We start from the raw sequence: 57,671 nt of genomic DNA on the forward strand, positions 1-57,671 counted from the left end.
TATCAAGGCAATCAAGGTGACCCTTTACACTTGGCATTTTTGGTATAGAGTTCGGTGCGCTCTGCTGGTTCAGTGTGGGGCACCTTATTGCAGGCGTTATGTACTAAGAAGAAAATGAAAGAATTAAGTTTAATTTTACGACAAGCAACTAATCAAATTGATCAGAATTACTTCCACTTGAACATTGATGGGGGAGATCCGGTTTATAGAGAACGGGTCTATTGCTACGAGTTATACCATCAAATGAGATTAAAGTGGCCGCCCAGAACGGAGTACTATTTGAATGGAGAGATAGATAAGGCTGCTCATCCAATTTTAAAGTCTCTTAAATCTGATCATATAAAGCCTGATTTATTGGTACACAAACCGGGTTACATGTCAGGAAACCATGCAATTATTGAGGTTAAACACCAAAATGCTCAACCCAGAGGAATAATAAAAGACTTGGAGTCTCTGTCTGTATTTCTGAATGTTGTAGGTTATGAGCGAGCTATATATCTTGTGTATGGCTATGATATTGATCCTGTTAAGTTTAGTTCTAAGATTGCTCATTACTCTCGGGCAGTTAAAAAGTTAGGGTGTATAGAACTTTGGTACCATATGTCAGATTCGAGTGAAGCATTTCATTATTGCACTCTATTGGCACGTACATAACAAACGACTATGGCGTCAATAGCTAATTTCTGGCTATGTTTTCGTTCCACATGACGCCATCTCGAATCATCGAATTTAAGATCACAACCATTTTCCTTACACACGCAATAATGGCGACTTTTTTCGGTTTCCCAGCATCTAAAAGTCGCTGGTAAGTAGCTTTAAAAACAGGGTTACACTGCATCGCAGACATCATAGCCATGTAGAGCAAATAAACAAGACACCCATACTTTTGTACTTTCCTGCCTTGTATTCTAGGCTTCCTTTTACACGGATGAAAAAGGGAGCTAGCAATCATGCCCAAGGCAAGGAAAACACAAGTGAGTCTAACCGATACGCCCTATTACCATTGCGTATCGCGTTGTGAGAAGAACCTTTCTTTGTGGAAAAGATCCGTTAACGGGGAAGTGTTTCGAGCATCGACGTGCTTGGGTGGAGCAACGGCTATTGTTTCTTGCCAAGGTATTTGCGATTGATATTTGTGCGTATGCCGTTATGAGTAATCACACGCATGTTGTTTTGCATGTGGATGCTGAACAAGCTAAGAATTGGTCGCAGGAAGAGGTGCTCACTCGTTGGCATCAGTTGTGTAAAGGGCATTATCTTTCACGTACCTGGCTGGATGAAGGGCTACGAAGCCAGATGGACAAGGCACAGTTGCGGGTCGTTGAACGGCTCACAGAAGAGTGGCGTGAGCGGTTATACGATATGAGCTGGTTTATGCGGTTGCTTAATGAACCAATAGCTCGTCAAGCCAATCAAGAAGATGGTTGTACAGGACGTTTTTGGGAAGGGCGGTTTAAATCTCAAGCCTTATTGGATGAAGCGGCCTTGGCTGCTTGTATGGCTTACGTTGATTTGAATCCCGTTCGAGCAGGAATAGCGAAAACGCCAGAGACCTCAGAGTATACCAGCATTAAAAAACGTACAAATGCAGCAAAAACGGGATATCAACCGACAATGTTATTGCCCTTTGTCGGCAATCCTCGCGATAACATGCCCAAGGGGTTGCCTTTTGTATTTACCGATTATTTGTTGCTTGTCGATGAAACGGGGCGTGTCATCCGTGATGGCAAGAAAGGATATATCTCAGCAAAAGCTCGCAATGTTGTTTTACGTTTAGGTTTGAGCGAAGAGAACTGGCTGGAATTAACTCGTCATTTGGAACACAACTTTTCTGGCGCGATAGGCAAAGAGCATTTGCTTCGCGAGTATCACCATCATATCGGTCAGCGGCGCCCCCAAGGGCTGAGTGCATGTAGGCGGCTGTTGAGCGTGGCCTGATAAACTTACAAACTTCATCATAAAGAAGATATCTATACCTTTGCTCGAGATATTGTTTTGTGGATCAGGGGGTTGCCATTGGTATCCTCGCCGTGGATACTGAAGGAATGTTTGGCTAAATCAATGCCATAAATAGAAAGTGACATGGTGGCCTCCGAACGTTTTCTTACACAGACTCACCAAGTGTGGCAGAGTTTGGATGAGGGGGAGTCCATGTCATTCGTTAACTCGTAAATGTCAGTTTGCACTGAAACTATGGCATGGAATACTTAAATATCAAACTTAATTGTTACATACTTTCTTGCTTTCAATCCCACTAATTGTTTTAAAGTTCATGTTTTTGTTGGGTAAAGAAGTTAATTTCAATAAGGTTAACTATCTTTACTATTGATGATGTTAACCATGAAAAAACTGATATTAATTATTTGTTTGATGTTACCTTGTGTAGCCTTTGCTAGTAATAATCAACTACATTTATCAAAAGGCCTCAATGTAAACTATGATGAACCAAAATCTTTGGTTCATTCTGGTGACTTGCTCATATTTAAGTATGATGATTGGTATTTTTCACATGAATTAGTAGATGCTAAAAATTATTATCAGCCGGTTGATCTAACTGATGTTGATGTGGATTTTTTTCAATCATTGTTTTTCATTGAGAAAAGAAAGCAGTTGCCCGAATGGTTGAGTTTAATTTCATCTGAATTGTCAAGTTCGTTTGGAATTAAAAATGATAATAAAGACGTGAAAAAATTAGATCAGATGACAGTTTTGGGTGCTTACTCTAACGAATATGGTCAAGGTAATATTTTTATTATAGATGGTTCTCAAATTCACCATATAAACATCAATGGTTTAGAAGCAAATTATAAAAATGTTTTCAATTCAATTATGAGTAAATAAGATGAGTCTAACTACTACAGAGCAGAATGATTTACGAACTTTTCTAGTTAAAATTTATGGCCCTCAAGCTAATGAGTGGCCAGTTAATGATGAGATGTTTAATCTTACATATAAGTTGTTGTCTGAATCAAAGAAATGTTCAGATGTAATGGATTTAGTACCTAGGCCTATGCCCATTGGTGCAAACCCAGCTAAATGGTTGGCAAAAGAAGTTCGTAGTATGATACTTAGACAAATAAAAGAACGAAAAGGACATTACGCGATATGTGTAAAATCTACATCATTACGAATGAAAAATGAGTTTAACCTGAAAGCTGCTGGACTTTAGGCGAATAGGCGAATAAACAAGACACCCATACTTTTGGGTGACGATCCCGAACTCAGCCATGACGGCCCAGATCTGGTTAAAGAGTGCAGTGCGTTCATGACCCCAGTTGTTGCGGGCCCGGTGGAGCATCAATATAGATTGTTGCTCGGCGGATTTGATTTTAACGAAGCGCGTTGAAGGACGGGTGACAGCCACACAAATGGCAACCGCATCATTGAGGTCATTCTTGGCACTCGTTATGAAAGGCGGCACATATTTGGAGGCCATGATCTTGGCAGTATGGCCGAGCTTGGTTAATTTCTGCGCCCAGTAATGGGAACTGCCGCAGGCTTCCATTCCGACAATGACAAGCGGCAAGTTAACAAAGAATATGAGTACTTTTGCTCGAGATATTGTTTTGTGGATCAGGGTGTTGCCATTGGCATCCTTGCCGTGGATACTGAAGGAATATTTAGCTAAATCAATGCCATAGATAGAAAGTGACATGGCGGCCTCCGAACGTTTTCTTACTTAGACTCACTAAGTGTGGCAGAGTCTTGATGAGGGGGAGTCCATGTCATTCGTTAGGTAAATGGAGGAACAATGAGTTCGAGGGTAATTGAAGTTGTAGACTATCGACCTTCATGGGCCAATGAATTTAGCGATGAAAAGGTGTTGCTAGAATCGGCCTTGAATTCAGCTAATGTAGTGGCAATTCATCACATTGGTAGTACTTCAGTCAAAGGTCTTTGTGCGAAACCAATCATCGATATTCTTGTTGAAGTGAAATCACTAGAAGAATTGGACAAGAACAATAATCTGATGGAGTCGCTTGGGTATGAAGTTAAAGGTGAATTTGGTATAGCAGGTAGGCGTTATTTTCAAAAAGGTGGCATACAAAGAAGTCACCAAGTACATGCTTTTTTAGTTGGGTCTCCAGAAGCAAATAGGCATATTGCATTTCGTGACTACTTGATTCAATTTCCAGAAATAGCGTTGCATTATGGTAATTTGAAGCGAGAAGGTGCTTCAATTTGTAACAACGATATTGGTGTATATTGCAATCATAAAGACAGTTTTATAAAGGAGCATGAGGCAAACGCACTACGCTGGAGATTTACCTAACAAACGACTATGGCGTCAATAGCTAATTTCTGGCTATGTTTTCGTTCCACATGACGCCATCTCGAATCATCGAATTTAAGATCACAACCATCTTTCTTACACACGCAATAATGGCGACTTTTTTCGGTTTTCCTGCATCTAAAAGTCGCTGGTAAGTAGCTTTAAAAACAGGGTTACACTGCATCGCAGACATCATAGCCATGTAGAGCACGGTGCGTACTTGTGCTCGTCCCCCCTGAATGACTCGCTTGCCTTTATAGCGTCCACTTTCTCGATTGATGGGGGCAACGCCAATGAGTGCAGCGGCTTGTTTGTTGGTAATAAGCCCAAGCTCAGGAACGTTGCTAATGATGGATGCAGCTGCGACTTTTCCGATGCCAGGAACGCTCTGCAGAAGACGATTTTTGTTTTGATACTCAGGGCATGATTCAATAAGAAATAGGATTTTTTGCTCAGTTTTTTCTATCTGATTTTTAAAGGTCGTGAGCACAGGTTTGATGGTGCTCACAAGATGTTTGGGAAGTGATTGTAATCGGTTTTTCTCCATGGTTTGCATGGTCAGCAGTTGATGACGGCGAGCGACTAAATCACTCATTAAACGCATATTTTCAGGTTTCAGTTGCGTCAGATTAGGTTGAATGGCCTCGCTATAGTGAGCAATGAGTCTAGCATCTAATTTGTCTGTTTTAGCTCGCTGACCAATGGCTCCGGCGAACCGTTTTATATGTATGGGGTTAGCAATAACAAAGGGAAGTTTTGCTTCTGAACAAGCAATGATGAACGGCATTTCAAGACGTCCAGTTGCTTCGACAACAACGCGCTGTGGGACATATTGTTTGATTGTTTTGATGGCCTCTTTGATACCTTTCTCGTCGTTGTTAACAGTAAAAAAGATATCAAGTGGGCGAATGAAAATGTCTAGTTGTGACTTACCTGTATCAACACCGACATGAATGTTTTGATGTGTGCTTGTATGCATAATAAGCTAACTCTTGCTTGCGAAATGCGGGTTCGAGACCCAGTCGACTATTCGAGGTTGATGCTTGGAGTCCTATGCGGCGTTCATGTTTGTTATCGGTCTCTCGACAGAGGAGCCAGCGTTCAAACGAACTACCGCATAAGATGCTTTAGTTGCAGCTAAAGCTTGGGTCTCACGTTACCCAAATGACAAGCTTATTATCCATACAAGCATTTAAGAGTGATTCGCCACGCTTGGCATTTTTGGTTTGGGTCAAGTTCAGTGATTACGGTGTTAAAATTGAGTTTAGTGGTCGCGTGGCTCACACCTTAATGCGGCTACATGGACTCCCCCGGTTGTCAACAACAGCTGCCGATAAGATAAGGTTTGGGACTGCCGCTCTACATTCGGTCTGTTTATTGGCTTATTTGCCATGACCCTGATGACACTACGCGGTTGCGGTTCCTCATTCGTTAGAAGGCATCTGACGTGCCCGCCGCATTATCAGGTTTTCCCGCAAGTGGTCTTAACCTTATTTCATCATTGGCTATTGCATTGACCCGGTGAAGGTGTATTGCTCTTACGCTTGGTGATTAAACAGCGACTTGGTATTCCGTATCATTGCGCAGTAGCGACCAGATAATACGGGCGTTCTTGGCCGCAAGTGCCACAATCGCCCGTTTTAGGCCCCGCCTCTCGACAAGCCCTTTGCACCAGAGACTGAGGCGATCGGTCTTGTTGCCGATATTGGTAATGGCGGCACGAGCACCGTGAACCAGTAACGTTCTTAGGTATTTATCGCCTTTTTTGGTGATCCGCCCGAGCCTCGGTTTACCGCCGGTGGAATACTGGGTAGGCACTAACTCAAGCCAAGCGGCAAAGTCACGGCCTTTGTCGAACTGCTCGCCCTTGCCGATGCTGGCGATAACGACCGTCGCCGTAATTGGTCCAACACCTGCAACCTTCATGATTTTTTGTGCATTGTTGCTGTGGTTTACCAACATATCAAAGCAGCGTTCTTGGTCAGCAATGCGTTGGTTGATAGAGAGCAGGTGATCATAGCAGTCAGCTAAGATTGCACGGGCTAAATCCGGTAGCTGATTCTCGGCGTCTTCCAGTACGTGTCCGATATTTGCTTGCAGTGCATGGCGGCCTTTGGGGGCGATGATACCGAACTCAGCCATGACAGCCCGGATCTGGTTAAGGAGTGCTGTGCGTTCGTGAACCCAGTTATCGCGGGCCCGGTGGAGCATCAATATGGATTGTTGCTCGGCGGATTTGATTTTAACGAAGCGTGTTGAAGGACGGGTGACAGCCACACAAATGGCAACCGCATCATTGAGGTCGTTCTTGGCACCCGTCCTGAAAGGCGCCACATATTTAGAGGCCATGATTTTGGCGGTATGCCCGAGCTTGGTTAATTCCCGCGCCCAGTAATGGGAACTACCACAGGCCTCCATTCCGACAATGGCAGGCGGCAAATTGGCAAAGAATGTGAGTACTTTTGCTCGAGATATTGTTTTGTGGATCAGGGTGTTGCCATTGGTATCCTCGCCGTGGATACTGAAGGAATGTTTGGCTAAATCAATGCTATAAATAGAAAGTGACATGGTGGCCTCCGAACGTTTTCTTACTCAGACTCACCAAGTGTGGCAGAGTCTTGATGAGGGGATGTCCATGTCATTCGTTAGAACTAGGGAGAGTTTTGTGCCATTGAAGGATTATTCTGAGGAAGAAGATTATTATTCTCAAGGTTTCGAAAAGACCGGAGTTGTTTCGGTATGGATTGGTTTACTTGATGACGCTTGGAATTCAGAAGATATTGATGTTTTACAGGATCTGTGTGGTGTCGGCTACTACGACTTAAGCAATCAAGAGAGTGAGTGCTTCGACTATCAGCTGGTGCCAATTTCTAAGTTGCTTGGCAATCTTTCTTATTCAGGTTCATTTTCATCCGAGGTAATGAAAGTGGCTGAGTCAAAGGCTCTACAAGAAGCTAGGTGGGCTGTTCAGCAATACGACTTTGCATATAATCCAAGCAAGGTTCGCCGCAGTATTGCTAGCGATCCAAAATTCATTGGAGTGTTCAGCTATGAAATCTAGCGCGTCATTGGTTATAACAAGGTCAGGCAAGGCTACACAAAAAACGCGTGCTTGCTGCCAGCGTTATGTGTCAACGCAAAAAAACACAAATTAGTATGAGTAATATCTAAGGAGAGATATTGTGGAGTGGTCAGTTTTAATACTATTTGTGTTGTTGATATTCATCGGCCACAGAGAATTATCTGCGATGAAGTACAAGCATAAATTATTGGAACGCAAGATAGATTTCTTACTTGAATGTTCTGGGGTGTCATTAGATAAACACTTTGCTGTGCCAGTTCAGGTATTAGATGCTGTCAAATCAGGTAACAAGCTAAAAGCGCTCCGGCTTTATCGAGAGGAAACTGGTGCTTCTTTAGCTGATGCTCGAAAAGTCATCGAAGAACTCTGGCCAGACACATAACACATATGAGTCTTCGGGGTATCAAGGAAAATAAACAAGACACCCATACTTTTGGGTGATGATCCCGAACTCAGCCATGACGGCCCAGATCTGGTTAAGGAGTGCTGTGCGTTCGTGAACCCAGTTATCGCGGGCTCGGTAGAGCATCAATATGGATTGTTGCTCGGCGGATTTGATTTTAACGAAGCGTGTTGAAGGACGGGTGACAGCCACACAAATGGCAACCGCATCATTGAGGTCGTTTTTGGCACCCGTCCTGAAAGGCGCCACATATTTGGAGGCCATGATCTTGGCAGTATGGCCGAGCTTGGTTAATTCCCGCGCCCAGTAATGGGAACAACCACAGGCTTCCATTCCGACAATGGCAGGCGGCAAATTGGCAAAGAATGTGAGTACTTTTGCTCGAGATATTGTTTTGTGGATCAGGGTGTTGCCATTGGCATCCTCGCCGTGGATACTGAAGGAATGTTTGGCTAAATCAATGCCATAGATAGAAAGTAACATGGCAGCCTCCGAACGTTTTCTTACTCAGACTCACCAAGTGTGGAAGAGTCTGGATGAGGGGGGAGTCCATGTCATTCGTTATAACTCTTTTGTCAGTTTCATTGTTGCACCTTTGATCTTGAAGTGATTCAAGAACAATTAACTTGTTGTTAGTATGGTTGCTTATTTTGTGAGACCTTTTCGTTCAAACAATTGACGGGGAGGTTTTTCAGTGGCAGCACGTCCTAGCTTACTAAAAATGAAAGTGGCTTTTGCAAAGGTTAACCGAGATGTATCGGACGTTGGTACAATAATTGGTGGTAGAGTGAATCACAATATCAATGTGCTAACACCAGAGCAGGGCGTTTTGAAAATGCATGTGCAATTCGGATGTCATATGCACTTAATTATGCTGGTTTTAAGGTTCCTTACATTAAAAATAAAACTGTATCTGGTGGACAGGGAAATTGGTATATCTACAGAGTAAGGGATTTGATCAGCTTCTTGCATCAAAAGTTTGGTGATCCTGAGGTTGTAATTGAAAATCCCAATGCAAATAAGTTGGCTGCCTACAAAGGCATATTGGTCGTTGATGTGGATACTTGGCTAGATGCATCAGGGCATGCAAGTATTTGGACTGGCTCAAGATGTACGGATAGTTGTTACTTCCCACAAGCAAAGAAGGCGTACTTATGGAAACTAGAAGATTAGTCAGCACTATATTTGTTGCAACTTTTAGCGTGGGATTAAGCGCAAGTCCATTGAGCACTCAAAGTGATGAGCAGTTATTTAAAAAATATGCGCTTTCTTCTTGTATTGCGACTTATTACAAGGGCTCCGATGTGGCCAAAGATGCGGTAACGGCAATGCAAGGCTACAGAGAGTTTTCTAATTTGCCTTTGGATGCATTTTTTGAGCTCAGTGAATTATTGAGCAATGAGAATATTGATTCTTATAAATCAAAAAGTGGTAGTTCAATAGAATTGGCATATTGTTTAGACTTCGCTAACTCAGAAGAAGTTCATAAGCTATTAACTAAGGCAAAATCAGAGTTATAACAAACTACTATGGCGTCAATAGCTAATTTCTGGCTATGTTTTCGTTCCACATGACGCCATCTCGAAGTATCGCATTTAGGATTACAACCATCTTTCTAACACTCGCAATAATGGCAACTTTTTTCTGTTTCCCTGCATCTAAAATCGCTGGTAAGTGGCTTTAAAAACAGGGTTATATTGCATCGCAGACCTCATGGCTATGTAGAGTACGGTGCGTACTTGTGATCGCCCCCCCCTGAATGACTCGCTTACCTTTATAGCACCCATATTCTCGATTGATGGGGGCAACACTAATGAGTGCAGCGACTTTTTCCGATGCCAGGAACGCGTTGCAGAAGACGATTTTCGTCATAAACAAGATATTCAAACCTTTGTCCTCGTTATAAAAGGCGTTACATATTTGAACGCCATGATCTTGGCGGTATGGTCAATCTTGGTTAATTCTCGCGCTCAGTAATGAGTGCCACCACAGTTCGTGATATTGTCTGTTGATCGAGATCTTGCCTGTGGATAACGCCGGATGAACATCAATAAGAGACGAACTATAAACAAGAAAAAACAGACAGATGGCTATAGAAAGCTTTCAGATTATGCTCAATTAAGCTATGAAGCTCGGCATCGCCTCTTCTATACAAAGCGTACTATAAGGAACGCTAAAGAAGCGCGTATATTGAAGTGGGGGCAAAAAGCGGCAAGCTATAGGCTTCAGCTTATCTATTACATTGGGGGCGTCGTTTCTTTCATGACTTGGCCAGCATCAGGTATAGGGTTTGTGACTGTGCTTGGTTACATCGGGTTAGGGTATGTGTTTTACCGTTATATACGTATGACGTGGTCTTATGAGGAACGTATTACTTATGAAAGGGAGTATCCGGTAAAAACAATAACAGAAGTGCATAGAGAATTAGTGCGTGATGGCTTAATGACCAGTTTATTTTCTATTGTAATGACACTGATGATGTTTGCTTTGGTTAATGTATGGAAGACGTTGGTATAAGCCATAGCCATGCCGCTCTTACCGTTATCTGCATGACGGATCATTTCACAATTAAACCAGTCAGATCTAGCTAAATGTTCAAGCCACGAATCATTTTTTGTGGCTGATAGAACATTGGTTTTTCATATGTTGATGTAAGATTGAGCCAAAATGTCACCGTTATGCTTACTGAGCTTAACGGGGAGATACGGTGGGCGAGAGATGTCGGGCCTATTTTTATTTGATGCCAATGTTGATGAGGTTTAAATGGATTATCTTCTGTTGATATTAGGCTTTGTCCTGTTGATTTCAGGGGCAGATGGACTGGTCAAAGGAGCATCTCGGCTAGCAACTAATTTCGGGATCCCCAGTTTGGTGATTGGGTTGACTGTTGTTGCATTCGGTACAAGTGCCCCAGAATTGGCTGTCAGTATTAACTCGGCGCTATCTAACAAAACCGAGCTGGCAATTGCAAACGTCGTGGGTAGTAACATTTTCAATGTGTTGTTTATTCTTGGCTTGGCAGCGGTAATAACACCGTTGAGCATATCAAAACAGTTAATACGCCAGGATGTACCTATTATGGTGCTTGTCACGGGGCTGGTTTTTTACATGGCGACGGACGGGCTGCTGAGCGTATGGGATTGTGGGATTTTGGTTATTCTGCTACTTGTTTATACCGTTTTTCTCTTTGTCCAAGGGAGGCAAGCAGAAGCTCGGGAGAATGATACTAGCGCCGATGAATTAGCCTCGATAACGACGGGGCGATTTCCAACATGGCAAAATATATTGTGGCTTATTGTTGGTTTCACATTTCTGGTTCTCGGCGCCAACTTACTGGTAGAGAGTGCGGTGAATATTGCCAGACAACTTGGCGCAAGCGAAGCCGTGATTGGGTTAACTATTTTAGCTGTGGGTACCTCTCTGCCAGAGGTTGTGACATCCATAGTGGCAAGCGTTAAAGGCCAGCGAGATATTGCGGTGGGCAATGTTGTTGGGAGTAATACATTTAACTTGTTGGCCGTGCTTGGTATCTCCGGCTTGTTTAGTGGGCAAGGGCTAACAGGGGATGTACAGCTGGTTGAACAGGATTTGCCCATTATGCTGGCTGTGGCGTTTTTGTGCTTGCCGCTTATGTTTACGGGGGCGGTGCTCAGCCGTTTAGAGGGCACTCTGTTTTTTGGATTATATCTCTTATATAGCGCTTTTTTGATTGGCAGTGTCAAGGCGGCTAGCTGGTTAGATCCATTATTGTTTGTAGCCTGGAACGTTATTTTCCCGATCACGCTGGCTGTTGTTGTTGTTACCTTATTGAGGGACTGGTGGGATAAAAAGCATAAAAAGGCGAACAGTCAGATCCATTGATGATCATTGTGTCGTTTTTTGAGGACGAATAGTGCAAGCGGATACGGGGTTACTGATAGTGGTGACAGAAAAGCGGATGTCCGTGTAGGTAAGGAAGTAACGAATAAGGTGCAGTGTAGGGTGAGAAATCATGAGTATTAACGTTAAGTGGATTGATAAGTGCCATTTTAAAGCAACAACAAAAGACGGTTTTAGCGTGGATATTGATGCTGACAATCGTGTCGCGCCATGCCCCACGGAGGCGTTGCTGTATGCATTGGGAGCGTGTAGTGCTACGGATGTCGTTTTGCTTCTTCAAGAAAAAGGTGCTGAGTTACAGAGCCTGGAAAACAATGTAACCCATACGCTGACAGAGGGTGAGCCGCGATTATATCAATCCGCCAACCTTCACTTTGTGGTCAAAGGTAAGGGATTCACTGAATCCGATGTACTTGCAGCAGCCGAAGAAGCGATTTCAAAACATTGCCATGTCTGCTTAATGTTGCAGCCTCAAATAGATATCCGCTGTACGGTTGAAATCATATAGGGTGTCGATGTGATTTGTTATGCGCTATAGGAGTAAAAAATATAATGGATCAAGTTAAAAAGGATGAATTGGTAAATGCGTTAGTAAGTGCTGCCATTCCAAGCATTGAAAACTTTTTCAGGAATCATTCTGACGAAAAATTCTTTGGCTTTGCGGTCGAGATACTTGCCGAGGAAGGTTATTTTCACGTAGGTGCTTGCTCTGAGGAGTCTTTTCAATCAACCATAGATTCCTATTCTAAGCTTGGCGAATCAATGGAAGATATCATGGGGGATGAAATTCGTTGGAATAACCAAGAATGGCAATACTTTGATCTAAATTATGATTGTAATATTTGGCAAGAGAAATGGCAGTTTATGCTGGAGACACTCAATAAATATAAAGAGTATATGGGTAGCTTAACTGATTCGGAGTGGAATTTAGCTCAACGGGATTTTAGTGCATTGTTTCAAAGTGCCGGTGAGGAGGCTTATCGTCAAATAATTGATTCAGGGGTGCTAAATGGTGTAACAAAAACACATGATTTTAGAACCTGGGTTTTCGAGCATCACGATGTTTTTTAATGAGTATGAAGAATAACTGAGACAGTTATGGTTTGTCGTTCAGCCGATTTGATTTTGGCAAAGCGCGTAGAAGCACGAGTGATTACCTTTGCTATCCTAGCCGTAGATACTAAAGAAGTGTTTAGTAAGATCAATGTTATAGATAGAAATTAATATGGTGGCCCCCGAACGTTTTCTTACTTAGACTCACCAAGTGTGGCAAAGTTTGGATGAGGGGGAGTCCATGTCATTCGTTATGACTCAATATGGATATTGGTCGCAATAGAGTGTTATTGTGATTTTTGAGCAGGTTCGGTTTTGTTATTCTGAGGGAAAATTTCACTATATCTGGCGCTAAAATGCTGAAAACCTACTTGTCTAACACCAAAACTCTTCTGTTCGAGTTCATTAAATACTATCTGGCTGCGATATTGGTTATCGGTCTTAATGGTGAGCTATTTAACATAGCCATGAGATATTGGTCAGAAAATCAAATGTCTTTTTATGGTGACGGCTTGTGGCAAATTACACTGTTTTTAGCATTTTTCGTTACTTGCTATGTAATGTTCAATAAGTACTGTCCTGAATAGGCGTAAATTGCGTCAAGCGGAAGTGGTGATATGGATGCGAGTGCCAGCTTCCTAACGTATTCTTACTCAGAGTCATCAAGTGTGGCTGAGTCCATGCCATTCGTTATGTACAACATGGAGGTGTTTAGATGATTAGGAAAGCAAGGCTAAGTGATTGCCTTGATTTAGCAGCTTTGTCACTACAGGTTTGGTTGCATACATATGCAGCCCAAGGGGTGCGTGCAAAGATTTCGCATTATGCACTGTCGACCTTTACAGAACACCACTTCCAGCAGCTTTTAAACAACCCTACCTGCCAAATATGGGTTTACATACAAGAAGAGCATCTTGTTGGCTTTATCACTGTTGATTTCGATTCTTCATTTAATAATGAAGATTATGGATATGAAGTCACAACATTATATGTATCTGAGCATTTTCATGGGCGGGGTGTTGGTAGACAATTGCTTGATAAAATTAAAGTTCAACATGGGGCATCATTTTGGTTGTCCACTTGGGTCAAGAACCGCAAAGCTATCGATTTTTATCGAAACCTAGGTTTCAAACTTGTTGGAAAATTAAATTTTGAGCTTGAGGGAGAGTTGCATGAAAATCATGTGTTTTCATACACAAGTTGAACTGGTGTATGTGACTGCATAATGAAGTTGTAATTAGAAAATCAAAATAATAAAAAATCATATCATCTTTAAATTCATGATATTAATAAATTATTAAACCATCAGCCACCTTTATAACAGATATAAAGAAGTAATTACCATCAGGGCTGTCGGGGATTGGGATAAATCCACTTGATATATTATAATGGGAAGTCTCACAGCTTCAATGAGTAGAAAATTTGCAAATGTTGCAAAAAGCTTAGAGCTTGATATTGTTTATGGATCAATATCTTGCTTTTAGGGTTTTTACAATAGATACTGGCCTATGTCTAGCAATATCAATGTTATAAGAAGAGTGATATAGCGCCTCTAATGTATTCTTACCCAGATTCATAAGGGGTGACAGAGTATGGAAGATAAAGAAAGTCCATATCATATGTTAGAGACGCGATAGAATAAATATTGGAGGAAAATTGAAGATTAGAACAAGAGATGACCTTATCGATTTTGTGAACCACGGAAATAAGGTGGAATATATCTTTTTCTGGGGGCACCAAGAAAAAGACAGCCAGATAACAAAGAGCTGTTTTAGCCAGTGGTATGATTCGAAGTTTGAAGAAGATGGCAATGAATTTATCTCGGCTGAGCATTACATGATGTATCACAAGGCTAAGTTGTTTGGTGATAAGAAAGCATGTGAAAAAGTTCTTTGTGCTAGTAATCCGAGAGAAGCTAAAGCTGTTGGTCGAGAAGTAATAGGTTTCGAAGAAAAAGTATGGAATGAGAAGCGATTCGAGATTGTAGTCAATGCTAATTTAGCAAAGTTCACTCAAAACTCAGAACTAAAGGCATTTTTGCTAAATACTGGTAATCGAATCTTAGTTGAAGCTAGTCCAGTAGATAAAATATGGGGCATTGGTTTAGCTCAAGATAATCCAGCATCAGAAATGCCAAATACATGGACAGGTCTTAATCTTTTAGGGTTTGCTCTCATGGAGGTGAGAGATATGATTAAGCATCATAATTAGAATGAAATAGTGAAATTTTAAATAATAATACAAGGAGTGTTATATGAAATCTGAACTTTGGTATGATTGTCCAAAATGTAATAATCATAGAGAGTTAAAAATCAAACAAGTTATAACGTTAGAAAAGTTTAATAAAGTTATTTGTTCATCATGTGGGGAAAATTTGTTATTAGATGATGAAGGTATTCAAATAGCACAAAAACGTTATAAAGATTTTGAAAGTTTATTACCATATCAATTAGGTTTTTCAAGTGTAATATTAACATCTACACTAATGCACTTTTCAGGTCTTATGCCAACGGAAGGTTTATTTTCTGGTTGTTTTATTGGGGTTTGTATATTTTTGAAGCTAATTTTAATTAAATTCAATGGATTGAATTTAACTTTTAAGCATTAATTAAAGCATTAATGTCAATGTGAAGTTGTGGGGGGGGGGGTAATAGTCTTGGTTATTCGGTAGACGAGATGAATTATGCGATATTATAGCAAGTGATTATGAAGGCCTTGAAATGAAAATGTTTATACTAAATGTTTGGTTTTTTGTAGTCTTCATTCTCTCTTTTGGGATTGTATATGATCCTCAAGGTCCTGATGCAGTTATTCTAATATGCATAATTAATGTTTTATTTGGTTTTGAGTTGCAGACCAGTAAAACAAAAGTCAACAAAATGTCTAGAAGAAAAATAGCATTATCACTTTTAATTGTTATGATAACAGTATCCTTTTTGTTTGTTTTATCCGTTTTTCTTGAACATGCATTTAATGCTGATATTGGAATGAGATTAGTTGGATGTCTCTATCTAACTATGGCCGTTTATATTTATATCAAAGGATTTATAGCGCTGCGAACATAATAGGATGGGTTTATGAATAAGTTAGAATTGAAAATATTTATACCACTTACTTAGCATCTGTTTTAGTATGAAGACTATAGAGAACGGAGTTAATCTACAGATGAATACGATAGTTGTCCGTAGGGCTGAATTTGAAGATATTACAAATATAAATCAGATTGAAAAACGTGCTGGAAATGCTTTCTCATCGATGCCCATGGATTTTTTATGCTCTTTGCCTCAAGAAATACCATTGCATAGTTACGGGTTTTATGAAAAAAAGATTCGTTCAAATGAACTTTTTGTTGCCGAGATTGAAAATAAAGTTGTTGGCTTTATATGTATAAGCAACATAAACGAAGAATCGGCGATTCATGTTTCAGAGTTTGCGGTCGATTATACATATCAAAAACGAAGGATCGGATTTCAGTTAATAAACGTTGTTATTGAACTAGCCAAGAAAAAGCATAAGAGTATTACTTTAACTACTTTTTCTAATGTTCCGTGGAATGCTCCATTTTACGAAAAGCTAGGGTTCGTAACAATAGATAAGAGTCAACTGAATGAACGTCTTGTTCTATTATTAGCTCAAGAATCTGAAATGGGCCTACCCAAAGAGTATCGTTGTGCTATGCGTTTATGGGTTAGCTAGATGCACAATGATGAATAATGACTTACAGTATGGGCAAGAACTGGCTGGGTAGTGTGATCGACGCATTACGTATGTGTCAGTTGTTCATGATAAAGCCACTGGCTTGAGCACTTAACGCACAGCTCAAAACAGCAAATAGGGACACTTTTTCCTGCCAACAATTAGCGATACTGACTCCATATTCAAATATGGGGTCAATAATGCTCATCAATCAACCCATCACACTTCGTTCTGTAATACGGTTAAATCCCGTTAGAGTTATATTTACCTGGCTTATGGTGCTGGTTGAAAATGTATTCATGATTCTGATACCGCTGTTTATTGGCTTTGCCATTGATGGCGTACTCAAGCAGAACATGCAACCGCTGCTGGTATTTGCCGTGATCTTATTGATGCTGGTGGTGATCGGAGTTGGACGCCGATTCTATGACACCCGTGTATATGGCGATATCAGAGTCACATTAGCCAATGTGGTTGAGCGTAATTTACGAGATGCATCGGTGTCGGTTAAAGATGCTCGCTTGAGTATGTCACGCGAGCTGGTGGACTTTCTTGAGGAAGACTTACCATCGTTGATCACCGCAACTGTTCAGTTGGTGGCGACCGTGATCATTTTGGCGACATTTCATATCAAACTGGCATTGTGTGTATTAGCTGCGGGCTTTGGCATGCTGCTGATTTATGCATTTTTTCACCAATCATTTACCCGTCTGAATGGCGCACTCAACGACCAACTCGAAGAGCAGGTACGTGTGCTTAGTGGTCACGCTTTTGCCGCAATTCGTACCCACTTTGAGCAACTCAAACGCTGTGAAATTAAATTATCAGACACCGAAGCGTTGGTATTTGGGCTGATCTTCATCATTTTATTTGCCGCAGTTCTAACCAATTTATGGATGGTAGGCAGCCTGCATGATCCTACTGTCGGTAAGGTATTTTCAATTGTTACCTATTCGCTGGAGTTTGTTGAAACAGCTGTGATGCTGCCTATTACCTTGCAAACGTTGTCGCGACTGACAGAAATTAGCCAACGTTTAAATCAAAGCCCCGCTCATCAAGTTGCCGAGGAGAATTCGTATGAAAATTAAAAAAATCATCGCAATATTAGCCGGTTGTGGGGCAATTTTCGCGGCATTAGTGGCTGTTGACGTGCTTGCACCTCAGCCAGTGCCTTTACAAGAGCGGTCTAAGCACACCGCGCCAGTATCTGTGTTAGAGGTTACCCCCGCCAGTCATGATTCTCGGCTGACACTACTGGCTATTACTACTGCACGTTGGCCGATTCAACTGAAAGCATCAAGCAGCGCACAACTCTCTTGGCTTAACCTGGATGTTGAGCCCGGCGTGTTGGTGAAAAAAGGTACGCTGTTGGCAAAACTTGATACCAGTGCGCTGGAATCTGAACTGGCGTTGGCAAATAGTAGTGTCAAACAGGCCGAACTAAACCTGCAACAAGTCCGGCATGAACAAACGGTTGCGCTGAAAATGTTATCGGCGAAAAAGAGTTCATCGTTTGCTCGTAGAGAGCCACAAGTCACGGCAGCAAAAGCAGAATTAACTCATGCGAAGCAGGCTTACGCCAGTGCGGCAAAATTATTAGCGGAAGCACGAATTGTTGCACCATTTGACGCGGTGATTATGCGTCGTCATATCAGCCCCGGTGAGTGGTTGGAAGCAGGGCAGGTGGCATTTGAACTGGCCGCCAGTGACTCTTTAGACGTTGAATTGCCTGTTTCTGAGTTGAATTGGTCTCAGGTTCAGTCGGCACTTATTTACCCTGAGATTAATGTCGTAAATCGTGATGGCAGCGAGTGGCCAGCACAAGTGCGCTATGTGGCACCACAGGCAGATCCAGTCACGCGTCAGCGACAAGTAGTGTTATCTGTTCCTGAGCCTTACCAAAGAGAACCCCGCTTACTGCCTAACCAGCAGGTAAAGGTGATCGTCAGTTTGGGGCAGCAGCCAGAGATAGTGACATTACCAATGAGCGCAATCACTCGTGATGGCTATGTCTGGACACTCGATGAACAAAGTCGGCTACAAAAAGAGTGGGTTGCGTTAGTGGGGCAAACCCAAGATCAGGTTTATGCGCGCTTTGAGCAAAACAGTAAGCAACCTCGTCAGGTTGTAATATATCCGTTGCTCTCTATGTTGCCTGGTAAGCAAGTTTCTCCTCAGTCTGTTGATGTATTGGTAGCCAAACAGGAGGTGAACCAATGAGCTGGTTGACGAAATGGTTTATCAACAATTCGGTTGGTGCCAACTTATTGATGTTAGCCATCATTGCCAGTGGGGTAATGGCCTTTAGTCAGTTGCGGGTGGAATCGTTTCCGCAAATAGCCCCTTCGTCAGTGGTGATCACTGTCGAGTATCCGGGCGGCACAGCCAAGCAAATTGATGAAAGCGTCACGCAACGAATAGAAGAGTCAATCAGTGGTATTGCTGGTATCAAGCAGGTAACCAGTCAGTCAAGTGCCGGTATGTCGAGAGTTGTGGTTCGTAAAACCAGCAGCACAGATCTCAATAAGTTGTTGGATGATGTCCGTAACCGTGTCAATGCAATTAACGGTTTTCCTGCTCAAGCGGAAAAGCCAAAAGTGGTCAGAAATGAATTTACCAATCTTGCCGCGTTTGTGGTGGTATCAGGGCATCGTAGTGATGAAGAATTGCAACCCGTTGCGCGTCACGTTGAGCAAGCACTCAGAAACAACCCTAGAATTTCGAACGTCTCCAACTGGGGTAGCCGTAAACCCCAGTTGATTATTGAGCCTAACCCAGCAGAGTTGAAAGAGCTGGGCTTAAGTCTAGAAGATGTCGCAAACATGATTGGCGAGATGTCGTTAGAATCACGTACTGGGGAGCTGATCAGTGACAAAGGTCGAATGGTTATTCGTGGAGATGGCTACGCCGATGACCTGCAGAAACTAAGTCGACTAGCGATTGTTTCTCGTCCGTCGGGAACTGTGTATCTGGGCGACATTGCGACATTGAGCCGAGGGTATGAGCGTAGCGGGTCAATTGTTCGTAATAATGGCATCAATGCAATTGCTTTGCTGATCAGTACCAGTCAAACAGATAACTTACTCAAGGTAAGCGACGCCATTGAAGAAACGCTTGCAGAGCAGAGAAGAATACTGCCAGCAGACATCGAGTTAAATACCATGGCAGATATGGCTCCTTACATTGAAGAACAATTATTTAGACTGGGAGACAATGCGTGGCAGGGGCTCTTAATTGTGGTGGTGTTGCTAGGCATTTTTCTTGATGTGAAACTGGCGTTCTGGGTTTCAGTCGGTATTCCTGTGGCCATTGCTGGCACATTGGGTGCAATGCAACTGACCAATTACAGCATCAATGACATCACACTGTTTGGTTTTATTCTGGTACTGGGCATTTTGGTTGATGATGCCGTGGTGGTCGGTGAAGCGATTTATGAGCAGCGTGATAAACAAAGTGATGGACGGACAGCGGCATGGCTCGGTGTGCATTCTGTTTCGGTCGCGACGGTATTTGGTGTGTTGACTACGATTGCCGCCTTTTCTCCCATGTTATGGATAAATAACGATTTTGCCAAAATATTAGCGGGCTTTTCTGCCGTAGTCATTTTTGCACTGGTTTTCTCATTAATCGAGAGTAAATTCATTTTGCCTTCGCATCTTGCTCAGTTGGCGGTAAATAAACCGAGCAACGGCCTATTTGCGCGTGTTCAATCAGCTGCTCAAGGGGGGCTAGAGTGGCTTAATATCCGTGTTTATAAACCGACATTGGAAAAAGTACTGGATTATAAACTGGCCTCGTTACTGGGTTTTGTCGCCATGATTGTTCTGGCTTATGGGATGTGGGCGACGGGAACCATTCGCAGTGCAATTTTCCCTGAAATACCGGGGCGCTATATTTCCGCCAAAGTTGAGTTAGAAGACGGTGCGCCACTGCCTTTGAAAAGCAAAGCGCTGGCTCAAATTGAACACGCCATGGAAAAGGTTGAAGAAACTTTGATGCAAGACTATCCATTAACGCAGTCTCCTGTGGTTAACTTGCTTGCGTGGTCTGACGGTTATGGGGAAGTGGAAGTCACCGCTGAATTAACCAGTGAAGCCTTGGGTATTCTGCCGGGTAATTTGCTAACAGATAACTGGCGAAAAGAAACCGGTGTGATTGAAGGCGCTTATTCCGTGCAGTTTAGCGCTGCCGAAGCGCCAGCTGGTGAAACCTATATATCTGTTTCGTCCAGTGATCGCGCACTGGCTAAGCGTGTCAGCAGTCAATTGGCACAAAAGCTGGCTGCTTTGCCTGGGGTGGCAGACGTTTACGATAACGGTAAAAACGGGCAACCACAGGTACGGTTAGTGCTCAATGAATATGGTCAGCAATTGGGGCTGACGCAAGTGCGCTTGGCGCAGCTTGCGGGCGAGGCGTTTGGTGAACGTGAAGTCTACCGTCTGCTTGAGCAGGGACAAGAAACAAAAGTACTGTTGCAATACCCAAGGTCTGAGCGAAAAACTCTCGCACAACTTGAGCAAACCATAGTGCTATTGGCTGATGGAAAAAGTGTGCTGTTAGGAGATATTGCAGAATTTAGACACGAGCAGGAGCCTCAGGTGCTTCATAGGCGCGACCGCGCACAAGTTGTGAATCTTTACTGGAAGCAAAACCGTGATATTCAGGCTCCAGAGCAAATAATGGCGCAACTTGAGCCAGAAATTGAGCGTTTGCATCTTGAGTATCCGGGCGTACAGATTAAAGCAGGCGGCGAATTTGAAGAAATTGGCGAGGTGTCTGATGGTTTTGGTTCGGCAATGATTTTGACCATGTTGCTGATTTACATCTTGCTAGCGGTTCCGCTTAAGTCGTATTGGCAACCGTTTATTATTATGGCAGTGATCCCGTTTGGTTTTGCTGGCGCAATTTTTGGTCACTATTTGATGGGGTTACCGATAAGCTTGTTGTCCATGTTTGGCATGATGGCGATGACAGGCATTGTCATCAATGACTCCCTAGTACTGATAACGCGTTTTAATACGGAGTACCGCAGTGGTATGCCGTTGAAACAGGCATTAGTGACGGCGGGAACAAGTCGCCTGCGGGCAATATTCCTGACGACCATCACTACGGTATGTGGCCTGTTACCCTTGCTGAGCGAAACAGCCGAGCAGGCACAGTATTTAAAGCCTGCTGCAGTATCACTGGTGTTTGGGGAGTTGTTTGCCACCACGGTAACACTGCTGTTAATTCCGGTATTACTTGGTATGACAAGTCGGAAAGCGCCAAAGTTAGTTGACGATATACTCGCTCTGAATCCTGCCTGTTAAATCACGAGGAGTAAATAGGCAGGGTAATAGATTGGGGATATTGATTTTATTCAGCTGGCAGGGGATAGTGATTTTATTGTCCCTTGAGATGTATGTTATGTCTGACGTCGAGAAAACTGCATTTAAGTTAGTTCCGGAACTGGCTCTGCTGGATCCATTGCCGGAACATTTACGAAAACGTTTTGTTAATGCGCTGCAAGTCATGCATGAAGATCTCGCAGAGCATAAATCATGGGAGCAAATCGCGAACGACAGTGCAATTTCGCCTTATCATTTTCATCGCCAGTTTAGTGAATTGTTTAACGAAACCCCTGGGCATTATCTTAATCGCTTACGTTTGCAAGTGGCAGTGAACTTGCTGCTCAGTGATGGTGAGTGGCATGTAATAGACATAGCTCAATACTGTGGCTTTTCGTCATCTCAAGCTTTGGGAAAGGCGTTAAAGCGAGAGTTAGGGTTAACAGCGAAGCAAATTCGAAAAATGGGGCATGCATCTACCCCTCGTGAAACTGGGGATTTTATCACTAAACTCGCCCATCCCGGCGTACAGCAAACAATCGAAGATAAACTGGCAGGGGAAATGCCAACTGAATTGATTTGGTATCCCCAAAGAGGGGTGAAAAAAATCCATCTTGATGATCCAGATTGGGATGCGGTGTTTAACCTTTACGGTAAAAAATCCACGCGTCTGCTAGGTGCGACTCCAATTCATCATTTAGATAGGCAGTGGCAGGCGATTGAAACATGCATTGGCGACTGGCAGGTTGGTAAGGCGCTTTACGATTTCACCATCCCTGAAGGAAATTACCTGTGCGCCGAAGTGTATCTAAAATCAGATATTGCTTACAGCGCCGCACTGGATGCATTGTTTGCTATTGCAAAGCAGCAGGTACTAAAGATTGATCAACAGGGCTATTTGGTAGAAATGGTTCGCGACATTGAAATGACATCAACTGGAGGCGTAGTTTTGTCATTCCAATTGCCTGTTGTTTGATTGTCTTCGTGATATTTTAAGGGTATGCAATGAAATACTTAAATATATTCAACATATTTGCGATTATTGCGCTAGTAGTCGATTTATTACTGCAAGGATATATGCTCGGATACTATTTGACAGAGGTGGATAATCAAAATCGCTCAGAAGCATTATTTGGTATAGCGATGTTTGCTGTTATGTCTCTTTGGGTTGTTGCTCCTGCATTGGTAACCGGATCCCTAACTCGTGGAAGTTACGCTAAAACAAGTCATTTTTTGCTGATACTGTGTGTTGTTCAATTGATGATAATTTTAATTATGTGGTTGATTTGAAATATAATGTAAGTAGAGGATAGTACTTGTCGTTTGTCATTTAACGTGGTAATTGAATCTATCAATTATCATAATTGCTTTAATTTTTTATGTGGTTTCAAGTCTAAGAGCATTTACGTCGCAAAATTCAAATAAAAAAAGGTATCACTGGATAGAGTTAAAAATAGTTGTAAAATTCAAACCTGTTACTATAGAGAGTGATGTTAAGTGATTGAACTTAGAAAATCAAAAGTAGAAGAAGCAAGTTTATTCTTTGCAATGGAGAGGACTGAAGAGGCAATAGGCTTTGTTATACCGTATTCACTGAAGAAACACAGAGAACTAATTGAAAGTGATGAAGTTATTTATTTATCTATATTTTATGATGATAAGCTATCAGGGTTTATGATATTGCATCAGGAAAATGATCAAGTCGTGGAGTTTAGGCGGATTGTCATTTCTGCAACGGGATATGGATTAGGGCAGCTAGCAATAAAAGCGATGGAGCAATATTGCTTTCAGTATTTAGATTGTTCCAGAGTTTGGTTGGATGTGTTTGAATCCAATTTGCGTGGGTTACATATTTATAAAAAATTAGGTTACAAAATTTTCCAAAATACCAGACATAATGGTGTGCAATTGCTTATGATGGAAAAGAAAAGGTCGCAATTTGAGCTTGGTTAACAGTGAAGGAGTAGGGGGGATGGTGTTAATTAATAATATGAATACTCTAATAAAGTTATCATTATGTACAATTATGATATTATATATTTCTTACGAGCCATCAACCGGTGCTTCTTATATGATGTCATTAAGCGTAATTGGTTGGTTCTTACTTTTTTCTATAGTGTTTTTAGTTTCAAATGTCATCAAAGGGATCTATTACAGAATCAAAGGTAAGCCATTTTATTTTTCTTCTTTGATACCATCATTATATGTCTTAATCATATCTGCTATCGGGGGAAATCATCTTAATGATTTAAATCAATCAGCCATAGAGTATCTTTGGAGTGAAGCAGAAAAGATACAATTGCAATGTGTCAGTGAAGGACAATGTCCGATCTCTCCTGATGGATGGGTTAAAAGAAACAACGCATATAAATATGACTATGTCTATAATAATACGGTCTTTATGATGTCATACTCAGCGACAAAAAATGACTTCAATATGTATATTTATTATGTTCTAGATGATCGTTATTATTTGAATGGTGGCGTTGAGCACCTTGTTTCTAGAGGTCGTCGTGTCATTTCTTTTCCGGTCACTGATGGTTGTTCATAATAGACAATGCTATTATCAATGGTGTATCATTATTTTTTTATCTAACTTTATCTAAGGACAGAGAGTTAAAGCTTCTGCTTATCATTATGTAATACCTGAATCGTAAGCACATTGTTCATGCATAATCACCCATGTTTTTGGGAGGTTTTATGCTGTATTAAATTTGTTTAGGTTCATAATATAATGATTAGATATAAGTATCCTCGCACACCACATTTGCCTTGGTCCCCTGGGGCAACCAGTGATGATATTCGCTGCATTGATACCAACATGTTTGTTGGGCGGCGAGTTGTAGTTACTGAAAAAATGGATGGTGAAAATTCCACCCTTTATCGTGATTTCGTACATGCGCGATCATTAGACAGCATTAATCACCCTTCGCGTGATTGGCTGAAATGCTTTCATGCAATGATAGGTTATGACATACCCATTGGTTGGCGGGTTTGTGGTGAAAATATGTATGCACGGCACTCAATCTGTTATTCGGCATTAAAAAGCTATTTTTATGGTTTTTCTATTTGGGATGACAACAACCAATGCCTGAGTTGGGCCGATACTTTGACCTGGTTTGATCTACTCGGTATTACTTCACCTCCTGTCATCTATCGTGGTATTTGGGATGAAGAGGTAATCCGGCAGTTTCAGCTTGATACCAAGCATGTAGAAGGCTACGTCGTTCGTCTCGAAGACAGTTTCTATTTCGATGATTTTCGCATGTCAGTCGCGAAGTGGGTACGAAAGAACCATGTTCAGACAGAAACGCACTGGATGCATAAAGTCATTGTGCCGAATGGATTATGCGATATAGAGGGGGCATCGAAATGAATAAATGGTTAGCTGATCTAGCGCGCGATGGCGAACCGTGTATTGATGAATGTGTGACTATGCTTGGGGCGTTTTTTGAGATGCTTAATGAATTGCAAGATACGCCACAAGATCCGCAATGGCATGCTGAAGGCAATGTTTATATACATACCGGTATGGTGCTAGATGCGCTATATACGGTATTGCGGGGTGACGCATCACATATTCGGGGTGAGCGTCGTCAGGCATTGATCCTTGCGGCTTTGCTGCATGACATTGCCAAGCCGGGGCAGACAAAAGAAACCGAAATTAATGGAACTATGCGGATAGTCAGTCCAAGACATGAAGAAGCGGGGCGCTCCTATCTAGCGTTTAAGTTCATGGATTTACCCTTGCCATTCTCGGTTGTGTGGACGGTACTCGGTTTGGTTGGTGAGCATCATATGCCCAAACGACTGGTTATTAAAAATGCATCGAGGGGAGAGTACCTTTCTTTGTCCCGGCGGGTAGATACCGAGTTGCTTTTTTGGCTTGAAGTTGCTGACATGAAAGGGCGAATTTGCCCGGATAAGAGCCTGCAACTGCAATATCTCGATGAGTTTCAGATGTTTGCACAGGAATATGGCGTGTGGGGTGAAATGTATTTTCCTAAGTCGCTTGAAGCGTTGTTAGATACAGAATCCGAGAAGGCACGTCGCTATATTCAAGTTCAAGCTATAGCGCAAATGCAAAATGATACGATTGTGCAAGAGGAAGAAGCCATTGCTCGTAGCTTTAGCCATAAAGACAACTATGCCCATTTAGTGCTTTTATGCGGGCCGAGTGGGAGTGGTAAATCAACGTATGTTTCGCGGCACTTGTCTGATTATGTGGTTATCTCCCTTGATGAGATTCGAGCAGAGGTGAATGGTAATCGCAGCAATCAGAAATCTGCAGGGCAGGTAATGAGCTTAGCCAAAGAACGACTGAAGGTATGTTTGCGAAATAAACAAAATGTAGTTTGGGATGCAACCAATGTGCGAGAAGATTTCAGAAAGATCATCGCCGATTTTGGTCGTGATTATAACGCATTGATTACGCTGGTGGTTTTCTTAAATAGCGAGAAAACGCTATTGGCAAATAATGCAACTCGTTCCTTTCCTGTCCCCGTTGATGTGTTACAAAAACAAATTTACACTTATCAATTCCCGCTAGTTCATGAGGCGCATGAATATATAGTCGTTGGTGAAAAAGGGAGAATTATGATGGATTTGTCTTCATAGTGGGTCATGGTATTTAATGGGAGGGATGTATCTTGCATCCCCCCATAACGAGCAGAACAGGGATGTGAGTTTTACTCGTTATGAGGAGGAGATAGATTTTCTAAGAGTTAAGATGCAATTCGGTTGTTGCGAACAAGCGCTCTACGGATGTTTTTGCACATTTTTCCGAACCTCGCCAATTCATCGAAAGTTGGCGGCAATCCGCGATTGATTTGGTGCTCCCAGTAGGTCAATTCGGAATCTACCATTTCCATTAGCTTCTTGGGGCAACCGATGCAACTGTTGTCTGGGCCACATACAAAAGTATCAGATTGATATAGCGGGAAGTCTTGTTTAACCGCATCAATAATTTGCTGCATGGCCGTGATTCTGTCTGGCTTTTTGCTCACAAGATAAGCTCCTAAAGAAGTTCAAGCGAGCATTATAGGTTTTATGGATTACAATACCAGACCGAAAAAGAGTAATTTATCATTAAGAGATTGAATAGTAGCTAAATCAAAAAGATACGCTGATTATCTATTCAACCCACCGATCAAGGAGGGGTTATGGTATGTGTGATATTTGTTTCGGATAGATGATTTCTGTGTGGGCGTCAATCGAATGTGACTCTACCTCACAAAATGACAAAGAAAAATCGGTATGAATCCATAAATAAGCCGTATCTCTGGAAAAATTGCGAGTATTTTGTAAACCTAGAGTTATTGAACGCCACTTTAATAATGATGAAAGAATGCTGTGCGTGGGGGCCGCAAAGAAAATAGCTTGTGTTTTCTTTTGGTCTATCGATGTTAGTTTAAAGGCATAATCAAAACAAAATATTAATTGAAAACTCGATGAGTAAGAAAACAATAGATTGCTCTCTGTGAAGAGTAACTGGCGTATATTATTTGTTTTTATGGAGATAATTTGGAGTAATTAATGGAAAAAGTTAATCATTTTGGAAAGGTTGTGCTCAGTCAAGAGCAGATTAAACGTGGTGTAGAGATCGTTGCCGAGAAACTGAATAAGACATTTTTTGATGATGAAGTTGTTATTATATCAGTTGTTCCTGGTGGAATCCTGTTTACGGCAGATCTTGTTCGTGAATTGAAATTTGATGTCAATATGGATTATATTGCTTGTCATCATACACCGGGGGTAAGCGAGAATAATTCACCTATTATCTATCATCAAGATATTAACATTAAGGGTAAGCATGTCATCCTTGTCGATGATGCAATTGAGACGGGTGGCACAATGAAGCGAGTTGCACTTTTTGTAGTGTCTGAGTTTGATGCCAAATCCGTTTCTATTGCGACATTATTTGTCAAACCTAGTCGAGTTGAAATACCAGTGATGCAGTATTATGCCTACGAAATGGAAAATGATGATATGTTAATCGGCTATGGCTTATCTTGGAATAATAAATATCAAAATATTCCTTTTGTTTCGACATTGGTAAAATAGAACCGTTAAATAGTTATTTATCAAGTGCTGATATCTTGGAGGATAGTGGTGAGAGTAAAAAAGTGGTTGAATTTATTGGTGATATTTATTTTCACAGGAAGTGTTTCGGCTTATGAATCTAACTCGGAACATTGTGAGTTGACAGTTGAAGATGCTGTTAATGCTCATAGGGGATTTATGCAATACCAATTAGGTGTGTTTTCTGGTAAATATTCAGGCGGTGTTTATACGGATCCTGTTCCTGAAAAGAAAGGTTATGAATTTATAATTGATGGGAATGAAGTATGGTTTGACCGGGATTCTAATGGCCACCATGAGATGGCTTTTTTAGTTGAAGATAACCAGCTTACCTACATTGCTTGTATTGGCAAAGTGGCGACTATTATTGATGCATCGTATGAATATCGATCATATTTGGGAAAGAATAAATCGGCCTTAAATAAGGTATTTGATAAGTCCATTTAATGGATATAGCAGCCTTTGGTTGAAGGCTGCAAAGAGACAGAGGTTATGCGCGGTGTTGTCTAATAGATAATGCCTTGTCGAGGCTTAGCTAAAGATGAGCTTCAGCGTTCGGCATGGTAGATGAGTAAGGCCATATCCGTCACCATGTCCCCAATGGGTGTTTCGTTAAAGCGTTGCGTTTTACCATCAATGACGGAATATGTTTTCTTATTAGCGTCGCTTATCCTTGATACATCATGACAGGTACTCGACATCCGAAAGTTGCAGTTTTCCATCATGGATTCAGTCGTAAAGTAGGTGGCATGAATAGCAATGTCATTGCGTTGGTCATTTTTAGTATGAATAACAGCAATTTGAGCTATACCATCAATTTTACCATCATTAGCGAGCAGGTTGTTTATAACATTCTGATATTGCTCGTTAAATGTTGATTCATTAGTGCTGACAAATAGATACGAATCAAAGCCTATTTTTTCTAATTGCTTACCAAGCTGGGTAGCAAATGTTTTTCCTGCCTCGTGCATAAATCCATTCGCGGCAGGATTGTTGTCATATGTAGAGTTCAGTCCATCACCTGCAATGATCAATAGCCGTTTGCCTTTTATATTGTCACTGTGTGTACTAGAACAGCCAAACAAGCCTGATATTATCAGTGCTATTAATATATTTCGTATTATTGTCGCTTTATGCATCTATGAGTTTCTCTGGTTAGGTTCTGCTTCATGGTATGAGACATATTGCTGTATAGCTATGTCGAACAAGGCTGAAGTAATGTGTTGGAGTAAAAACTGAGTTTGCGAATAGTACATTATTTTTTAACAGAATAAACCTTTATACTGAAGCTATCTTAGAATGTCGGATCTAGAGACAGTTGAATAATTTCTAGTCATTTATACAAAGGATATTTTTTGCGACGATTACATCGAGGTTCAAAAAGAAAGGTTATCATTCATCCAATTGATATGAGTTTAGAATCTAAGCCTTCTAAGATCACCGTGAAATGGCTTGAGGATGACTCTGAAACCATCGGCTGTCATCAAGGGCTAACATTCAGAGAGTCAATGCAGTTTGTCGAAGATTTTAATTGGGGGCTTTATGATGGTCAGGGTTGCTCAGAGCTGACATTGTATAAAGGTGATGATAACGATAATTTTATGGCTTTTCATATTACCCAACTGGGGAGGGATACATTTAGTATAAATTTACAGGTAGTGCATAAAGCTCAACGCAAGTATATTTGGAGCAAATCAAAAGTAATAGCAAATTTAGGTACCTGCTCGAAAAGTGAACTGACTAGGGTTCTGAAGCCGTTAGGAAACTATAGTGTCAGCCGCCTTTTCAAACGTTACTTGCCAGAGACCATCGATATTCGGTTAAAATTGTTACTGCTCTTTGTTGTTTTTAGCATGGTGAGCTTGTTCTGGTTCGATTCATCTAATTTATTGCTCAGCCCAACATATGATTACTACTTATATAATAAACATATAGTGGTGTTCTCTATTTTTGCCGCTTTGTTGATTACTTTTCGTATACGGCATGTATTAAATATGACGGCCAAGGACATACTGCCTTGTATTGGCGTAGGTAGCCTGCTAATGATGTTTTTTGTTTATATGCTGGCTTTGCTTCCTATTGCTCCCGTGCATTATTTCTTTTCAGTGCCAGCGACACAAATCGAACAAGTCTCTGATTTAGGCTCATCCTACTATGGGTCTGGTAAGGGGAGCTGTAGAGGGCGGGTGTGGTTGCGTTCGGCAGGTAAGTTGCAGCGAGAAAGAGTGCTGTGCCACGTGCCAGAGCCTTTGTGGCGTCAGCTCAAAATCGGCGATCGGCTTTGGTTGCAAGGTGAGCAATCGCCAGTGGCGTTTTCACCTGATAAAATGGCGCTTATTTATCAACTGAATAATCAATAAAGTGCCGTTAGTCTCCCAGTAAGACGGCTACTGAAACAATAGAGATAATGTAATGTATGACACTATGCTGGATTTGATTCATTTCGATCAAACCTTGATCTTGCCAAAGTACGACTATGAGCTTTTGGAAAGAGAGGGTTACCATGTGCTTTTGCTCTACCGTGGTGCCACACGTTGCCGCCCATATCTTCATTTTCGCCCGCTTAATTTGAGCGAGCGCTATACCGAATATGATTTTTCTGAACTGTTGTTTGAGTGCTATGAAGGACACCTTGAAGTTCTGTCGTATTCTGTCACCGAAACAACTGACACGATAACGATTCAAACGCGTTATGCCCTGCGTAATGATGATCCTCTTGGTAAGTTGAATGGGTTGCAATTTAGCTATTATCAAGAGATTTGGGGCGATGAGAGCGATCCTGTTTTTCATTATCAAGTGGAAAATGCGATGTATGCTGAATTTGATACCTCTATTCCAAACAGACCACTTGCGCTGGAGTTGAATGGAACATTATCAGGGGAAGCGGTGAAAGTGCCATTAGTTGGTTCTTATTTATGTCCAACTGAATGATATTGTCAATAGAGTCAATAAGTAGTATCACGAGCTGAACTCTATATTGACTCTTTTATTTTAGTATCAAAATAAAACTGTGAGAGTATAAAAAATAGCCTGTAACTATTAAGAATATCATTCTCTTTTTTGGTGTATTCCCTTCCAATATTATTAACTGACACCCTGTACGTAGGCGAAAAAACTCGCACAAAATATCTTTTTCTTTATTTTTATTTCGGTTTACAAAATAAAGGAAAAACACATGAAATGGAAAGCATCTGCCATTGCGCTTGCTGTAAGCGCATTGTGCTCTTCACCGGTTTTTGCATTGTCGCAGCAGTCTCTTAATCAGTATGGCGACAGCGTTGCGTTGTCGTACACCGTGGTTGATAACACGCAGGATGAGTGGCGCACTTTCCGAGCGAAAATCTCGTTGAATAACCAAGGCGCGACGGCTCTGCCTGCATCTGGGTGGGCAATTTGGTTTAGCCATATCCGTAAAATCCCAACGGTATATAGTGATCAGTTTGTGATCACTCATATCAACGGCGACATTTTCAAGCTTGAACCGACAGCCGCTTTCAAAGGACTTCCTGCAGGACAGAGTTTAGATTTTGAGTTTGATGGTTCGGACTGGCAGGCTGCCAGAACCGATATCATGCCTAACTGGTATTTTGTCTCTGACCATGAAGGTGCAACCGTCACAGCCTTGATTCAAAACACCAGTAACCGAGTAAACGGAAAGGTACCTGTTAAGCCGCAAGATGAATTGGCATTTGTGTCGGACTTTACAAATGCTAAGCAGTGGAAGCGTTACGATGCTCCAAGCCTGCGTGATGCCTACGATCCATTTACCGCAGAGCAGCGCTTTGAGCGTAATGCCAACTTGTCTCATCTTGAGAACGTAGTGGGTGTGGTTCCTGCTCCTGCTGAGATGAGCGTTGGTAATGGTAGCGTTACGCTGGATTCAGATTGGGTGGTGGTTTACGACGCGGGTTATGAACAAGAAGCGGCCTATCTTGCAGAGCAGCTAGGTATTACGGCAGCACCATGGTCACCGACGGCGGCGAAAGTGATCAAAATGGGCTGGGGGCAGGTTAACCTCAATAGTCGCTCTTTATGGAGCGAGGCTTATAAGCTGAATGTCGATCCGGCGCAGGGGAATATCAAGATTGCAGCAGCTGATGCGGCAGGCGCTTTCTATGCTGCCCAGTCACTGCTTCAGTTAGTGGATAATGGCGTGGTTCCTGCTGTGCAGATTACAGATGCTCCGCGTTTTGACTATCGTGGTTTTTCTCTTGATTCATCACGTAACTTCCGCGACAAGGAAACGGTTCTTCGCCTCCTTGACCAGATGGCTCGCTTTAAGCTCAATAAGCTTCACTTACGTTTGGCGGATGATGAAGGTTGGCGTATTGAGATAGCGTCATTACCTGAGCTAACAGAGATCGGTTCGCATCGTTGTTATGATCCTGAAGAGCGCCGTTGCCTGTTGCCTTTCTTGGGAGCCGGTCCAGATGGGACACCTGAGTCTAATGGTTATTATACGGCGGCTGATTACCGCGAAATTTTGGCCTATGCCAAAGCGCGTAATATTGAAGTGATTCCTGAGTTGGATATGCCGGGTCACGCCCATGCTGCCGTTAAGGCAATGGAGGCTCGTTACCATCGTTTAATGGCTGAGAATCAGCCTGAAGCTGCGGCAGAATTCTTGTTGACCGACTTTGAAGACAAGTCTGATTATCTTTCTGTTCAAATGTTTAAAGATAACGCCATGAATATTTGCATGGAGTCTACCTTTAGCTTTGTTGATAAAGTGACTGGTGAACTCGCAGCTCTGCACCAAGGGATCCAGCCTCTTAAAACATTCCATTTCGGTGGTGATGAAGTGGCGGGGGCATGGAAGAATTCGCCTGCTTGCCAAACTTTCTTCGCCAACAACGACAAAGGGATCACCTCTCCTGATCAACTCAGCCAGTACTTCGTTGAGCGCGTAGCGGCAATTACGGCAAATCATGGCCTCAATCTCGGCGGTTGGGAAGATGGTTTGATGCATAACGGTAAGGTGTACCCACGTGCAGCAATGGCAAATGCGATGGTTCGAGGTAACGCTTGGCAAAATATCTGGGAGTGGGGGGTTGGTGATCGGGCCTATAACCTTGCTAACAATGGCTTTAAAGTCATTTATAACCATGCCACTCATTTCTACTTTGACCACCCATATGAGCCAGATCCTAATGAGCGTGGTTATTACTGGGCGCCACGTTATACAGATACCCGCAAGACGTTTGGCTATATGCCTGATGACGTATTTGCAAATGCCGACTTTACTCGTGCTGGTGCACCAATAACGAAAGAGGAAGTGGTAGCCTCTGCAGGTGTGAAGAAGTTAGAACGTCCTGAAAACGTAGCGGGTCTGCAAAGTTCATTGTGGGCGGAAACCGTTCGTACCAGTGAGCAGTTTGAAGGTATGGTGTTCCCTCGTATTATTGCGATGGCAGAGCGAGCATGGCATACAGCAGAATGGGAAGCGAATGATGCCCAAAGCAAACCGCTTGATCAGGCAACGCGAGATGCCGATTATAACCGTTTTGCAAACTTGTTGGGGCAGCGTCTGTTTGATGAGTTAGAAGCCGATGGTATTGATTTTAATCTACCTGTCCCGGGGGCAAAAATAGAGCAGGGTATCTTGAATGCCAACTCTCCATTCCCAGGTTTGGCTATTGAATATTCAGATGACAATGGTGCTAATTGGCAAGTATTTGATGGTGCTAATCCACCGGCGGTTTCTGGCAATGTGCTCGTTAGAACGGTTTCTGGTGAACGTACAAGCCGTATAGCAACAGTAAAATAACAACGTAAGTTGGCTAGTTAGACCCGGCTCAGGCCGGGTCTTTTTTATTGTTAAAGCTTCATGATGAGGTAATGGAGACACAAAAATCACATTTTCATCCAGATATGACTGAATTTGGTATATCCCTTTCCGTTGTATGTGAGGTAGAGCCTTGAAGATGATAACGAGGTATGAATACTTGAATATTCAACGATTAAGAGGGAATGCATGATGTCCAAATATCAATTTTTCTGCAAACCAGATTCGAATCGAAGAGAGTTTACGTATCTGGATATGGATGGCGACACTTTCATTGACGAAAAACGGCAGCTTATTGCCATAGGCTTTGAGGTCGAAGGTGATGTGATTTATGCCGACTCACCGCAAGAGGCGATTGATAAATTCCAGTCGAACTTCAGTGCTCCGCTAGAGGATTATTCTAATTCCCATGTTGCTGGTGGCATAGCCACGTTCGTGATTGAGGCTGTAAAAACACTGCGGAATAGTGCTAAAAAATAGGGGCGTGAGTTTTCCGCAAGGGATGTTTTTCATTACTGCAACTTTGCGGAAAATAATATTTTTCCATCTGTAAATATAGTTAATTAAAAAACACTATAATCTTAATGTTGCTTCTAGTTTGACGTTTATTTTTTTGTTTGATTTGGATTTGTTGTGATTTTTTAAATAAAAAGTCGGTTGGACAATCTGATTTGGCTATTATTTTACACTGATTTTCTAACTTTCAGTTTTTCTCGTCTAACATCCTCTCTTGTTGATGTTCAAGGGGTATCTTTTCCCCTTTTTTTCGTTTTTATTTCACTGCAAGCACGGTTCATTGTTGAGAAAAACAGGCATTTTATGTCATACAAATCAGGCGTTTGCTGGAAAAATAACCTGAAATTCATGTGAAAAAGCCCTCATACACGCTTCGGCTGGGAAAAAACTGAATCAATGCCACAAAAATGAGATAAGACTCATACGATTTTAGATGTTTCATAGTTAAATACAGAAAAATCAGGAGGTCATAGGTGTTGACATCTTGTTTTTCTTACATCGAGTCAATGTTTGCGATCTCTTTGTGAGAGCTTAGATTCCAGATATGGATGATTTGCGAGTAAAAACGGAGCAGTGTTGCTTTGGCATTGCCTAGGATAGTGGGCTACATGAAATGGTTTGACAGCTATTACTGAGGGGAATACCCGTCAGTAACAAAAAAACAGTGGCGAATGGTTTATCAATGATATGTGAAGTCAATTTGTGTGGATTGATAGACAATCGATGAAATTAAAAGTTGTTGAACCATTGTTCCTGCTATCGAATCCGTCACGCTGAACTGCAGAGCATGATTTTGCAAAGGATGGCATGAATCATAAATGCCAACTATTGCACGCGTCTTTAATAACGAATTAATTTATCTGAAAAGATAAATAAATAATAGAAGAGCTAAACCTTGATTAAATTAAATAAAATAACAATCGCACTTGCTGGTGTGATGTTTAGTGGTTATTTGCATGCTGCAGATGCGAACGCATCTGGTGTTGTTACTTTTGTTCCTGGTGAAACAAAAGTTCAGAATGGCGAGATGGTTTCTTACAACGGTGAGTGTTTTATTGCTCAAAACAATCCTGGTGTATGGGAAACGCCAAACGCAAGTTCATGGTTCTGGACTGTGGCAGAGTGTTCCGGTGAACCAGGCCCAGGTCCTGAGCCTGAACCTAATCCAGATCCTGAGCCAGAGCCAGAGCCAGAACCAGAGCCTGGTCCAAATCCAAACCCTGATCTAGGCGATGTGATTCCATTCATCCCAGGTCAAACGCAGGTGAGCAATGGCGATGTTGTGTCTTACAACGATCAGTGTTTCATCGCGAAGAACAACCCTGGTGTTTGGGAAACGCCAAGCGCAAGCTCTTGGTTCTGGGAACTGACCGAATGTTCAGACGAACCGGGCCCAGGTCCTGGTCCAAACCCGGATCCAGAGCCAACTGAGCTGTCTGTACTGTCTCCAGTTGCTGGTCAGGTAGTGAACGCGAACGACGTGGTTGCGATCAATGCAAGCGTTGATGGCGAATTGGCAGCAAAAGTGGAATTCTGGGCAAACAACCAGAAGCTATCTGTAAAAGTTGTTAACCAGAACCAAACCACTTACACGCAAAACTGGACACCAGTGGAAGCGGGTAGTGCGACAATCAACGTGATTGTACTGGACAAGAACGGCCAGAAACTTGAGCAGCAATCTGTATCTGTAACCGTAAAAGAAGAAGTGACAGAAGACTTCACCGCACCAGTAGTGAAATTCATCACACCAGCTAACGGCACAACCGTTAACGAAAAAGACACTGTGTCTATTTCTGTTAATGCAACAGACGTGGATAACGATCTGAAGAAAGTCGTTGTTAAAGCTGACAACCAGCAGATCTGTACGTTTGATGCAGCGACGACTGATAAGTTCGCGTGTGACTGGCAGCCAACCAAGACTGGCGACATCACACTGAACGCTATCGCGACCGATGCGCAGAACCTAACGTCATCAGCGCGTGTGAAAATCACCGTTGAGCAAGACGTGGTAGAGCCGCCGGTTGAGCCACCAGTGACTCCACCAGGTGCGCTATGTGAAGAGTTCAATGTTTACCCAGACTGGACGCGTGGCGACCATGCAGGTGGCGGTGACATTATGGTTCACAACAATATTGCTTACTCTGCAATTTACTGGACACAGTCTGTACCAGGCAGCGATGCGTCATGGGCTCTTCACCTGAACTGTGATGGCTCTGAACCAGGTACGGCACCACTACTGTCTCTACAAAACCCGATGGATCCAATCCGTCTGGAAGTGGCAGGTTGGCCAAACACGTTTGTTGTTGCAAGCCCATCTACAACGGCTCCTGCGACACTGACTATCGATACGATCAACAGCGATGCGCTGGCGAACGTAGACAAGCTAACGCGTGCGTTTGTGTCTATCATCAAGCAGGCTGAGCAAGCAGGTACAGCATCAATCATTATCAACAGCGATGTGCTTGATCTGGCTACCAACGATAAAGGCGCAGCATTGGGCACTGTATCAGTGAAAGAAGCGCTAACAAGCGCCGTTGAAAGCACGGGCAGCAAGATTGACCTAGATGCTATCAATGCACTGAGCAACGATGTGAAAGGCTGGGCACAAGCACACAACCTGATCATCACTACGCTAGCACCAGAAGCGACGTTCGGTTGGTCTCTAAGCATCGGTGAGTTTGCTTACGATACACATTCTGGCCGTCAGTCGGTATGGGATGAAGCGTCAGTATTTACAGCAGACTTACTAGATAGCTTTGAACTGTACAAAGCCGATGCAGCGAACAAAGCGGACTTCGTTGTGTTTACTAAGTCAGGCACAACTGAAGCGCTGAACAGCGAGCAGTGGCACAACGCCCTAGAGTACGTGAAGCAAGTAACTGACTACGTGAAGTCACCAGCAATGCTGGCAAACATGCCAACAGCGCAAACGTCTGGCTACTTCATGGGTGACGCGGCAGGTAAACCTCAGCTACGTAAAGCGGCTTACAGCAACGTATTCGCGATTATGTTCGATACAGACTCTTCTGAACTAACGAATAAGATCGACGGTTACCAGAACGCGAAAGTGCCTCTTTACTACGTAGGTGAAGAGCTAGAGAAAGGCTCTCTGACTAGCATTGAAGCGCTGAACCAGCAGCTAGCAGCGGCTGAGAATGCGATGGATAACGAAGCGTTCCTATACGAAACTCCACAGTCACAGTGGGTTCCGTCAACAGTATACAAGTGGAATGACTTCCTGGACGGCTTGAATGCAATGCACAACATCGGTGTTGCAGGCAACAAGTTCTGGTTGATGAACGAAGGCGTGGATGATGAAACAAACATCAAATACGCAAAAGTCGCGATTGCTGCGTTCCTAGCACAAAGTATGCAGGAAACAATCCGTTACAACGCGTGTGACGAGAACAACTGGTCTGAAGTGAAATACGGCGCGCCAGCGGATTACCCGATGACGGCAAGCTGTGGTCAGCTAGGTCAGAAGTACGCAGACTACGGTGTAAACCCAGTGTCTGGTTTGGATCACGCTTACTCTTGTCCTCGTGACAACAAGATGGAAGTGAGCGCACTGACGCACGCGAAATGGTACGGCGCACCGGCTCCTGTATTCGCAGCACCAAATGCAGTACTGGAAGAGCGTGGCCTGTTAGTGAACGGCGCGGTAGGTCGTTGGACCAACAACGGTCACTGTAATGGCGGTCCAAATGAAACCGTGGATACGTCTAAGCAGGTTTGGGAACGCGAAGACTGTAAAGTTTATGAAGGCCAGAAAGCCGGTAGCTTCATTTGGGACGGCAGCAGCCAGGAAAGTGTTGAAGGTTGTGGCTGGTGGGGCCGTGGTGTAATCCAGACTACAGGTCGTCAGAACTTCGGTACGCTGAACCACTACCTAGGTCGTTCACACGTTGACCCAGAAACCATCGGTAAGACCATTGACGGTGTAACGGTTGAAGCGCCACCAGCGAACCCGCTGTACGCAGAACTTGATTTCTGTTCAAACCCAGGCTTGATCTGTAGCTCTGAAGAGAACAAAGAAATTAAGTGGATTGCAGGTCTGTTCTACTGGGTAACATCAGTACAGGCTTACAACGATGAAGGTGGTCAGTACGCGGATTGGAACTACTACAACGAAATCAAGAAGTACGTTGATAGCGGTCTGAAAGGCTCTCAGTTCATCGATGACGTTTCTGGTATCGTTAACCGTGGTTGTCCAGACCTGACGTGTTCAACCGGTGATGTTCACAACGTGAAAGAGCGTCGTGAGAACTTTAAACTGGTTCTACAGAAACTAGGTCTAGATCCTCAATAAGGATAAGACAGGCTAATACGTCTTTACTGATCATTGGCTAAGACAAGAGAAGAACCCCGCCAAGTGCGGGGTTCTTTTTTTGTCTTTTTTATTCGCTTGAACAATGAGTTGTTGTGCGTATTAGGGGCATGCAGGCATCAGCGTATGGGCAAAATACAGACGCGATTCAGGCCTGATTTCCATTTTTCGTACCCCGTTCCTTTTATTTTTGTGGGGTTAGTTCAAGGAAAAATGCATACCTCTCACGGATTGTGTTGACCTCACTTATATTCCTGATAAATATCGCTAATAGCAATTTGGATAATAATGAAAAAGACATACATTGCTTGCTTGATCCCAGCCTTGCTCGCGGCAGGATCAGCGTTTGCCACTCCATCGTCGGCAACAGACATTCACTATTTCAGCCAGAAAGCTTTGCCGTCTGATACACAAGGCCGCCTGCTGGGTAGTGTGAACATGGCGCAGAGTATCATCATACCGACCGTGCATCAGGTGCAGGATGATCGCCAACCGCATTTGGTTGCGCTACGTAAAACCCTGGTGATTTTTGAGCCGCAGGATGAGGCTTTTTCACTGACGACCCCAATCACGCTTACGGCGAAAAACAGCCAGGGTGAGGTTGTGCATCAGCGCGTGATGTCACTGCCAAGCCAACTGCCAAAAGTGGCGGGTCAGCTTGATGATCTGAATATCATTATTGAAAAACCTACCCAGTTTGATCACAGAGTGACAGGGAATGGCCCGCTGGGCAGTATTGCCGATGCGCAAGGTCAGGCTGCATTTGCACAGCTACTGACTGAACACGATACCATTCAAGTAGAAACGGCGGATGGCAGCTGGGCGCAGAACTTTATTTTGCCGGAAGGGGAAGCGTTTCACGGTAAGCGTGTGACGTTTACCTCTTATGCAGGCTATAACTCGTTTATCACCTATTCAACCGGTACCGATACGATCAGTGCAGGGAATGAATTTACCTATAAAAACCAGAATGGTAAGTGGTTTGCTCAATCGGACATTGATATTAAAAACGTTGCGTACAGCGATAAAGCGTACACCACGATTTTGCCAGCAGAAGCGGTACAGCCAGGTTTGACCCTGACGTTTGCGACCGAAGACGGGCAGGAAGGGGTATTGAATGCCGTGAAAATCGGGGCAAGTACTCATTTTGTATTGAATGCGGTCGATATCGGTTTGCTGACACCACCACGTGAGCAGTTTGCCTTTGTTCATGATCGCGAGTTGCAACGCCAGTATTTCCAGAATTTGCAAATCAGTAAGTTGACTGTCAACCCGTATGAGCCGATCTACTTTGCCGAAGTGATGCTGCCTAATGGCCGTCTGCTGCAGGACTACGATCCAAGTAAAGCGGATGGTTATGGCAGTGACTCTCATTACTGGGTGGCCCGTGAGTTGGTGTCTGCGGGTATCAACAGCGCGAACTACGGGGTGAACTCATCGTCAGTACGCCCTCATGCCGCATGGAATATCAACAACCCGTACCATGCTGCGCAGGTGACGGTGAATATGTCTGTCGGTAAGTATACTGATGGCAACATCGTACACGGTATGTTGGGTTCGTATGCGGGCGTCGCGTCTGTTGCTAACTCCACGGGCAATGAATTCAGCCATGAAATCGGCCATGAACTCGGCGCGGGCTCGCATTACTTGGGCGGTTTCTTGGGGGCGGTCCATAACCGCTCGACCGAGCGTAACTCCGCGTGGGGTTGGGATGAAAAACACAACAACTTCCTGCCGAACTTTACCAAGGCTATTACGAACACGCCGATGTGTTACGAAGGTCAGTGTGCAGAGCCGTTTGCTGGGCATGGGTTTGGTACCGGTACCATGTCGGGCGGTTGGCCGATGTATCCGCAGCATAATGCTTATACCTTGCACGTACCGTATGAGTTAAGTGTGTTTCAGGATTTCATGACCCAGAAAGCGAACTTTGATTTGGCCTCACCAACCGGTTTCAGTAAGTGGAACTCAGACTTGCAGCAAATGGAGCCGTGGGAAAATCGAGTAGCCGATGATCTGGCCTTTGAAATTAAGCAGATTGCCGATAACAACTCGTTGCATCTCTTTGGCCCTGAAAGCACCGAACTGCATACGATTTACAGCCAGTTTGATGCGATTCGCTTTAGCTTGGGTAATGGCGATTGGGCGCGTGATTTGTACTTGCTGGATGATGCGGCGTTTGAAGGCAAAGTGGCCCAGTTCCAATCATGGGCCGGCTGGACGGCTTACGTACATGTGAACGGAACAACGCGCGCGCTGAAGACAAACGAAAAATTTGCGTACCAGTTTACCAACGGTGCATGGGTGGAAGTGGAGAGCGATGTGCTGGACAAGACCATCGCACTGATACCGACCAAGCAAGGCGTGCCAGTCACTACGCTTGTCGGCTACTACGATCCGGAAAACACCTTGCCGAGCTACATCTACCCAGCACTGCATGGTGCATACGGTTCGGTATATAACGACGAGTTTTCGCCGTCATCGTGCCAGTTGTCGGTGAAAACACGAGAAGCGGGGACGTTGACATACAACTTGTACAATCGCCGTTTGACTGATGGCATGATGAACCGTTTCCACATTAACGTTGAAACCGCACTACAGCCTTATGAAGCAGAGGTGATGTGTGAGGGTGAAGTGCTCGATATGGCAGCGTTGGATGCGCCGAAGCAATCACTGTCTGCTACGGTGATCACCACACAAGCGGGTGAAGCACCGACGATTCAGGGCATTGACGATGTACTGATTGCCCAAGGCGAGGCGTTTGATCCGCTGGCGGGTGTAACCGCACAGGATGACTTTGATGGCGATGTGACCGCGTCGTTAGTGGTCGAAGGACAGGTCGATAACCAGAAAGCCGGTGTCTACACCTTGACCTACAAGGCTTACGACAGTGCGCAAAGTGAAACCGTGGTAATCCGTACCGTTGAAGTGTTCAGTGAAAAGCCGGTATTGGCGGGTATTGAGGATGTCACGGTGGATCTGGGCACCGCGTTTGATGCGATGAACGGTGTGTCTGCTCACGATGCAGAAGACGGGGATTTGTCGGCTGTGGTGTTGGTTTCTGGCAATGTGGATGTCAACAATGCAGGCACATATGTGCTGGTGTATCAGGTGACAGACAGTGCAGGCCAGACAGTGACAGCAGAACGTACGGTGACCGTGGAAGGGTGTGAGAACATGTGGTCGGCGCAGGCCATTTATGTCGCGGGTGATCACGTGTCGCACAATGGTGCAGTATGGCTAGCAGGCTGGTGGACGCAAGGTGAAGAGCCGGGCACTACCGGTGAGTGGGGTGTATGGAAGAAAGTGGCAGATAATGGTTGTTCTGCACCCAAGCCTGAAATCACCCCGCCACTACCGGGTGAATACCCAGCCTATCAGGCGGGTACGGCCTATCAAGAAGGCGATATCGTAAAGGGGACGGATAACCACCTGTACCAGTGTAAGCCATGGCCAAACTCAGGCTGGTGTGCGAGTGCCGCCTATGCGCCGGGTACCAGTGCTTACTGGCAAGATGCGTGGACTAAGCTGTAAGCCGATGGGCTGCTAGAACATACAACGAGAAAGACCAAAAGCGGTGTGAAGACACCGCTTTTTTTATTTCGGACCAGTGAGACTCCTGCGCAATTATTGGATGCTATTTGATGCGTTACGTGACCGGTGGTTAGTTGGCTAACGCGATGAAATAAGAGTGTTGATTTGCTGCGGGTGGATGCAAAATCTGACGGGAAGTTTGTCGATGATTTCTCCATCACACTGAAAATATTCGTTGGTGCTATCACTGACTGCGACACTGGGTGTTTGTTGATAGAAGGCTGCGGGGTGTTGGTTGATTTTCCCGTTCAACAAATAGGGCGTGCTGATAATCCTGTGCCAAAAGGGGATGTCCGTAATCGAAAGCACATCCAGTAAACCGTCATGGCTATTTGCCATTGGGGCAAACCGCATACCCGACCCTCCATATTGTCCGATACAAACCATGGTAATGAGGGCCTTATGGCGCTTGGTGATCTTGCTGGCTGCATGGCCATCCCCGCCTGTTAGCGGTGCTAACGTTAGGGTCATTGTATTCGCAGTATAACGATAGAGTGATTTGAATAAGGTGAGATAATAGCGAAGGGATTTGCCTCCGGCGGCCCCCATTTGTTGAATAATATGGCTATCTAGCCCAGTGCCCGCAATATTGAGAAATGCGTGGTGCGAAGCATACGCTTTACCATATTGAGCAATGCCGACATCGTGGGGGGCTTGGCTGGCATTGAGGAAAAAGCTAAGCCATTTATTGGGGGAGTGGGGAATATGATGAAACCTTGCCCAGTCATTTCCCGTTCCCCAGGGTACAACACTTAGGGTGACGTTATTGAGCGGAAGTTTGCTTTGAAATACCCCTTGCAAGATATCATTTACAGTGCCATCGCCACCGACTGCGATAAAGTTACGAATCCCCGCATTTGCTCGCGAACAGGCTAATGCCCTTGCTTGAGAGGATGATGTTGTTATTGCGTGCTCGAACGTCACTGAATGCGATTTCAGCCGTTGATACAAGTCAGGCCATTGACGCGCGGCTCTGCCGCCGCCGGCATGGGGGTTGATGATAAAGCACCATGGACTGCTTACCGCTTTATTCACTTTGATTATATTTGCTTTTGAATTCACTTACGTAACCACTATCTTGCCGGACATGGCAGTGGGTGACAAGATGGCTCTTGAGTGTTTTTCGGGCTCGTTGCAAGCGCGATTTCACAGCAGGCAGTGAGAGTTGTTGCTGATGGGCATATTCTGCCTGTGGCATGCCTTGTAGATCGCATTTTTCGATGATGTCTCTTTCGCTTGCTCCGAGTTTGAGCATCACCCGCGGTAGGCATTTTTGCATCTGGACAATTGGTTCACTATGCAGTGAGTCGTCAGCGATGGTTTCGTCGATACTTTCGGATTCCACTTGTTTTCGCAGCGTATCGATATAATGGTTTTTAACCATTTTGAATAACCAGGATTTACTGTCATCCAGATGGCAGAATTGCTTATTGTTGCGCATGGCCTTGATGAAAACATCCTGCATGATGTCTTCGACGACTTGTGGATCGCCGGTGCGTTTGAGTAGCCAGCGGGCGATTTGCTTTTCGTGCAGTTGCCAGGCATTGAGCAAGCATTTCATGGTAGCTGTATCCGTTCTTGAGGTGCTTCGTTATGTCTTGTTCTGAAATTAAAATATAACCCCAAGAGGGCTCTTTCTTAGGGTTATATATCACAAATGTTGCCGTTAGGCTGGTTTGTTAACTTTGCAGTAGTTCAGTTACCCGATCTGGCGTTGGGACCGAACCGGTATGCTTGACTTCGCCATCGATAGCAACCCCTGGCGTGCTCATGATCCCAGCCAGCATGATTTGTTCGAGATCAGTAACTTTTTCAATGGCAACCTCTAGCCCTAAAGCCTTCGCCGTATCTTCAAAGCGCTTCATTGTTTCGTTGCAGTTATGGCAGCCAGAACCATAGATTTTGATAGATTTCATGGGAGATACTCCTAATAAAAGTAATTGAATAGCCAGCCGGTAATAGAGATGGCGACAAATAAATAGCCGATGACAAGGGCCAACAAGCGGTAGCGCATGACCTGTTTGAGCATCATGAATTCCGGTAAGCTGACGGCGACGGCACTCATGCAAAATGCCAGTGTTGTCCCAAGGGGGACTCCTTTAGCAATTAGGCTAGCCATTACAGGGACGATCCCTGTGGCATTGGTATACATCGGGATTGCGATTAGCGATGCAATGGGGACGGTCCACCATTGGCCTGCCGATAAATGTTCGTTAAACCATTGTGCAGGAATATAGCCGTGGATAAATGCCCCGATCCCCACACCGATGATGACCCATTTCCAGATCCGCTTGAAAATAGTCTGCATTTCAGATTTGGCAAATTGATGCCGTTCAGACCATGTTAGCGAATGGGTATTTGAGTCTTGGGATGGGTTGATGCTCGATCCGTTATCGGTTTGGTAGATTTTGGCCAAGAAGGGCTGCAGCCAGCGGTGCCCCTGAACTAAATCAACCAGCAAGCCTGCGCACATGCCTAGTGTGATGCCGATGGCAATATACATGAGGGTAAATTTAATGCCGAGAATACTGCCGAGCATGATCACGACAACTTCATTGATGAGCGGTGAGGTGATCAGAAAGGCCATGGTGATCCCTACCGGGATTCTGGCTGAGATAAATCCCATGAAAAGCGGGATTGAGCTGCAAGAGCAGAATGGGGTAATTGCACCGAATAACGAACCGAGGAAGTAGCCAGTTCCCCTGTGCTTACCTTGCAGGAATGATCGAACTCGCTCGACATTGAGCGCCGCACGTATAAAGGCTATGAAGTAAATTAATACGGCAAGTAGTACCAGTATTTTGGTGGTATCTTCAATAAAAAAATGAAGGCCAGTCCCTAACGGGGTATCGGGAGAAAGTCCGAGCTGTTTGTATACCAGCCAATCGGCAAGGTGGGTGAAACTATCGAGCATGGTGCTTTTCGCTATAAAAATGGTGACTGTTACCTAACACGTAACAGCGGCGGAAAAGATGCATTTTTTTTGAGTTTTATGGCTACATGGCGAAAGTTAGCCTTGGTGGGGACGATGGGCGTAATGCTTGTTGTATGGTGGGGGGCAGTGCAAGATAGGCTTTGAACGACTCTCAATGTATTTGGGATACATTGAGAGTCGTTATCTTAATGTCGTTAGTATTCTGTCAAACTCGTTAACGATGGACCTTTAATATAACCACATGCTGACGTATATTTGGTTTCAGCTAGTTCCATTTTATCTGCGTACTTTCTGTCCATTACATAATTGGATTTAACATCGCTCTCTAGCTCTTTGACTAAATGATATAGTGTGACGAGGTAGTTATCATAGAGATGCTTGGAAATTTTACGGTCACTATGGTTATAGTTAATCGGATCGTAAGTATCTCGTAGAGCTGTATAAGATGGGGTGAATTGGCTCTGCTTCCAATTATTGAATGCCCTTTCAGTGACGTTATATTTGTATGTGACACCAACTGCATAAATAAGTGGTTGGATTTCATAATACATCTTTCCGGCCAGCTCGCAATCGCTAAGATTTCGGAATTTTTTGAGCTTACCGTCTAATGAGATACCGACCAGAGACTTTATTTTGTCTAGGTCTTTTGGGGTCAAGTCAATGGTAGTACTTGATATTTTAATATAATTTACAGCTTTGGCATCATCTGTTTTTGGTGCTGCCAGCTGTGCCGATAGCATCACTTTCATGTGATTTGAATCTTGCTCAAGAATGAAAAAGTGAAGCCGAGAATCACTGTCTTTTGAAAGGGTAAAGCGACCCTTTTGGTCGTAAAGACTTCCGGTAAAGTTCGGATTATTGTTTTTGATGTTAGCGATGTCTATTCCACTTGCGATGTCACGAAATGCTGAGTGGTTTAGGGTCATGAACAAGCACTGGTCATTGTCATTTTCTTTACATAGCTGGAAAGTAGCAGCAGTTTCCTTATTAAGGAGAAATCCCCCATAGATATCTTTTAGTTTATAGGTCGTGTTATCGATGGGTTGAGCATGTGCTAGAGATGAAAATGCGGACAGAACACAGACAGTTCCTAGTAAGGATCGAAGATTCATTGTTTTTCCACTTGTAAAAAAGGCTATTTTAAACAAATTTGTCAGTAATCCAATTGAAAAAATACAATTTATGCCAATAGGTTATGTTGACGTGCAATTTGGCAGAGTGTGCAGTTCTCTTATCAAGGTGCCTTGTTGTCGGATATAATGCCGGCCTTTTTATTTCCCAGTTTGGAAAGGTTAACAATTGGTTGGTACTTATAAATTTACGATCGCAGGGGCGATGGCAATTTTGCTGTGGAGCGCTATTGTCGGGTTGGTGAGAAGTGTTGCTGAGCAATTGGGGCCAATTGGTGGGGCCGCCATGATTTACAGTATCAGTGCGGTATTCTTGGTGATTTTTGTTGGTGTGCCACGACCAAAAGTGTTTCCTTTACGCTACTTGTTGGTTGGTGGCGGTTTGTTCGTGAGTTATGAGATATGCCTTTCCTTGGCTCTGGGGATGGCAAATAGTCGGACTCAGGCGGTGGAAATGGGGTTGATAAACTACCTGTGGCCATCATTGACGGTTTTAATGGCAGTGGTTACAAGCAGCAAGCCTGTCAGTAAGTTGGTCTATCCGGCGATTGCCTTATCGTTTTTTGGCGTTGCATGGACAGTGAGCGGTGATGGGGGCTTGTCGCTGACGCAAATGGCAGTAAATGTCGCGGATAATCCGGCCAGCTACATCATGGCGTTTGTCGGGGCATTTATTTGGGCTTTCTATTGTAATATTACTAAGAGATTGGCCGACGGTAAGAACGCGATTACCTGGTTTTTTATCGCAACGGCGATAGCTCTTTGGGTCAAGTATGGCATTAGCAGCGAGTCGGCTTTGGTCTTTACTTCGCAGGCGGTTAAGGACTGCTTGTTGGCAGGTGTTGTGATCGGCAGTGGTTACGCATTGTGGAATATAGGGATCATTGGCGGCAACATGATGTTACTGGCAACGTTGTCGTATTTTACACCGTTGCTTTCTACCTTTTTTTCGGCGTTTATTTTGGATATTACGCTTACCGCACAGTTTTGGCAGGGGGTGACGATGGTGACTTTTGCCTCGCTGGTCTGTTGGTGGTTGACGCGTGAGAAGAAGGCTCGCCAAGATTAAATGGTAATGATGCCACTGTCGAAGTGGCATCTCTTTTAGGCTGGGCAGCATGCTTGGAATTCTGTGCGTTGATGCTGCCGTTCCTAGTAGATGTCATCAAATTTAGACAGCGTCAGCTCTTTGTTGCTATTGCATACTGATGTGTATTTCTTTTCGGCTTTTTTGATTGTTGCCTCTATATCGTATGTTGAATTAATGTCGTATTTGGCCTTATTTTCTAATCCGCTTACCAACGTACCTAATGCAACAAGGTAATCGTCATAGACTAATCGTGAAATTGTTCGATTATGTTGATAGTTAATCGGATCATAAATGCCTCTAAGAGCTTTGTATTTCGGTTTGAACGTTTTCTTTCGCCAATCATAATAGGTACTTGGTCCGACACTGAATGTGGCAATGAAACCAGCCGTATGCATGAGAGGTTGAACTTCATCATATAGTTTGCTGGCAAAATCGCAGTCACTGAGCTCCTGGTACTTATTTTCACCACCATTTAATGATATTCCAAGAAGAGACTTTAAATGATGAAGATCTTTTTGGGGAAGGGTGATGATATTGGGCGAAAGTTGAATGTAGTTAACGGTATCGTTGGTATCCTTTTTAGATGCCGCTAATTTTGCCGACACCTCGATTTTCAAACTATCGAGGCTTTGTTCAATCACGGCGATCTTCAATGCAGAGTCGTTATCTTTTGAGAGCGTATAGCTTTTGTTTTGAAGATAACTACTAGCAACAAAATTTTTGTTATTGTCCTTGATGTTAGTTATATCTATACCACTTACGACATCCAGTAATGCAGAGTGGTTGAGGGTGACATAATAACATTTTTCATTATCATTCTCTTTGCAGAGCATGAGCGTGGCAGCGACTTCTTTATTCAGGAGAAAGCCACCATAAATATCCTTGAGTGTATAAGCGCCCTCTGTCTGTGGTTGAGCTGATATTCCAGATGCAAACGTGGAGAGGAGGACACAGAAAGCTCCTGACAGTGTTCGTATATTCATTGTCTTTCCAATGCGAATGAAGAATGCCTTATGTTAACAAAAATATTAACAATGGTGTTGAAAATTAACTGAATTTATTCCCATGGAGATTTGATATCCCGATGGGAATAAATATTTGTGGTGATAAATCATATTCCGTCAAGATTTATCGCGGTGATTTTTTTTAGTCGCTCGCGATCGCAGAGATAAGCAGAGTCAAATTCGGCGCTATTGATCTGGTTAATGCTATCGACGAGTTTGACGGAGGTAATATCATAGCGAACAAGGTTGGCCATTCCATGAACCATCCCTCCGAGCGCGATGAGATAATCATCATGGACGATTTTTGAGGCTTGTCGATTTTGATGATAATGGATCGGGTCATAAAGCTCGCGCAGGGCTTGATATCGTGGCATAAAGCTTTTCTCACGCCATGCATAGTATTCGGTCTGGCTCGCCGTTGGCGTCATAAAACGCATTGCTTCAGCCATAAGGGGGGCGGTTTGTGAATAGATCTGGTTGGCTAACTCACAGTCGTTCAGTTCGCTGAATTTTTGTTCTTTGCCGTCCAACGAAACACCTAATAGGGATTTCAGTTTATGGATATCCTCTTGGTAAATCGTGAAAGTGCTGGTGGGGAGCCGGACAAAAGTCGTGACTTCATCTGGTTTTGTTTTCGGTGTTGCCAACTGTATCAGTATTTTTACTTTCATGTAGTCGTCGTTTTGTTCGACCACAGAGAGAATTAGGCCAGAATCTTGTTCTTTGGATAGCTTAAACCGCATTGATCTTAGCTGTGCGGTGGCAACTAGGTTGGGGTTGTTATCGCGGCGATTTTGGATACTGAAACCACTTAGTAAGTCCAAAAAAGAGGAGTGGTTAAGTGTAATGAAATAACACTGAGTGGCGTCTTCTTTCTGGCATAGGTTTATGGTGGCGCCCAGTTGTTTGTTTTGTAAAAAGCCACCGTAGAGATCTTGTACTTTATAGATATTGTCTACGAGGGGTTCAGCAGGTTGGGCATAACTACTGGTCGCGAGTAGAATTCCTATTGCTCCTAATAAGGTTCGCAAAGTCATAGGGTATCCGAGAGGCAAAAAAGGCATTGTAACAAAATCGTTCCGATGTTACCTCTTGAGTATTGATTAAAATTCAATGATTTGATCTGGGGATTGTCTATCTAATAGACTGTATGGATATCTAAGGAGAGATGCAGAATGGATATATGCAAGATAAAACATGTTGTGTTTGATGTCGGGAATGTCATTGTTCGTTGGTCGCCGATAGAGATTGTTCGTCTTACTTTTGGTGAACAGCCTCAAGATGAGGCTGAACAGTTGGCGAGTTGTATTTTTCAGAGTGACATCTGGCTTGAACTGAATAAAGGGCTGCTGAGTGCGCAACAAGCAAAAATAAGATACGAGCAAGAGTTGGGGCTTTCGGCAAGGGATTGTGAGCAATTATTTTATTACATCATGCATACCCAGTTGCTTATTTTTGGCACGGTTGATCTTATCAAGCGCCTAAAAAGTGCAGGCTATCGTGTCTATGCGCTGACAGATAACGTGGTCGAAATTGTCGAGCACCTAAAATCAACCTATGATTTTTGGCCGTTATTTGATGGTGCGGTCGTTTCGGCTGACTTGGGTTTGTTGAAACCCCAGCTGGAAATCTATCAGTCGTTGCTCTCTTGCTATCAGCTAGATGGTGATGAATCTGTATTTATTGATGATATGGCGCGAAATGTTGAAGGAGCGAAACTAGCGGGTATGTCAGCCATTCAATTTGAAAATGCTGCCCAGTGTGAACAGGCGTTGCGGTTCCTTGGTTTGTCATTTCCAGCACACTCAGATGAAAGTTAGATCTGAAACAGGCATTCATTATTGAATGCCTGTTTCAGCGACATTGCGGTCTCTGCGATATTGGTTTATTTGATCCAAATTTGCTTGGCATTCACAAATTCTCTGATGCCGTGAGGCCCCAGTTCCCGGCCGTAACCGGATCGCTTGATCCCTCCGCTGGGCAGGCGAGGATCCGTTTTGACAATACCGTTGACGGCAACTTGGCCGGATTCAAGGTGTTCTGCGAAGTAGCTGGCTTTTGTGCTGTCTTGCGTCCAGATCGTAGCTCCAAGACCATATGGGGTGGCATTGGCTAGCCGTAGCGCTTCTTCGGTATTGTCGACGCGGCAGACAACCATGACTGGGCCAAAGATTTCCTCGTTCATTGCGCAGCTGTCTTCCGCGACATTGGTCAGCAAGGTCACCGGATAGAAAAAGCCATCGCTGTCGGGCATGTCACCACCCAATAGGCAGTGTGCGCCATGCTGGATAGTTTCGATGACTTGCCGGTGGAGGTTATCGCGAAGATCGGCGCGGGCGATGGGGCCGATATCTGTGTCGGGGTCATTGGGATCACCGACTTTGAGCGCAGCAAGACGGGTATAGATCTTGTCGACAAACTCATCATAGGCTGGTGCTTCGACAATAATGCGCTTGGCGGCGATACATGATTGCCCCGCATTGATAATCCGTGACAGGGTCGCGGTATCTGCGGCCTGATCCAAATCGGCATCAGCAAGAATTATGCATGGATCTGATCCGCCCAATTCCAATACGGCGTGTTTTATCTCGCTGGCTGCTGTTGCTGCTACAAGGCTGCCTGCTGACGCCGATCCGGTAAAGGATACCGCCTGAATTGCTGGGTGACGAATGGCGAACTCGACGTTTTCATTGGCAATGGGCAGGTTGACGATAATTCCGTGTGGCGCACCGGCTTTTTCGAAAGTGTGGATGATGGTTTCGGCACAGCCCTGTACATGGGGATCGTGTTTCATTACACAGGTATTGCCCGCCATAAGGGTTGGGGCAATATAACGAAAGGCAACCCATAACGGGGCGTTCCATGGCAAGATACCTAGGATCGGGCCAAGAGGTTGGTAGTGGACATAGCTTTGGGTGGCATCGGAAGGGAGGATGTCATCTGCAAGGTATTGTGCGGCATGTTCAGCATAATGCTCAATGCACCAAGCGGATTTTTCTACTTCGGGGGCGGCTTCTTTTACCGGTTTGCCCATTTCATCCGTCATCAGCTGGCCGATGGTGAGCTTGTCAGTTCGCAGCTGTGTGGCCACCTTGCGTAGAATATTTGCGCGATCCTGATACGAAAGCCTGCGCCAGTGCTCAAATGCCTGCTGAGCCTTATCGATAACCTGCGGTATCTCACTTTTGTCTAGTGTTGGATATTCATGAAGGAGCTGGCCTGTCGTGGGATTAATGGTTTTCAACATTCTCTCCTCCCTGCTGTCTGTCAGTACGCTCAGTGGTTGCGTCGCTTTTGTTAATTGGACTTTCATGGGGGGGGTTGCCGAGGCTTTCGCCCGTCGAGTCAGGATTGATAAGGCTGATATTGTTTTCTGCATCTGTTGTTGAATTGACGTTCGAGCGGCTGGGGTGGACAACAAAGTCCCTGTCTAGGGTAAAGAATGATTCAATCCCGTTATCTGTGACATAGATGGTATCGGATATGCCGCACGTTTTGGTTCCGTCGACACCCCACATCCAAGGGATAATATGGAAGGTCATTCCTTGTTTTAAAATCGCAGAATCACCTTGCTTCAAGCTACAGATATAGCCTTCATCCCAACTAGGGGGAAAGGCGATGCCAATCGAGTAGCCTGAGCGTGAGATAAGTCTGGCCCCGACATCATTATGGGAAATAATATTGCGTACCAGATTGTCGACATCCGAGACGGTCATACCGGGCTGGACGTAGCTGTGCAGAGTATCCAGCGCTGTTTTCATCAGCTCTTGTGCTTTGTGCATGGAGTCGGTGAGTTCGCCATTGATGACAGTACGCATCATGGCGGTATGGTAGCGTCGAAAGCATCCTCCGACTTCGAGAAATACATGTTCGCCGGGTTGGATTATCCGACCTTCCCATGTGGCGTGGCCGATCATGGTTCGAGGACCGGCTGTCACATAGGGCATTACAGCAGGGGCTTCGCCGCCCGCCTTGAACATGGCGGCGCTAATTTCCGCCGCGATGTCATTTTCGCTCACGCCCTCAACCGCCGCTGCTAGACCCGCCTTCATACCGGCCTCGGTGGCAATCGCGGCTTTGCGCATAATGTCGAGCTCGGCTGGCGATTTGCAGATCCGGCCTTCTTCGACAATCCCAAAACAATCTAGCAGCTTGGCATCAACCAAGGTGGTGTGGATGAAATCCTGTTGGTAGGCGGGGAAAAAGTAGCTATTTCGTTCATAGCCAATACGTTTGTTGGCCAAGTTGAATTCACGTAGGGTCTCAACCAGCATCTGGATGGCATCGCCCGTATCAGGATAGGGGCGGGTGTGCTCTACCCATGTCCTTGCTGTGACGTTGGATTCTTCCATCGCTCTGGTGATCATGATCGGCTCTTGCTCTAGCGGTACGATGAGAGCCTGAAAGAACGAGTAGCCTGATGTCTGGTAATCAGTGAGGTACATGATGTTTTCGGGATCCGTGATAACAACCGCATCCATGCAGCGCTCTTCGATTCGTCGCCGGAGGGCGTCAAGCCTTGCTTGGTATTCTTCCGGGGGGAAGGTCATATCGTCTCTGGAAATCATTTGGCACCCTCCTTGGTTTTTTCGATCGCCTCGATGACAATAGCCATTCCCGTATCAAGATCACTATCCTCAATGGTCAGCGGGGGGATAAGCTTGATTACGCGTCCACCGGTTCCACAGGCTCCGAGTAACAAACCGAGGTTGAAGCAGTGTGCGACCACCTGCTTGGCCTGTTCGCCGTCGGCCAGATCGATGCCTATCATCATTCCTTTGCCTCGTACCTGTATTTTCGGGTCATTAGCCAGTTGGGTTAGATGTTTTATCATTCGTGCCCCTTTGCGTTGTACATCTTGGAGAAAGCCAGGGTCTTCGAAGTACCTAAGGGCTTCTGTTCCGGCAACGAAAGAGAGGTTTTGGCCGCGGAATGTGCCTGTGTGTTCGCCGGGGGACCAGTGATCATCCCATTCAGGTTTGACCAAGTTCATGGCAAGCGGCGTACCTAGCCCGCCGAGCCCTTTGGCAAGGCAGACGATGTCTGGATCAATTCCGTATTCGTCAAAACTGAAAAATGTTCCCGTACGGCCCATACCCGCCTGAATATCATCGATAATCAGCAGTGCCCCTAGCTCTTTGGCCAGTTGTTGAAGCGCCAATAGCCATTCTTTATCGGCGACATTAACCCCGCCTTCGGCTTGAACGACTTCAACCATGAAAGCTGCAGGCTTTTCCAAGCCGGATGACGAATCATGGTACTGGGCCCTGAGTCGATCCAGTTGAGCTTTACCGCAGCCGAGTTGACAACCAAGGCATGGCGATTCGCAGCCAAAAGGCTGGTGGATAACATGATTTAGGGGAACACCCGCCGCACCGCGGAAGTAGCTATTGGCGGTGGCAGCCAGTGAGCCCAGTGTCATGCCGTGAAAGGCATGGTGGAAGGCGACAATGGTTTGCCGCTGGGTAACACGGCGAGCAAGTTTCATGGCGGCTTCAACGGCGTTAGTGCCGGTCGGCCCGACAAATTGCATTTTGTGGGACATGTTTCGTGGCGAAAGTACTACCTCGACAAATTTTTCCATAAACAGGCGTTTGGCACTGGTACTCATATCTAGGCTGTGGAGAACACCGTTGTTCTGGATATATTCAATCACTGCCTGTGTCATCTTTTTATTGTTGTGGCCAAAATTCAAAACGCCGGCCCCGGCGAAAAAATCGATATACTCGCGGCCGTTCTCGTCGGTTTGGCGGGCGTTGTAGGCTGTGGTAAATACAGTCGGGTAAATCCGGCAATAGCCACGTAGGTTTGATTCGCGTTGTTCAAATATACTCATTCTCCGCTCCTTATCTGTCGCGCAGGTATATATCTGGCAAGATGGCTCATTCACTGTCTCTGTCGGGGGAGACCTTAATGACAAGACGTGTCTACTAGTTGGTGAGCAGCTACGGCTCAGTTGGCATTTGGGTGCGGAGACATAAAGGTAGGATTGCAAAGGCTAACCAAGCCTGATTTGGGGCGGAATATAACGATGTGGGCTGTGAGTCTCATAGGCGATCCCTCGAATAGAAAGTAGGACTCAGTCACAGGCGTAATATTTATCTACTACATAGGAGTATCAGATGGATACTAGCTATTTAAAGCTGGCACAGAGTTGATATCTTTGCAAATAACCCATGAATATCACCGTTGCTGTATTTAAATATGATGGATGATGAGCATACGGCTTTTGCCTAATGATTATTTTAACTCTTTGACCTTAATGTTCTTGCTGCTGCGATGTGCAGAAAATAATGATTTTTTTACGGCTGTTATGCCAATGGTTGCTCATTTTCATTCCTTTCAGAATTATGGATGAGACATTTTTTTGATTGGTTGATATTTAAAAGAACGATATTTGTTTTATTTCAAATTCTTAAGTGGTAGTTTTCTTCTTCTTTCATCAAGCTTAATAGGCATTTGCTGTGCGGTATTTTTCGCTTTTTCCTTTGGTTGCGGCTTTGATTGGCAGCCCGGATCTTATTGCCGATCCTCTTACTGATTTCCAAAATGAATTACAACACCCTACGTTAAGTGCAGAAAAACGATTGGCGTTGGCTGAGTCGATTACTGAGCATACGGCGTGGAGTGCTGCAATGTTGGCCCAGTATTACTATACGGGCGAAGGGTTAAATGCCCCCGACAAAGATCGCGCATTGGCAATGTTTGAACTGAGCGCCCAGCTAGGGGATGCCTATTCGGCCTACAGTGCTTTCTTGGGCCATGTTCAGGGATGGGCCAGTCAGTCTGATCCGGCGAAGGCCTCACCGTATTTGTGGCAAGCTGCCAAAGCTGATATTAGGCAATCACGTCTTTATCTGGCCGATGGTTACCGAACGGGTAACTATGGATTGCCAGTGAGTGTACAGGCTGCTATGCAGTGGGCATATTCGGCAGAAGTTCCGCCCGAAATGCATCTTGACATGTGTGTGCAAGAAGACCCGCTTTACCAGAGCCGGCATTGCGTAACGGACTGGATAGAGCCGGCTGCCGAGCAGGGTAACCCTGTTGCCAGTTACTTGATGGGAATGCAGGCGTTGCATGGTATCGGTATGTTCCAGCCTGATCCTAAGATGGCCGAAACGTGGTTTAGCAAGGCTGGCGATTATGGTCCCGCATTATTTGCCCGTGGTGATGCTCTTTATGCGGAGCAAGGCGGAAGCTTTTTTACCGATGACGATCGTAAAGAGATGGAAAGGCTATTGCTTGCTGCCGCGCAAGCTGGTGAACCGCAAGCGTTTACTGAGCTGGCATATGTTCAGATGGATAAAGGAGACACCGAGTCGGCCTTGGAGCTGCTGAATCAGGCTGATGTTATCGGTGCGTGTAATAGTGCATGTAAATATCAGTTATCCCTGTTGCTGGAAAAAAGTGATCCTCAAAAGGCTGCCCGCTATTTAGAGAATGCCGCAAATGAAGGTGATGCAAATGCCTTGCTAGAGAGTGCCCTTAAGCAAGACCCTAATTTGCCCGATACCCGTGCCAAAATTTACTACTCCGCTATATTCGGGAATGTAACGGCAATGCTTTGGTTGCAAGATAGAGCCGTTGAGGCAGGGGACAAGGAACGTGCACTTATTTGGCGGAGGGAAGCGGCTGCTTTTCAGGACCAATTGAGTCAGCATGTCTTGTCGAGGGGCGATGACCAGAGTGGGGAATATGAGTCTTTTCGGTACTGGGATACTCGTTACCTCAGTTTCTATCAGTTTGATGAAGAAATAAATATTTTGGCAGACAGTGGTCGACCAGAGGCGAGAAAAGAGATCATTGAATATATTCGTCATCGTGGCCAGAAGATGAAGAAGCGCTATATAGAATTGCTCTCCAAACAGGATGATCCTAATTATTATCTGGCGCATAACCGCCAGTTCGAAAAGATGTACCGAGTTCGCTCGCGCGCTATGTCTCTATCACCATGGTGGGTAGATAATGTATCACCGAATAGACCTCAAAAGGTGGCTTTTAGTCGTGATGAGAATTCAGTGCCTGAGCAGTTTGAAGATGGCCGGGTGCAGTTAGATGGAGCTTGGAACCCACCAGAGATGCTGCCGTTTAAGTTGTTAGCTAATAATCTGGCTGTGCAGCAAAGTCATTGCGGCTATTTGTTCAGCCGGGAGACGGGTGATAACTTGTTTATTCACTACTTGAAGGGGGGATGTCGACCGGATCCTGTGATTCAGGAACACCTCCAAGTGGAAGGAGCACAAAAGCTCGTTCATAACGATGTGGCATCCGCAGCCTTGTTGTATGACGGTAGTGTTGTTACTTGGGGCGGGGCAATGGCGGGTGGCTCGCCGATTTTGGCGGCCTCTAACTTTGAAGATTCGGCCTACTCGAATTTGGACGATGAACTCAAAGTTTACCGTCGTTTACAAGGCAATATAATTGATATCGCCCCGGTTCAGAGCCATTTTCTAGCGTTGGAAAATACAGGTAACATCTTGCTTTGGGGGCCGTTGGCCTATTATTTTGATCATGAAATAAAAGGTGATTACCAGTTATTGGCTGCCAGCCCTGACAGTGACCGTTTTTGTGCTTTGCGACGTAATGGCGATGTGCACTGCTGGAGTTTGGGGGAAGGCCCAGCATTGCGTATTGAAGCCAATAGTATGGTGAGCCTAGCAAAAGTCGAGGATACCTTTGATACTTTTGCGATGCTTGACGAGCAGGGGCAGCTTACGCTGAAGTCGATGGTTATGCAGCAGGATACTGACGATTTACTACCGACATTGGATAAAAAGCAGCGCTGGAAAAAATTGGATCAGGTAATTGTTTTTGGTCACTTGCGTACATTGTTGGTGGATACTAACGATAAGCCTTATTATTTTAAGCAGAATAACGGTAAGTTAGAGCTGAAACCATTAAATACGGCCTCTCGAAATATATTGTTGGCGACATCACCAGAAACCGCTCGATTTATTTAGTTACTCGATTTACTTAGTCAATGGCTATCCAATCCCCCCATCATTTGGGGGGATGTTGTATTAGGGGGCGATTGCGGTCGCGTAACTCGACATATTGTGATGAGTGAGAGGGGCTTTGTTTTTTTATTTTTTATATTTATGCAATAACGCCAGTGGGATATGACAGTAGTCGTTAGGATGTAGGGTGAGCCGATCTTGGTGTTCATCATCACTTTTCACATAATTGGAGAGTGGTTTCACTTCAACAGCAATGGCGGGCGACGACACTGAATTTGCTTCTAAAGCGGCAATATAACATGCTGCTTGTTCAAGATGATGTGGATACTTGCTATATACGCCAGTACGGTACTTTTCACCGATATCCTCGCCTTGTTGATTGATGCTGTATGGATCGATAATTTCAAAGAAGTAGCCCATCAATTCGGTTACTGAAACTTGTTTGGGATCGAATACAGTGCGTACACATTCGGCGTACCCATCGTACTTACCTTGGGTGGTATGGGCTGTCCCGTTGGCTCGTCCGGCTTCTGTTG

Annotated in this window: 54 protein-coding genes and 3 pseudogenes (1 of these 57 running past the window's edge); 38 read left to right on the plus strand and 19 right to left on the minus strand. The window is 44.2% G+C overall.

Features of this window, described 5'->3' with window-relative positions:
* Nucleotides 1-114 precede the first annotated feature (114 nt).
* Nucleotides 115-654, plus strand: coding sequence for a hypothetical protein (locus ABT56_RS12245; RefSeq protein ID WP_047879176.1), 540 nt, complete (start codon nucleotides 115-117; stop codon nucleotides 652-654).
* A gap of 22 nt (nucleotides 655-676) precedes the next feature.
* On the opposite strand, the pseudogene ABT56_RS12250 reads toward ABT56_RS12245, so the two are convergent.
* Nucleotides 677-865, minus strand: a pseudogene (locus ABT56_RS12250) (IS110 family transposase); the annotation flags it as partial.
* 236 nt (nucleotides 866-1,101) lie between these two features.
* On the opposite strand from ABT56_RS12250, the gene ABT56_RS12255 reads away from it, so the two are divergent.
* The 3 genes from ABT56_RS12255 (at nucleotide 1,102) to ABT56_RS23585 (ending at nucleotide 3,169) form a co-directional block, all read left to right on the plus strand.
* Nucleotides 1,102-1,938, plus strand: a complete 837-nt coding sequence (locus ABT56_RS12255; protein ID WP_205626080.1) for a transposase — start codon at nucleotides 1,102-1,104, stop codon at nucleotides 1,936-1,938.
* Nucleotides 1,939-2,340: 402 nt separating this feature from the next.
* Entirely contained in the window at nucleotides 2,341-2,841 is a 501-nt protein-coding gene (locus ABT56_RS12260) for a hypothetical protein (RefSeq protein ID WP_047879254.1), read from the plus strand.
* Nucleotide 2,842: 1 nt separating this feature from the next.
* The gene (locus ABT56_RS23585) at nucleotides 2,843-3,169 is read left to right on the plus strand and encodes a hypothetical protein (RefSeq protein WP_084722244.1); all 327 of its coding nucleotides are present in this window, start codon (nucleotides 2,843-2,845) and stop codon (nucleotides 3,167-3,169) included.
* Here ABT56_RS23585 and ABT56_RS12265 read toward each other — a convergent pair.
* On the minus strand, nucleotides 3,125-3,655 hold the full coding sequence (locus tag ABT56_RS12265; RefSeq protein ID WP_240478306.1) for an IS110 family transposase: 531 nt from the start codon (nucleotides 3,653-3,655) through the stop codon (nucleotides 3,125-3,127). The genes ABT56_RS23585 and ABT56_RS12265 overlap by 45 nt on opposite strands.
* 96 nt (nucleotides 3,656-3,751) lie before the next feature.
* Between ABT56_RS12265 and ABT56_RS12270 the strand changes: the two genes are divergently transcribed.
* Nucleotides 3,752-4,273: a GrpB family protein gene (locus tag ABT56_RS12270; protein WP_047879177.1), complete on the plus strand. Its 522-nt coding sequence runs from the start codon at nucleotides 3,752-3,754 to the stop codon at nucleotides 4,271-4,273.
* Nucleotides 4,274-4,295: 22 nt separating this feature from the next.
* Here ABT56_RS12270 and ABT56_RS12275 read toward each other — a convergent pair whose 3' ends face one another.
* A complete protein-coding gene (locus ABT56_RS12275) occupies nucleotides 4,296-5,252 on the minus strand; it encodes an IS110 family RNA-guided transposase (protein ID WP_047879178.1) in 957 nt (318 codons plus the stop codon).
* A 572-nt stretch (nucleotides 5,253-5,824) separates the two neighbouring features.
* Nucleotides 5,825-6,841 carry an IS110 family RNA-guided transposase gene (locus ABT56_RS12280; RefSeq protein ID WP_047879179.1) on the minus strand — a complete coding sequence of 339 codons (1,017 nt, stop codon included), beginning with the start codon at nucleotides 6,839-6,841 and terminating at the stop codon, nucleotides 5,825-5,827.
* Between the two features lie 97 nt (nucleotides 6,842-6,938).
* On the opposite strand from ABT56_RS12280, the gene ABT56_RS12285 reads away from it, so the two are divergent.
* Both ABT56_RS12285 and ABT56_RS12290 read left to right on the plus strand, forming a co-directional pair.
* Nucleotides 6,939-7,334 (plus strand): hypothetical protein, encoded by a 396-nt coding sequence (locus tag ABT56_RS12285; protein ID WP_084722259.1) that lies wholly within the window; start codon nucleotides 6,939-6,941, stop codon nucleotides 7,332-7,334.
* 121 nt (nucleotides 7,335-7,455) lie between these two features.
* Complete coding sequence (locus tag ABT56_RS12290) at nucleotides 7,456-7,737, plus strand: hypothetical protein (RefSeq protein WP_047879180.1); 282 nt, start codon at nucleotides 7,456-7,458, stop codon at nucleotides 7,735-7,737.
* Between the two features lie 60 nt (nucleotides 7,738-7,797).
* Here ABT56_RS12290 and ABT56_RS12295 read toward each other — a convergent pair.
* A pseudogene (locus ABT56_RS12295) lies at nucleotides 7,798-8,241 on the minus strand (IS110 family RNA-guided transposase); the annotation flags it as partial.
* A 369-nt stretch (nucleotides 8,242-8,610) separates the two neighbouring features.
* On the opposite strand from ABT56_RS12295, the gene ABT56_RS12300 reads away from it, so the two are divergent.
* A complete protein-coding gene (locus ABT56_RS12300; RefSeq protein WP_240478308.1) occupies nucleotides 8,611-8,931 on the plus strand; it encodes a type VI secretion system amidase effector protein Tae4 in 321 nt (106 codons plus the stop codon).
* Entirely contained in the window at nucleotides 8,913-9,278 is a 366-nt protein-coding gene (locus ABT56_RS12305; RefSeq protein WP_047879257.1) for a T6SS amidase immunity protein Tai4 family protein, read from the plus strand. Before ABT56_RS12300 ends, ABT56_RS12305 begins: the two co-directional genes overlap by 19 nt.
* Before the next feature lie 22 nt (nucleotides 9,279-9,300).
* Here the strand turns inward: ABT56_RS12305 and ABT56_RS23595 are convergent.
* Nucleotides 9,301-9,576 (minus strand): annotated as a pseudogene (locus ABT56_RS23595) (transposase); the annotation flags it as partial.
* 222 nt (nucleotides 9,577-9,798) lie between these two features.
* Between ABT56_RS23595 and ABT56_RS12310 the strand changes: the two are divergent.
* The 18 genes from ABT56_RS12310 to ABT56_RS12400 all read left to right on the plus strand — a co-directional run bounded on the left by ABT56_RS12310 (nucleotide 9,799) and on the right by ABT56_RS12400 (nucleotide 26,330).
* The gene (locus tag ABT56_RS12310; protein WP_047879182.1) at nucleotides 9,799-10,275 is read left to right on the plus strand and encodes a hypothetical protein; all 477 of its coding nucleotides are present in this window, start codon (nucleotides 9,799-9,801) and stop codon (nucleotides 10,273-10,275) included.
* 246 nt (nucleotides 10,276-10,521) lie between these two features.
* The gene (locus ABT56_RS12315; protein ID WP_047879183.1) at nucleotides 10,522-11,619 is read left to right on the plus strand and encodes a calcium/sodium antiporter; all 1,098 of its coding nucleotides are present in this window, start codon (nucleotides 10,522-10,524) and stop codon (nucleotides 11,617-11,619) included.
* Nucleotides 11,620-11,749: 130 nt separating this feature from the next.
* Entirely contained in the window at nucleotides 11,750-12,145 is a 396-nt protein-coding gene (locus tag ABT56_RS12320; protein WP_047879184.1) for an OsmC family protein, read from the plus strand.
* A gap of 44 nt (nucleotides 12,146-12,189) precedes the next feature.
* Complete coding sequence (locus ABT56_RS12325) at nucleotides 12,190-12,708, plus strand: DUF4303 domain-containing protein (protein WP_047879185.1); 519 nt, start codon at nucleotides 12,190-12,192, stop codon at nucleotides 12,706-12,708.
* 697 nt (nucleotides 12,709-13,405) lie between these two features.
* Entirely contained in the window at nucleotides 13,406-13,894 is a 489-nt protein-coding gene (locus ABT56_RS12335) for a GNAT family N-acetyltransferase (RefSeq protein ID WP_047879187.1), read from the plus strand.
* A gap of 452 nt (nucleotides 13,895-14,346) precedes the next feature.
* Nucleotides 14,347-14,901 carry an NADAR family protein gene (locus tag ABT56_RS12340; protein ID WP_205626081.1) on the plus strand — a complete coding sequence of 185 codons (555 nt, stop codon included), beginning with the start codon at nucleotides 14,347-14,349 and terminating at the stop codon, nucleotides 14,899-14,901.
* A gap of 43 nt (nucleotides 14,902-14,944) precedes the next feature.
* Nucleotides 14,945-15,298: a hypothetical protein gene (locus tag ABT56_RS12345; RefSeq protein ID WP_047879188.1), complete on the plus strand. Its 354-nt coding sequence runs from the start codon at nucleotides 14,945-14,947 to the stop codon at nucleotides 15,296-15,298.
* A gap of 112 nt (nucleotides 15,299-15,410) precedes the next feature.
* Nucleotides 15,411-15,755 carry a hypothetical protein gene (locus ABT56_RS12350; RefSeq protein WP_047879189.1) on the plus strand — a complete coding sequence of 115 codons (345 nt, stop codon included), beginning with the start codon at nucleotides 15,411-15,413 and terminating at the stop codon, nucleotides 15,753-15,755.
* A 100-nt stretch (nucleotides 15,756-15,855) separates the two neighbouring features.
* On the plus strand, nucleotides 15,856-16,386 hold the full coding sequence (locus ABT56_RS12355) for a GNAT family N-acetyltransferase (RefSeq protein WP_169753910.1): 531 nt from the start codon (nucleotides 15,856-15,858) through the stop codon (nucleotides 16,384-16,386).
* Nucleotides 16,387-16,586: 200 nt separating this feature from the next.
* Complete coding sequence (locus ABT56_RS12360; protein WP_047879191.1) at nucleotides 16,587-17,474, plus strand: ABC transporter six-transmembrane domain-containing protein; 888 nt, start codon at nucleotides 16,587-16,589, stop codon at nucleotides 17,472-17,474.
* The gene (locus ABT56_RS12365; protein WP_047879192.1) at nucleotides 17,464-18,606 is read left to right on the plus strand and encodes an efflux RND transporter periplasmic adaptor subunit; all 1,143 of its coding nucleotides are present in this window, start codon (nucleotides 17,464-17,466) and stop codon (nucleotides 18,604-18,606) included. The genes ABT56_RS12360 and ABT56_RS12365 overlap by 11 nt, the downstream gene beginning before the upstream one ends.
* The gene (locus ABT56_RS12370) at nucleotides 18,603-21,695 is read left to right on the plus strand and encodes an efflux RND transporter permease subunit (RefSeq protein ID WP_047879193.1); all 3,093 of its coding nucleotides are present in this window, start codon (nucleotides 18,603-18,605) and stop codon (nucleotides 21,693-21,695) included. Before ABT56_RS12365 ends, ABT56_RS12370 begins: the two co-directional genes overlap by 4 nt.
* A gap of 97 nt (nucleotides 21,696-21,792) precedes the next feature.
* Complete coding sequence (locus ABT56_RS12375) at nucleotides 21,793-22,689, plus strand: helix-turn-helix domain-containing protein (RefSeq protein ID WP_047879259.1); 897 nt, start codon at nucleotides 21,793-21,795, stop codon at nucleotides 22,687-22,689.
* Nucleotides 22,690-22,718: 29 nt separating this feature from the next.
* The gene (locus tag ABT56_RS12380; protein ID WP_047879194.1) at nucleotides 22,719-23,003 is read left to right on the plus strand and encodes a hypothetical protein; all 285 of its coding nucleotides are present in this window, start codon (nucleotides 22,719-22,721) and stop codon (nucleotides 23,001-23,003) included.
* Between the two features lie 207 nt (nucleotides 23,004-23,210).
* Nucleotides 23,211-23,666: a GNAT family N-acetyltransferase gene (locus ABT56_RS12385; protein WP_053062475.1), complete on the plus strand. Its 456-nt coding sequence runs from the start codon at nucleotides 23,211-23,213 to the stop codon at nucleotides 23,664-23,666.
* 19 nt (nucleotides 23,667-23,685) lie between these two features.
* Nucleotides 23,686-24,264, plus strand: a complete 579-nt coding sequence (locus ABT56_RS12390; protein ID WP_047879195.1) for a hypothetical protein — start codon at nucleotides 23,686-23,688, stop codon at nucleotides 24,262-24,264.
* A 183-nt stretch (nucleotides 24,265-24,447) separates the two neighbouring features.
* Nucleotides 24,448-25,089: an RNA ligase family protein gene (locus tag ABT56_RS12395; protein WP_047879196.1), complete on the plus strand. Its 642-nt coding sequence runs from the start codon at nucleotides 24,448-24,450 to the stop codon at nucleotides 25,087-25,089.
* Nucleotides 25,086-26,330: an AAA family ATPase gene (locus tag ABT56_RS12400; RefSeq protein WP_047879197.1), complete on the plus strand. Its 1,245-nt coding sequence runs from the start codon at nucleotides 25,086-25,088 to the stop codon at nucleotides 26,328-26,330. The genes ABT56_RS12395 and ABT56_RS12400 overlap by 4 nt, the downstream gene beginning before the upstream one ends.
* Nucleotides 26,331-26,437: 107 nt before the next feature.
* Here ABT56_RS12400 and ABT56_RS12405 read toward each other — a convergent pair whose 3' ends face one another.
* Complete coding sequence (locus ABT56_RS12405) at nucleotides 26,438-26,719, minus strand: hypothetical protein (protein ID WP_047879198.1); 282 nt, start codon at nucleotides 26,717-26,719, stop codon at nucleotides 26,438-26,440.
* Between the two features lie 529 nt (nucleotides 26,720-27,248).
* Here ABT56_RS12405 and ABT56_RS12410 point away from each other — a divergent pair.
* Complete coding sequence (locus ABT56_RS12410) at nucleotides 27,249-27,776, plus strand: phosphoribosyltransferase (RefSeq protein WP_047879199.1); 528 nt, start codon at nucleotides 27,249-27,251, stop codon at nucleotides 27,774-27,776.
* 48 nt (nucleotides 27,777-27,824) lie between these two features.
* The gene (locus tag ABT56_RS12415; protein WP_047879200.1) at nucleotides 27,825-28,241 is read left to right on the plus strand and encodes a hypothetical protein; all 417 of its coding nucleotides are present in this window, start codon (nucleotides 27,825-27,827) and stop codon (nucleotides 28,239-28,241) included.
* A 101-nt stretch (nucleotides 28,242-28,342) separates the two neighbouring features.
* Here ABT56_RS12415 and ABT56_RS12420 read toward each other — a convergent pair whose 3' ends face one another.
* Nucleotides 28,343-28,933, minus strand: coding sequence for a hypothetical protein (locus ABT56_RS12420; protein ID WP_047879201.1), 591 nt, complete (start codon nucleotides 28,931-28,933; stop codon nucleotides 28,343-28,345).
* 216 nt (nucleotides 28,934-29,149) lie between these two features.
* Here ABT56_RS12420 and ABT56_RS12425 point away from each other — a divergent pair, with 216 nt between their 5' ends.
* The 6 genes from ABT56_RS12425 to ABT56_RS12450 all read left to right on the plus strand — a co-directional run bounded on the left by ABT56_RS12425 (nucleotide 29,150) and on the right by ABT56_RS12450 (nucleotide 41,956).
* On the plus strand, nucleotides 29,150-30,154 hold the full coding sequence (locus ABT56_RS12425; RefSeq protein WP_157037843.1) for a hypothetical protein: 1,005 nt from the start codon (nucleotides 29,150-29,152) through the stop codon (nucleotides 30,152-30,154).
* 52 nt (nucleotides 30,155-30,206) lie between these two features.
* Nucleotides 30,207-30,725 (plus strand): hypothetical protein, encoded by a 519-nt coding sequence (locus tag ABT56_RS12430; protein WP_047879203.1) that lies wholly within the window; start codon nucleotides 30,207-30,209, stop codon nucleotides 30,723-30,725.
* A 244-nt stretch (nucleotides 30,726-30,969) separates the two neighbouring features.
* Nucleotides 30,970-33,561, plus strand: a complete 2,592-nt coding sequence (locus ABT56_RS12435) for a family 20 glycosylhydrolase (RefSeq protein WP_047879204.1) — start codon at nucleotides 30,970-30,972, stop codon at nucleotides 33,559-33,561.
* Nucleotides 33,562-33,771: 210 nt separating this feature from the next.
* Entirely contained in the window at nucleotides 33,772-34,059 is a 288-nt protein-coding gene (locus ABT56_RS12440) for a hypothetical protein (RefSeq protein WP_047879261.1), read from the plus strand.
* Nucleotides 34,060-34,990: 931 nt separating this feature from the next.
* Nucleotides 34,991-38,404 (plus strand): Ig-like domain-containing protein, encoded by a 3,414-nt coding sequence (locus tag ABT56_RS12445; RefSeq protein ID WP_047879205.1) that lies wholly within the window; start codon nucleotides 34,991-34,993, stop codon nucleotides 38,402-38,404.
* A 306-nt stretch (nucleotides 38,405-38,710) separates the two neighbouring features.
* Entirely contained in the window at nucleotides 38,711-41,956 is a 3,246-nt protein-coding gene (locus ABT56_RS12450) for a M66 family metalloprotease (RefSeq protein ID WP_047879206.1), read from the plus strand.
* A 138-nt stretch (nucleotides 41,957-42,094) separates the two neighbouring features.
* Here ABT56_RS12450 and ABT56_RS12455 read toward each other — a convergent pair whose 3' ends face one another.
* From ABT56_RS12455 to ABT56_RS12475, 5 genes are all read right to left on the minus strand, one after another.
* Complete coding sequence (locus ABT56_RS12455) at nucleotides 42,095-43,078, minus strand: diacylglycerol/lipid kinase family protein (protein ID WP_084722248.1); 984 nt, start codon at nucleotides 43,076-43,078, stop codon at nucleotides 42,095-42,097.
* Complete coding sequence (locus tag ABT56_RS12460; protein ID WP_047879208.1) at nucleotides 43,044-43,577, minus strand: sigma-70 family RNA polymerase sigma factor; 534 nt, start codon at nucleotides 43,575-43,577, stop codon at nucleotides 43,044-43,046. Before ABT56_RS12460 ends, ABT56_RS12455 begins: the two co-directional genes overlap by 35 nt.
* Nucleotides 43,578-43,695: 118 nt before the next feature.
* Nucleotides 43,696-43,932 (minus strand): thioredoxin family protein, encoded by a 237-nt coding sequence (locus tag ABT56_RS12465; protein WP_047879209.1) that lies wholly within the window; start codon nucleotides 43,930-43,932, stop codon nucleotides 43,696-43,698.
* Between the two features lie 11 nt (nucleotides 43,933-43,943).
* Nucleotides 43,944-44,930 (minus strand): permease, encoded by a 987-nt coding sequence (locus ABT56_RS12470; protein ID WP_047879210.1) that lies wholly within the window; start codon nucleotides 44,928-44,930, stop codon nucleotides 43,944-43,946.
* Nucleotides 44,931-45,145: 215 nt separating this feature from the next.
* A complete protein-coding gene (locus tag ABT56_RS12475; RefSeq protein ID WP_047879211.1) occupies nucleotides 45,146-46,063 on the minus strand; it encodes a hypothetical protein in 918 nt (305 codons plus the stop codon).
* A 187-nt stretch (nucleotides 46,064-46,250) separates the two neighbouring features.
* Here ABT56_RS12475 and yddG point away from each other — a divergent pair, with 187 nt between their 5' ends.
* Nucleotides 46,251-47,150: an aromatic amino acid DMT transporter YddG gene (gene yddG, locus ABT56_RS12480; protein ID WP_047879212.1), complete on the plus strand. Its 900-nt coding sequence runs from the start codon at nucleotides 46,251-46,253 to the stop codon at nucleotides 47,148-47,150.
* Nucleotides 47,151-47,233: 83 nt separating this feature from the next.
* Here yddG and ABT56_RS12485 read toward each other — a convergent pair whose 3' ends face one another.
* Together ABT56_RS12485 and ABT56_RS12490 are read right to left on the minus strand one after the other, a co-directional pair.
* Nucleotides 47,234-48,154, minus strand: a complete 921-nt coding sequence (locus ABT56_RS12485; protein WP_047879213.1) for a hypothetical protein — start codon at nucleotides 48,152-48,154, stop codon at nucleotides 47,234-47,236.
* Between the two features lie 128 nt (nucleotides 48,155-48,282).
* Nucleotides 48,283-49,212, minus strand: a complete 930-nt coding sequence (locus ABT56_RS12490) for a hypothetical protein (RefSeq protein ID WP_047879214.1) — start codon at nucleotides 49,210-49,212, stop codon at nucleotides 48,283-48,285.
* Between the two features lie 138 nt (nucleotides 49,213-49,350).
* Here ABT56_RS12490 and ABT56_RS12495 point away from each other — a divergent pair, with 138 nt between their 5' ends.
* Nucleotides 49,351-49,995, plus strand: coding sequence for an HAD family hydrolase (locus tag ABT56_RS12495; protein WP_047879215.1), 645 nt, complete (start codon nucleotides 49,351-49,353; stop codon nucleotides 49,993-49,995).
* Nucleotides 49,996-50,060: 65 nt separating this feature from the next.
* Here the strand turns inward: ABT56_RS12495 and ABT56_RS12500 are convergent, their stop codons facing one another.
* From ABT56_RS12500 to ABT56_RS12510, 3 genes are read right to left on the minus strand one after another with little or no spacing between them, the layout of a single operon-like run.
* A complete protein-coding gene (locus tag ABT56_RS12500; protein WP_047879216.1) occupies nucleotides 50,061-51,422 on the minus strand; it encodes an NAD-dependent succinate-semialdehyde dehydrogenase in 1,362 nt (453 codons plus the stop codon).
* Complete coding sequence (doeA, locus tag ABT56_RS12505; protein WP_084722253.1) at nucleotides 51,406-52,743, minus strand: ectoine hydrolase; 1,338 nt, start codon at nucleotides 52,741-52,743, stop codon at nucleotides 51,406-51,408. Before doeA ends, ABT56_RS12500 begins: the two co-directional genes overlap by 17 nt.
* Nucleotides 52,740-54,011 (minus strand): aspartate aminotransferase family protein, encoded by a 1,272-nt coding sequence (locus ABT56_RS12510; RefSeq protein ID WP_047879217.1) that lies wholly within the window; start codon nucleotides 54,009-54,011, stop codon nucleotides 52,740-52,742. Before ABT56_RS12510 ends, doeA begins: the two co-directional genes overlap by 4 nt.
* 628 nt (nucleotides 54,012-54,639) lie before the next feature.
* On the opposite strand from ABT56_RS12510, the gene ABT56_RS12515 reads away from it, so the two are divergent.
* Entirely contained in the window at nucleotides 54,640-57,138 is a 2,499-nt protein-coding gene (locus tag ABT56_RS12515; RefSeq protein WP_047879218.1) for an SEL1-like repeat protein, read from the plus strand.
* A gap of 123 nt (nucleotides 57,139-57,261) precedes the next feature.
* On the opposite strand, the gene ABT56_RS12520 is transcribed toward ABT56_RS12515, so the two are convergent.
* Nucleotides 57,262-57,671, minus strand: partial view of a peptide-methionine (S)-S-oxide reductase gene (locus ABT56_RS12520; protein ID WP_047879219.1) — the 3' portion only. 76 nt of this gene lie beyond the right edge of the window; the window shows 410 of its 486 coding nt (coding positions 77-486); its start codon lies beyond the right edge, outside the window — the gene reads right to left on this strand; its stop codon occupies nucleotides 57,262-57,264.

It is taken from the genome of Photobacterium aquae (assembly GCF_001029445.1).
Classification (GTDB): Bacteria; Pseudomonadota; Gammaproteobacteria; order Enterobacterales; family Vibrionaceae; genus Photobacterium; species Photobacterium aquae.

Bases quoted from the DNA above. Each gene is read 5' to 3' on its own strand.
- ABT56_RS12245 (WP_047879176.1), top strand. From the start codon at position 115: ATGAAAGAATTAAGTTTAATTTTACGACAAGCAACTAATCAAATTGAT.
- ABT56_RS12260 (WP_047879254.1), top strand. From the start codon at position 2,341: ATGAAAAAACTGATATTAATTATTTGTTTGATGTTACCTTGTGTAGCC.
- ABT56_RS23585 (WP_084722244.1), top strand. From the start codon at position 2,843: ATGAGTCTAACTACTACAGAGCAGAATGATTTACGAACTTTTCTAGTT.
- ABT56_RS12265 (WP_240478306.1), bottom strand. From the start codon at position 3,655: ATGTCACTTTCTATCTATGGCATTGATTTAGCTAAATATTCCTTCAGT.
- ABT56_RS12270 (WP_047879177.1), top strand. From the start codon at position 3,752: ATGAGTTCGAGGGTAATTGAAGTTGTAGACTATCGACCTTCATGGGCC.
- ABT56_RS12275 (WP_047879178.1), bottom strand. From the start codon at position 5,252: ATGCATACAAGCACACATCAAAACATTCATGTCGGTGTTGATACAGGT.
- ABT56_RS12280 (WP_047879179.1), bottom strand. From the start codon at position 6,841: ATGTCACTTTCTATTTATAGCATTGATTTAGCCAAACATTCCTTCAGT.
- ABT56_RS12300 (WP_240478308.1), top strand. From the start codon at position 8,611: ATGTCATATGCACTTAATTATGCTGGTTTTAAGGTTCCTTACATTAAA.
- ABT56_RS12305 (WP_047879257.1), top strand. From the start codon at position 8,913: ATGGAAACTAGAAGATTAGTCAGCACTATATTTGTTGCAACTTTTAGC.
- ABT56_RS12310 (WP_047879182.1), top strand. From the start codon at position 9,799: ATGAACATCAATAAGAGACGAACTATAAACAAGAAAAAACAGACAGAT.
- ABT56_RS12315 (WP_047879183.1), top strand. From the start codon at position 10,522: ATGGATTATCTTCTGTTGATATTAGGCTTTGTCCTGTTGATTTCAGGG.
- ABT56_RS12320 (WP_047879184.1), top strand. From the start codon at position 11,750: ATGAGTATTAACGTTAAGTGGATTGATAAGTGCCATTTTAAAGCAACA.
- ABT56_RS12325 (WP_047879185.1), top strand. From the start codon at position 12,190: ATGGATCAAGTTAAAAAGGATGAATTGGTAAATGCGTTAGTAAGTGCT.
- ABT56_RS12335 (WP_047879187.1), top strand. From the start codon at position 13,406: ATGATTAGGAAAGCAAGGCTAAGTGATTGCCTTGATTTAGCAGCTTTG.
- ABT56_RS12345 (WP_047879188.1), top strand. From the start codon at position 14,945: ATGAAATCTGAACTTTGGTATGATTGTCCAAAATGTAATAATCATAGA.
- ABT56_RS12350 (WP_047879189.1), top strand. From the start codon at position 15,411: ATGAAAATGTTTATACTAAATGTTTGGTTTTTTGTAGTCTTCATTCTC.
- ABT56_RS12355 (WP_169753910.1), top strand. From the start codon at position 15,856: ATGAATACGATAGTTGTCCGTAGGGCTGAATTTGAAGATATTACAAAT.
- ABT56_RS12360 (WP_047879191.1), top strand. From the start codon at position 16,587: ATGCTCATCAATCAACCCATCACACTTCGTTCTGTAATACGGTTAAAT.
- ABT56_RS12365 (WP_047879192.1), top strand. From the start codon at position 17,464: ATGAAAATTAAAAAAATCATCGCAATATTAGCCGGTTGTGGGGCAATT.
- ABT56_RS12370 (WP_047879193.1), top strand. From the start codon at position 18,603: ATGAGCTGGTTGACGAAATGGTTTATCAACAATTCGGTTGGTGCCAAC.
- ABT56_RS12375 (WP_047879259.1), top strand. From the start codon at position 21,793: ATGTCTGACGTCGAGAAAACTGCATTTAAGTTAGTTCCGGAACTGGCT.
- ABT56_RS12380 (WP_047879194.1), top strand. From the start codon at position 22,719: ATGAAATACTTAAATATATTCAACATATTTGCGATTATTGCGCTAGTA.
- ABT56_RS12390 (WP_047879195.1), top strand. From the start codon at position 23,686: ATGGTGTTAATTAATAATATGAATACTCTAATAAAGTTATCATTATGT.
- ABT56_RS12395 (WP_047879196.1), top strand. From the start codon at position 24,448: ATGATTAGATATAAGTATCCTCGCACACCACATTTGCCTTGGTCCCCT.
- ABT56_RS12400 (WP_047879197.1), top strand. From the start codon at position 25,086: ATGAATAAATGGTTAGCTGATCTAGCGCGCGATGGCGAACCGTGTATT.
- ABT56_RS12410 (WP_047879199.1), top strand. From the start codon at position 27,249: ATGGAAAAAGTTAATCATTTTGGAAAGGTTGTGCTCAGTCAAGAGCAG.
- ABT56_RS12420 (WP_047879201.1), bottom strand. From the start codon at position 28,933: ATGCATAAAGCGACAATAATACGAAATATATTAATAGCACTGATAATA.
- ABT56_RS12430 (WP_047879203.1), top strand. From the start codon at position 30,207: ATGTATGACACTATGCTGGATTTGATTCATTTCGATCAAACCTTGATC.
- ABT56_RS12435 (WP_047879204.1), top strand. From the start codon at position 30,970: ATGAAATGGAAAGCATCTGCCATTGCGCTTGCTGTAAGCGCATTGTGC.
- ABT56_RS12440 (WP_047879261.1), top strand. From the start codon at position 33,772: ATGTCCAAATATCAATTTTTCTGCAAACCAGATTCGAATCGAAGAGAG.
- ABT56_RS12450 (WP_047879206.1), top strand. From the start codon at position 38,711: ATGAAAAAGACATACATTGCTTGCTTGATCCCAGCCTTGCTCGCGGCA.
- ABT56_RS12460 (WP_047879208.1), bottom strand. From the start codon at position 43,577: ATGAAATGCTTGCTCAATGCCTGGCAACTGCACGAAAAGCAAATCGCC.
- ABT56_RS12465 (WP_047879209.1), bottom strand. From the start codon at position 43,932: ATGAAATCTATCAAAATCTATGGTTCTGGCTGCCATAACTGCAACGAA.
- ABT56_RS12470 (WP_047879210.1), bottom strand. From the start codon at position 44,930: ATGCTCGATAGTTTCACCCACCTTGCCGATTGGCTGGTATACAAACAG.
- ABT56_RS12475 (WP_047879211.1), bottom strand. From the start codon at position 46,063: ATGAATCTTCGATCCTTACTAGGAACTGTCTGTGTTCTGTCCGCATTT.
- ABT56_RS12485 (WP_047879213.1), bottom strand. From the start codon at position 48,154: ATGAATATACGAACACTGTCAGGAGCTTTCTGTGTCCTCCTCTCCACG.
- ABT56_RS12490 (WP_047879214.1), bottom strand. From the start codon at position 49,212: ATGACTTTGCGAACCTTATTAGGAGCAATAGGAATTCTACTCGCGACC.
- ABT56_RS12495 (WP_047879215.1), top strand. From the start codon at position 49,351: ATGGATATATGCAAGATAAAACATGTTGTGTTTGATGTCGGGAATGTC.
- ABT56_RS12500 (WP_047879216.1), bottom strand. From the start codon at position 51,422: ATGTTGAAAACCATTAATCCCACGACAGGCCAGCTCCTTCATGAATAT.
- doeA (WP_084722253.1), bottom strand. From the start codon at position 52,743: ATGATTTCCAGAGACGATATGACCTTCCCCCCGGAAGAATACCAAGCA.
- ABT56_RS12510 (WP_047879217.1), bottom strand. From the start codon at position 54,011: ATGAGTATATTTGAACAACGCGAATCAAACCTACGTGGCTATTGCCGG.